At 56.4% G+C, this 57,671-nt stretch carries 53 protein-coding genes and 1 pseudogene (1 of these 54 cut by a window edge); 35 read left to right on the forward strand and 19 right to left on the reverse strand.

Going from position 1 to position 57,671, the window contains the following annotated elements; genetic code table 11:
- Positions 1-261 precede the first annotated feature (261 nt).
- From ACVVH8_RS14700 to ACVVH8_RS14710, 3 genes are all read left to right on the forward strand, one after another.
- The gene (locus tag ACVVH8_RS14700; RefSeq protein WP_475231070.1) at positions 262-972 is read left to right on the forward strand and encodes a DUF3800 domain-containing protein; all 711 of its coding nucleotides are present in this window, start codon (positions 262-264) and stop codon (positions 970-972) included.
- A gap of 126 nt (positions 973-1,098) precedes the next feature.
- Positions 1,099-1,434, forward strand: a complete 336-nt coding sequence (locus ACVVH8_RS14705; RefSeq protein ID WP_475231072.1) for a hypothetical protein — start codon at positions 1,099-1,101, stop codon at positions 1,432-1,434.
- A gap of 521 nt (positions 1,435-1,955) precedes the next feature.
- Positions 1,956-2,123 carry a type II toxin-antitoxin system CcdA family antitoxin gene (locus tag ACVVH8_RS14710; protein WP_475231074.1) on the forward strand — a complete coding sequence of 56 codons (168 nt, stop codon included), beginning with the start codon at positions 1,956-1,958 and terminating at the stop codon, positions 2,121-2,123.
- 261 nt (positions 2,124-2,384) lie between these two features.
- Here the strand turns inward: ACVVH8_RS14710 and ACVVH8_RS14715 are convergent, their stop codons facing one another.
- The 4 genes from ACVVH8_RS14715 to ACVVH8_RS14730 form a co-directional block, all read right to left on the reverse strand.
- Positions 2,385-2,624, reverse strand: coding sequence for a PDZ domain-containing protein (locus ACVVH8_RS14715; protein ID WP_475231076.1), 240 nt, complete (start codon positions 2,622-2,624; stop codon positions 2,385-2,387).
- 41 nt (positions 2,625-2,665) lie between these two features.
- Positions 2,666-2,878, reverse strand: a complete 213-nt coding sequence (locus ACVVH8_RS14720; RefSeq protein WP_475231078.1) for a hypothetical protein — start codon at positions 2,876-2,878, stop codon at positions 2,666-2,668.
- A 434-nt stretch (positions 2,879-3,312) separates the two neighbouring features.
- Positions 3,313-3,696: a hypothetical protein gene (locus ACVVH8_RS14725; RefSeq protein ID WP_475231080.1), complete on the reverse strand. Its 384-nt coding sequence runs from the start codon at positions 3,694-3,696 to the stop codon at positions 3,313-3,315.
- 72 nt (positions 3,697-3,768) lie between these two features.
- Entirely contained in the window at positions 3,769-4,173 is a 405-nt protein-coding gene (locus ACVVH8_RS14730) for a DUF6957 family protein (RefSeq protein ID WP_475231082.1), read from the reverse strand.
- A 274-nt stretch (positions 4,174-4,447) separates the two neighbouring features.
- Here ACVVH8_RS14730 and ACVVH8_RS14735 point away from each other — a divergent pair, with 274 nt between their 5' ends.
- Positions 4,448-4,921 (forward strand): XRE family transcriptional regulator, encoded by a 474-nt coding sequence (locus tag ACVVH8_RS14735; protein ID WP_475231084.1) that lies wholly within the window; start codon positions 4,448-4,450, stop codon positions 4,919-4,921.
- Between the two features lie 179 nt (positions 4,922-5,100).
- Here ACVVH8_RS14735 and ACVVH8_RS14740 read toward each other — a convergent pair whose 3' ends face one another.
- The 6 genes from ACVVH8_RS14740 to ACVVH8_RS14765 all read right to left on the reverse strand — a co-directional run bounded on the left by ACVVH8_RS14740 (position 5,101) and on the right by ACVVH8_RS14765 (position 12,346).
- The gene (locus ACVVH8_RS14740) at positions 5,101-5,598 is read right to left on the reverse strand and encodes a hypothetical protein (protein ID WP_475231086.1); all 498 of its coding nucleotides are present in this window, start codon (positions 5,596-5,598) and stop codon (positions 5,101-5,103) included.
- 565 nt (positions 5,599-6,163) lie between these two features.
- Complete coding sequence (locus ACVVH8_RS14745; RefSeq protein ID WP_475231088.1) at positions 6,164-6,895, reverse strand: ATP-binding protein; 732 nt, start codon at positions 6,893-6,895, stop codon at positions 6,164-6,166.
- Positions 6,895-7,764 (reverse strand): TniB family NTP-binding protein, encoded by an 870-nt coding sequence (locus ACVVH8_RS14750; protein WP_475231090.1) that lies wholly within the window; start codon positions 7,762-7,764, stop codon positions 6,895-6,897. Before ACVVH8_RS14750 ends, ACVVH8_RS14745 begins: the two co-directional genes overlap by 1 nt.
- Before the next feature lie 2 nt (positions 7,765-7,766).
- Positions 7,767-9,596 (reverse strand): transposase, encoded by a 1,830-nt coding sequence (locus tag ACVVH8_RS14755; RefSeq protein WP_475231092.1) that lies wholly within the window; start codon positions 9,594-9,596, stop codon positions 7,767-7,769.
- Between the two features lie 1,175 nt (positions 9,597-10,771).
- A complete protein-coding gene (locus ACVVH8_RS14760) occupies positions 10,772-11,287 on the reverse strand; it encodes a cupin domain-containing protein (protein WP_315445436.1) in 516 nt (171 codons plus the stop codon).
- A 186-nt stretch (positions 11,288-11,473) separates the two neighbouring features.
- A complete protein-coding gene (locus ACVVH8_RS14765; RefSeq protein WP_401296237.1) occupies positions 11,474-12,346 on the reverse strand; it encodes a helix-turn-helix transcriptional regulator in 873 nt (290 codons plus the stop codon).
- Positions 12,347-12,490: 144 nt separating this feature from the next.
- Between ACVVH8_RS14765 and hemA the strand changes: the two genes are divergently transcribed.
- From hemA to ACVVH8_RS14810, 9 genes are all read left to right on the forward strand, one after another.
- Positions 12,491-13,723 carry a 5-aminolevulinate synthase gene (gene hemA, locus ACVVH8_RS14770; RefSeq protein ID WP_475231094.1) on the forward strand — a complete coding sequence of 411 codons (1,233 nt, stop codon included), beginning with the start codon at positions 12,491-12,493 and terminating at the stop codon, positions 13,721-13,723.
- Positions 13,720-14,226, forward strand: coding sequence for a GNAT family N-acetyltransferase (locus ACVVH8_RS14775; protein ID WP_249412143.1), 507 nt, complete (start codon positions 13,720-13,722; stop codon positions 14,224-14,226). The genes hemA and ACVVH8_RS14775 overlap by 4 nt, the downstream gene beginning before the upstream one ends.
- On the forward strand, positions 14,223-15,290 hold the full coding sequence (locus ACVVH8_RS14780; protein WP_475231096.1) for a Gfo/Idh/MocA family oxidoreductase: 1,068 nt from the start codon (positions 14,223-14,225) through the stop codon (positions 15,288-15,290). The genes ACVVH8_RS14775 and ACVVH8_RS14780 overlap by 4 nt, the downstream gene beginning before the upstream one ends.
- 23 nt (positions 15,291-15,313) lie before the next feature.
- Positions 15,314-17,164 carry an asparagine synthase (glutamine-hydrolyzing) gene (gene asnB, locus ACVVH8_RS14785; RefSeq protein ID WP_475231098.1) on the forward strand — a complete coding sequence of 617 codons (1,851 nt, stop codon included), beginning with the start codon at positions 15,314-15,316 and terminating at the stop codon, positions 17,162-17,164.
- Positions 17,165-17,216: 52 nt separating this feature from the next.
- Positions 17,217-18,419 (forward strand): MFS transporter, encoded by a 1,203-nt coding sequence (locus ACVVH8_RS14790; RefSeq protein ID WP_213028699.1) that lies wholly within the window; start codon positions 17,217-17,219, stop codon positions 18,417-18,419.
- 318 nt (positions 18,420-18,737) lie between these two features.
- Positions 18,738-19,592, forward strand: a complete 855-nt coding sequence (locus ACVVH8_RS14795; protein WP_475231100.1) for a TauD/TfdA family dioxygenase — start codon at positions 18,738-18,740, stop codon at positions 19,590-19,592.
- Positions 19,593-19,613: 21 nt separating this feature from the next.
- Positions 19,614-20,798: an amidohydrolase family protein gene (locus ACVVH8_RS14800; RefSeq protein WP_213028701.1), complete on the forward strand. Its 1,185-nt coding sequence runs from the start codon at positions 19,614-19,616 to the stop codon at positions 20,796-20,798.
- A 43-nt stretch (positions 20,799-20,841) separates the two neighbouring features.
- Positions 20,842-21,792, forward strand: coding sequence for a hypothetical protein (locus ACVVH8_RS14805; RefSeq protein ID WP_213028702.1), 951 nt, complete (start codon positions 20,842-20,844; stop codon positions 21,790-21,792).
- Positions 21,793-21,819: 27 nt separating this feature from the next.
- Positions 21,820-22,242 (forward strand): hypothetical protein, encoded by a 423-nt coding sequence (locus ACVVH8_RS14810; RefSeq protein ID WP_146041204.1) that lies wholly within the window; start codon positions 21,820-21,822, stop codon positions 22,240-22,242.
- A 9-nt stretch (positions 22,243-22,251) separates the two neighbouring features.
- Here the strand turns inward: ACVVH8_RS14810 and ACVVH8_RS14815 are convergent, their stop codons facing one another.
- Positions 22,252-22,854 carry a TetR/AcrR family transcriptional regulator gene (locus tag ACVVH8_RS14815; protein WP_249412144.1) on the reverse strand — a complete coding sequence of 201 codons (603 nt, stop codon included), beginning with the start codon at positions 22,852-22,854 and terminating at the stop codon, positions 22,252-22,254.
- A gap of 202 nt (positions 22,855-23,056) precedes the next feature.
- Here ACVVH8_RS14815 and phlG point away from each other — a divergent pair, with 202 nt between their 5' ends.
- Positions 23,057-23,935, forward strand: a complete 879-nt coding sequence (gene phlG, locus ACVVH8_RS14820) for a 2,4-diacetylphloroglucinol hydrolase (protein WP_103301996.1) — start codon at positions 23,057-23,059, stop codon at positions 23,933-23,935.
- A gap of 61 nt (positions 23,936-23,996) precedes the next feature.
- On the opposite strand, the gene ACVVH8_RS14825 is transcribed toward phlG, so the two are convergent.
- Positions 23,997-24,593, reverse strand: coding sequence for a TetR/AcrR family transcriptional regulator (locus ACVVH8_RS14825; RefSeq protein WP_103302446.1), 597 nt, complete (start codon positions 24,591-24,593; stop codon positions 23,997-23,999).
- A gap of 447 nt (positions 24,594-25,040) precedes the next feature.
- Here ACVVH8_RS14825 and ACVVH8_RS14830 point away from each other — a divergent pair, with 447 nt between their 5' ends.
- The 6 genes from ACVVH8_RS14830 to ACVVH8_RS14855 all read left to right on the forward strand — a co-directional run bounded on the left by ACVVH8_RS14830 (position 25,041) and on the right by ACVVH8_RS14855 (position 31,399).
- Positions 25,041-26,129, forward strand: coding sequence for a hydroxymethylglutaryl-CoA synthase (locus tag ACVVH8_RS14830; RefSeq protein WP_103301997.1), 1,089 nt, complete (start codon positions 25,041-25,043; stop codon positions 26,127-26,129).
- Positions 26,130-26,158: 29 nt separating this feature from the next.
- On the forward strand, positions 26,159-27,355 hold the full coding sequence (locus tag ACVVH8_RS14835; RefSeq protein WP_213028704.1) for a thiolase family protein: 1,197 nt from the start codon (positions 26,159-26,161) through the stop codon (positions 27,353-27,355).
- Between the two features lie 11 nt (positions 27,356-27,366).
- The gene (locus ACVVH8_RS14840) at positions 27,367-27,807 is read left to right on the forward strand and encodes a Zn-ribbon domain-containing OB-fold protein (RefSeq protein ID WP_103301999.1); all 441 of its coding nucleotides are present in this window, start codon (positions 27,367-27,369) and stop codon (positions 27,805-27,807) included.
- Between the two features lie 194 nt (positions 27,808-28,001).
- Positions 28,002-29,051, forward strand: a complete 1,050-nt coding sequence (locus ACVVH8_RS14845; protein WP_103302000.1) for a type III polyketide synthase — start codon at positions 28,002-28,004, stop codon at positions 29,049-29,051.
- 132 nt (positions 29,052-29,183) lie between these two features.
- The gene (locus ACVVH8_RS14850; RefSeq protein WP_475231102.1) at positions 29,184-30,455 is read left to right on the forward strand and encodes an MFS transporter; all 1,272 of its coding nucleotides are present in this window, start codon (positions 29,184-29,186) and stop codon (positions 30,453-30,455) included.
- Between the two features lie 5 nt (positions 30,456-30,460).
- The gene (locus tag ACVVH8_RS14855) at positions 30,461-31,399 is read left to right on the forward strand and encodes a fumarylacetoacetate hydrolase (protein WP_475231104.1); all 939 of its coding nucleotides are present in this window, start codon (positions 30,461-30,463) and stop codon (positions 31,397-31,399) included.
- A gap of 41 nt (positions 31,400-31,440) precedes the next feature.
- On the opposite strand, the pseudogene ACVVH8_RS14860 reads toward ACVVH8_RS14855, so the two are convergent.
- The 3 genes and pseudogenes from ACVVH8_RS14860 to ACVVH8_RS14870 form a co-directional block, all read right to left on the reverse strand.
- Positions 31,441-31,572: pseudogene (locus ACVVH8_RS14860) on the reverse strand (TetR/AcrR family transcriptional regulator); the annotation flags it as partial.
- A gap of 14 nt (positions 31,573-31,586) precedes the next feature.
- Positions 31,587-32,336, reverse strand: coding sequence for a hydroxypyruvate isomerase family protein (locus ACVVH8_RS14865; protein ID WP_475231106.1), 750 nt, complete (start codon positions 32,334-32,336; stop codon positions 31,587-31,589).
- 93 nt (positions 32,337-32,429) lie between these two features.
- Positions 32,430-33,995 carry a carbohydrate porin gene (locus tag ACVVH8_RS14870; protein ID WP_475231187.1) on the reverse strand — a complete coding sequence of 522 codons (1,566 nt, stop codon included), beginning with the start codon at positions 33,993-33,995 and terminating at the stop codon, positions 32,430-32,432.
- Positions 33,996-34,163: 168 nt separating this feature from the next.
- Here ACVVH8_RS14870 and ACVVH8_RS14875 point away from each other — a divergent pair, with 168 nt between their 5' ends.
- From ACVVH8_RS14875 to ACVVH8_RS14900, 6 genes are all read left to right on the forward strand, one after another.
- Complete coding sequence (locus tag ACVVH8_RS14875; RefSeq protein WP_213028708.1) at positions 34,164-35,438, forward strand: ABC transporter substrate-binding protein; 1,275 nt, start codon at positions 34,164-34,166, stop codon at positions 35,436-35,438.
- Between the two features lie 21 nt (positions 35,439-35,459).
- Positions 35,460-36,422 carry a carbohydrate ABC transporter permease gene (locus ACVVH8_RS14880; RefSeq protein WP_475224451.1) on the forward strand — a complete coding sequence of 321 codons (963 nt, stop codon included), beginning with the start codon at positions 35,460-35,462 and terminating at the stop codon, positions 36,420-36,422.
- On the forward strand, positions 36,419-37,261 hold the full coding sequence (locus ACVVH8_RS14885) for a carbohydrate ABC transporter permease (protein ID WP_475224455.1): 843 nt from the start codon (positions 36,419-36,421) through the stop codon (positions 37,259-37,261). The genes ACVVH8_RS14880 and ACVVH8_RS14885 overlap by 4 nt, the downstream gene beginning before the upstream one ends.
- A 27-nt stretch (positions 37,262-37,288) precedes the next feature.
- Entirely contained in the window at positions 37,289-38,434 is a 1,146-nt protein-coding gene (locus tag ACVVH8_RS14890; protein ID WP_475224457.1) for an ABC transporter ATP-binding protein, read from the forward strand.
- On the forward strand, positions 38,431-39,933 hold the full coding sequence (locus ACVVH8_RS14895) for a glycoside hydrolase family 32 protein (protein WP_475224460.1): 1,503 nt from the start codon (positions 38,431-38,433) through the stop codon (positions 39,931-39,933). Before ACVVH8_RS14890 ends, ACVVH8_RS14895 begins: the two co-directional genes overlap by 4 nt.
- Positions 39,934-40,008: 75 nt before the next feature.
- Entirely contained in the window at positions 40,009-41,001 is a 993-nt protein-coding gene (locus tag ACVVH8_RS14900) for a LacI family DNA-binding transcriptional regulator (protein WP_475224463.1), read from the forward strand.
- Between the two features lie 73 nt (positions 41,002-41,074).
- Here ACVVH8_RS14900 and ACVVH8_RS14905 read toward each other — a convergent pair whose 3' ends face one another.
- From ACVVH8_RS14905 to ACVVH8_RS14920, 4 genes are all read right to left on the reverse strand, one after another.
- Positions 41,075-43,477 carry a TonB-dependent receptor gene (locus ACVVH8_RS14905; protein WP_475224465.1) on the reverse strand — a complete coding sequence of 801 codons (2,403 nt, stop codon included), beginning with the start codon at positions 43,475-43,477 and terminating at the stop codon, positions 41,075-41,077.
- Positions 43,478-43,544: 67 nt separating this feature from the next.
- Positions 43,545-44,507: a FecR domain-containing protein gene (locus ACVVH8_RS14910; RefSeq protein ID WP_475224468.1), complete on the reverse strand. Its 963-nt coding sequence runs from the start codon at positions 44,505-44,507 to the stop codon at positions 43,545-43,547.
- Entirely contained in the window at positions 44,507-45,016 is a 510-nt protein-coding gene (locus ACVVH8_RS14915) for a sigma-70 family RNA polymerase sigma factor (RefSeq protein WP_103302011.1), read from the reverse strand. The genes ACVVH8_RS14910 and ACVVH8_RS14915 overlap by 1 nt, the downstream gene beginning before the upstream one ends.
- 145 nt (positions 45,017-45,161) lie before the next feature.
- Positions 45,162-46,067: a helix-turn-helix domain-containing protein gene (locus ACVVH8_RS14920; RefSeq protein WP_475224470.1), complete on the reverse strand. Its 906-nt coding sequence runs from the start codon at positions 46,065-46,067 to the stop codon at positions 45,162-45,164.
- Between the two features lie 162 nt (positions 46,068-46,229).
- Between ACVVH8_RS14920 and ACVVH8_RS14925 the strand changes: the two genes are divergently transcribed.
- From ACVVH8_RS14925 to ACVVH8_RS14965, 9 genes are all read left to right on the forward strand, one after another.
- Positions 46,230-47,588, forward strand: coding sequence for a glutamine synthetase family protein (locus tag ACVVH8_RS14925; RefSeq protein WP_103302013.1), 1,359 nt, complete (start codon positions 46,230-46,232; stop codon positions 47,586-47,588).
- A 157-nt stretch (positions 47,589-47,745) separates the two neighbouring features.
- Positions 47,746-48,834, forward strand: coding sequence for a polyamine ABC transporter substrate-binding protein (locus ACVVH8_RS14930; protein WP_213028718.1), 1,089 nt, complete (start codon positions 47,746-47,748; stop codon positions 48,832-48,834).
- The gene (locus ACVVH8_RS14935; protein WP_475224473.1) at positions 48,831-50,132 is read left to right on the forward strand and encodes an NAD(P)/FAD-dependent oxidoreductase; all 1,302 of its coding nucleotides are present in this window, start codon (positions 48,831-48,833) and stop codon (positions 50,130-50,132) included. Before ACVVH8_RS14930 ends, ACVVH8_RS14935 begins: the two co-directional genes overlap by 4 nt.
- Positions 50,133-50,308: 176 nt before the next feature.
- The gene (locus ACVVH8_RS14940) at positions 50,309-51,964 is read left to right on the forward strand and encodes a PqiB family protein (RefSeq protein ID WP_315445455.1); all 1,656 of its coding nucleotides are present in this window, start codon (positions 50,309-50,311) and stop codon (positions 51,962-51,964) included.
- A gap of 17 nt (positions 51,965-51,981) precedes the next feature.
- Positions 51,982-52,533, forward strand: coding sequence for an ABC-type transport auxiliary lipoprotein family protein (locus ACVVH8_RS14945; protein ID WP_315445456.1), 552 nt, complete (start codon positions 51,982-51,984; stop codon positions 52,531-52,533).
- A 260-nt stretch (positions 52,534-52,793) separates the two neighbouring features.
- Positions 52,794-53,471 (forward strand): lipopolysaccharide core heptose(II)-phosphate phosphatase PmrG, encoded by a 678-nt coding sequence (pmrG, locus tag ACVVH8_RS14950; protein WP_475224475.1) that lies wholly within the window; start codon positions 52,794-52,796, stop codon positions 53,469-53,471.
- Positions 53,472-53,528: 57 nt separating this feature from the next.
- On the forward strand, positions 53,529-55,250 hold the full coding sequence (gene arnT / locus ACVVH8_RS14955) for a lipid IV(A) 4-amino-4-deoxy-L-arabinosyltransferase (protein ID WP_475224478.1): 1,722 nt from the start codon (positions 53,529-53,531) through the stop codon (positions 55,248-55,250).
- A 259-nt stretch (positions 55,251-55,509) separates the two neighbouring features.
- Positions 55,510-56,523 (forward strand): iron ABC transporter substrate-binding protein, encoded by a 1,014-nt coding sequence (locus ACVVH8_RS14960; protein WP_475224481.1) that lies wholly within the window; start codon positions 55,510-55,512, stop codon positions 56,521-56,523.
- A 3-nt stretch (positions 56,524-56,526) separates the two neighbouring features.
- Positions 56,527-57,671 carry the 5' portion of an ABC transporter permease subunit gene (locus ACVVH8_RS14965; RefSeq protein WP_315445459.1) on the forward strand. It continues 451 nt past the right edge of the window, so only the first 1,145 of its 1,596 coding nucleotides appear in the window; it begins with the start codon at positions 56,527-56,529; its stop codon lies beyond the right edge, outside the window.

A 57,671-nucleotide genomic window follows, 5' to 3' on the forward strand; every position in this document is an offset into this window, starting at 1 on the left:
GAGCTCGTCATCGTCTACACTCAAGTTTGATCCTCATGACCCCTTCACACCCGCCTCCCTTTGGCGGGTTTTTTTTCGCATCCAATCTTTGCTGATAACGCTCATTCGTGTGACAGCTAATTGCTGCGGATTCAACCAATCAGTTGCTAACCGAGAGTATCGCTCCTTCGCGAAACTGCTACATTTCCTCGCAAGCACCAGTCGACCACCTTGCCACTGGGCGATTCCTCGCGCTCAGTCCGATCCTGATGGAGCATGCTCATGGACAGAACGTATGCCTTCGTGGATGAGTCCGGGAATTCCGACCTTGATACGGCAAAGAGTGGAAGTTCGAGCTTTTTCATCGTGTGTTCCATTCTGGTGGCAGAGAAAGATCTGGATGCTGCCTATGCTCAGGCTGAAGCAATCCGGAAGCTTCATTTCCAAAAAGGTGAGATCAACTCCAGCAATCTAAAGCCCAAGGATTCTGGCCGCCGTGCTCGGATCTTGAGCGAGCTGGCCGAGCTCCCGTTCAAGCTCTATTTCACAGTCGTCGATAAGTCACGAATTCACAAAGATGGCGGCCTCCGTATCAAGACCTCGTTCGTTAAGTACGTGAACGGGTTGCTCTATGAACGTCTATTCAGGGCACACCCTGACCTCCGGATGATCGTAGACGAGCATGGTGGACAGGAATTTCAGGAGAGCCTCAAAAGCTACGTTGTAGAACGGTTTGTTGACGACCTGTTTGGCGATGAGGATGCGTTTCAGACGAAGTCCAGTAAGGACAACGTTTTAGTTCAGGTTGCAGATTTTTTCGCGGGTTCGGTGGCTCAGATCTACGAAGAAAAAGCATCGGAAGAAGCAATTCTCGCCTACAAGAAAATCTTTCGCAGCCAGACTCTGGGCATGCTGGAGTGGCCATCCAAGTACCAGTCTCTTCTGCCGCCGCCGACGAATGAGTCTTGCTATGCTGACTACCAAATACACTAGGAAGCTCTACGCCAGGCTGATAGCTTTAGCGAGCGGGTTGGTAAGCACTCTGATGAGGATGAGCGCCTGCAGCTAGGCATCTTGCGGTTCTTGAGATTTCAAAGCGAATTTGTCACCAAGGACTACGTGCTGACTACTGAAATCATCGCCCATCTAAAAGACAGTGGGTTCGGAGTGGTTGACGGCCAGAGAATTCGCTCCAGTGGCATTGCCAAGCTTCGCGATGCAGGGGTAATCATCTCTAGCGCGGTCAAGGGTTACAAGATCCCCCAAACGCGTGCGGACATTAACGACTTCCTGCAGCGAGCATCGGGCATCGTCGTCCCGCTACTTGAGCGCGTTAAAAAGGCACGCGAGGTTTATCGGCTGAGCAGTCGAGGAGAATACGACATCGTCAATGCGGCCAACCTTACTGAGCTAGCCAAACTTCTCGCCGCGCTAGAGGCGTTTGCAGATGACTGAGCTATGCAGCCGTACCAACGCGTCGCCGGACGCTGAATGATCCAAAAAAGGAGTCCTGGACGTGCAGAGTGAGGCCAAGGCGCTCGCACGGAGGTTCTATCTACCGACCGGTAAACCGCTGGGGATTACTGGGGAGCTGGCCTAGTACGAAGCGACTACGAAACTTGGCTCGAAATGCTCCCTTCCAGACAGAGCCGGCGCTGCAAGCAATGCAACCTGGCTTACTCTACCTAGACGTGGACGACTCGTAAGAACATCACTTATGGTTACTCAACAGAGCCTCGTCCTGCTCGCACGGGACAGATATGCTGCTCGTGGTTCTTCATTTGATCACCGGGATTTCCGGTCGACTTACGGGAGCAAAATCTGAAGGTAGGTCAGGAGTCATTACGGTTCAACCCTGTCCAATTTCCGCTGTGCAGCGGACATAACTGCATGTCGCTTCTTCGCGTAAGCGGCTAGGTTTTCTTCAGGATGCCTTTGACTACTCTCATGACCGCAACTGAAAGGGAGACAACGCCATGCAGACTCATTACGAAATTCATTCGGAGCAGGAGCAGGAGCAGGGCGAGACACTGATGAGGAAGCAGAGCGAGCAATGGCTGCTACAGAATAGCGATGCCGGTAATGACTACAACGAATACGTGCAGGCCCAGGGCGTTTTCAGCGACTCCGTACGTAGCTCTTAATGCCTGAGCGAATCGCCCCCCCCTTTGAATCGACCGTGGCCAAGACTTAGTAGGGCCAGAGCAGCGAGTGTGTAAGCTAAGGCGCCCTCACCCAAGCCGGGGGAAATTAATCTAAAACGGGCGTAAGCGCCTTCATACCCAATTACACACCCATTAACACCCAATTTATCTCTGCGGAGATCATGTTACGTATTTTGAATACTCGATATGCTGCGCGCCTCCCAAGCTGGAGATCATAGCGACAAATCAGCAGCCCTGCTTTCAGCACCACCTACTCCCAACCTTCACGGGCAGAGTCACTAAGCCTTGGCCTCGCCAAATCTTCAAGTCCACATTCGAATCAATCGGCGCACACTTAACGGCTACCTTAAAATCAATAAAGCCATGAACAGGCGCACCGTTAACTTCAACGATTACATCTCGAGCCACGACTCCAGCTTTCTCTGCGCTTCCACCAGGAATGGCATCAGAGCTAAAGGTTCTGCGCTCAGTGAAAAGCAATCGTCCTTCGCGTCAGCGCCTAGCGCCTAGCCGTAGCTTTTTTAATGCTTCATCGGCTCTCCGGCGCCCCAATCGGGCGGATTTTCAACAATGTCTATCGACAGCGTCAGCTCGAGCTGAAAACTCTCAAATACAGACTCCATGCCCGGATGTACTCGCGACTCATGTAGAGCAGTCACAAACTGCAAAAGCTCTTGAGCCTGAGCAACTGGCACTTTACCGTCGCAATACACCGTATCGCCTTTCCGGCCCATATTGGCTCCAGATCTTTATCCAGCATGGGCCTGACCTGAGCTCACTAAACAATAGGAGGCACAGGAAACACGTTCATACCCGCCAGGAAGGCTCGGAAGCTTTGCCGTCCATCCAAGCGTTTGAATGACGCAATCACGTATCTGGCATCCAACGTTGTGAGCACCCAGAACCGCCCTTCCTTCCTAGCAAAACGTATGGAGGAGGTGCGCAAAAAACGCCCGTCATCGAATCGCCCGAATTGATCGACCTCTCTGTGGCCGAATACGACTCCGATCGCCGTGCCACCGGATACAAAAACTTCGCTCAAGTAAGCCGTGATGGGAAGATCGTAGTGGTGCTGGCATGCACGTAGGATTCTGCGCAGGTGAAAATCCGTGAGACGCCTGGAATGAAATTCAATCTCTGTAGCGTTCGACATGGTCTAGGTCTCGGTTCAGTAGATTTTCTTTACTTCAACTAAGGAGTCGACACAAAACAGAGGGTCATGTATGTCTGCATACACCTCCCCGCTCGCTACCTCTAGAAGGCACACTTGAATGCCGTTTCTATCGAGGCCAATCGACATACCGACCAGCTTTTCCATACGCCACCCATCAGTCTTGTTCATCCAGGCGGGAGTAATTGCCTGTACCTCCTTTAGGACTACATCATCATCACCGCATTTCTCAAGAACCTGCTTAAAGGCCAATTCATCTCCGGCCATCTCAACAATGGGGGTCATGTGGTCTTCATTTCTAACCCTCAAATCAATGTGGTACCAGTGGGTCGGGAGCAATCGCGAAACCTTGAACCAATGCGCATGTCCTTCGCCGAACATTCCTGCCACTCCGGCCCTATCTGTTACGTTTGTTCCGAACATCTCAACCCCAATCGTTGAACCGATTTCATGCTAGAAAAAAGAGAGAACCGTCTTGAGACTTGCTGACTTTTCGTAACCGGGCCCTTTCAACACGTAGATCGTGTTCCTTGTTTCAAAGAGGAACCCCTCCTCAAACGTCGTGGCAAAGGTGCTACGCACCCAGTCACCCACGTCGAAGCGCCGCTCACTATCAAAACGAACATTGTGAGCAAACAGAATCATTGGAAGCTGCCCTGCCGCATGGATTTTGTTCAGCTCATCTCCGGTGACGTCGACGTTAAAAATTGTCCAGCTCTCAACCAGGCAGTACGGCTTGTGCGGATGTAGTGCTCGGACGAGCTCAATGAGTTGCTCATCTGTGTCCATAGAGCCCTGGAGTGGTTCACCGGGGCCACCGAGTAATTCGTCATCACATTCGTTTTGATCTGTACTCAACTGCAAAATCTCCGTTGATGCATTGTCTGTGTTCACCACACGAGCGCTCAAAGGCTGTGTAGCTGCAGGCCGGAACCGACCTCAAACACACTACGCCTGGTGCTGGCGTGCCCTCTATGGACACCTTGGCTTGAACGCCGCTGTGGGGTGTCCTTCCACTCGCTATCACCACTGCGCCTTGGTGCTAGGAGCAGTCGGAAATACGAATAATACACTATATTGACGTTTATCCGTAAACCTCAGTTATGGCTATATCCTGACTTTTGAGAAAGTCATGGAACTGAGAACCGCATTTGCAGGCGTGCTTCGGGCGCTCCGCCTCGTCCGGCGCGCCAAGTATGCTGACGTCTCCGATGCGACCCACCGACGTAAAGTCAGTGCTCTCGAGAACGCACAGACCAGCATCACCGTCGAGCAATTTGACGAGCTGGCGCAATCCCTTGGCCTAGATCCGATCGCGATGCTTACCCTCTGCATTGCTCATCGCCAGGGTGAGCAGCCACTCACTGTTATTGGCCGTGCATTGACCGACGTGGCTGCCTTTGAGGCTGAGGGTGGAATGAAGGTGCTCAGCGATCAGTTCGATGCTGATGGCAACCTCTTAAAACGAGGACGTGGCAAGCCGCTAAACGCAGACAATGAGCGAGCGGTACTGGCACTTAAAGCGGAAGGTGCAACGCAGCAGCAGGCTGCGGCGCAGTTGGGGCTGGCGTTGACGTCGGTGAGGGAGTATTGGAGAAAGCGATAGCCGAACGATCTTCGCTGCCAGGCGAAGTAATTTATCAAGAGCGGCACATAAATGAGATCGATGGCTGAATTCTTCACTCCGGCGATGTTTGCTGACTGAGTTTGGCGGCGCTCCTGTATCGACAGTCATGAAGACCTGACCGTCTGCTGAATGCGTTGGGCCAGTACCTAGTGAACGATTCAGCGCTTTGGCCGGCTTGAACGAATGGAGCGGGATCTGACCTCGTCAAAACCTTCCAAAAAGCTCGACATCATGGTGGACGACATCTCCCCCAGCTTAAGCAGTTTCTCTCGAACGACCGCCATCTCCTCTGCATTTAGGTTCAGAGCTACCATGCGCCCCAATTGCTGTGGAGAGGATGGCAGCGTTCTGCTGACGCAATGGTCATAGTGTCCCAAGTAATCGATTTCTGTCGATGAAACCATGCCGCTCAACCATCCGATCAATAACAAAGCCCCCATTCGTTGGTACGGATCACTGTCATTCAATCCGTACTCGATGCGCTCATGCAGATCCAGATTTAGTCTACACAAAACCTGTTGGGCGCGAGAAAAGCCCACTGACGCTATCCCACCAGGTGTAAATGCCGTTCGCTTCGCAAGCAACAGTCCATACAGGGCTTCCACGCCTTCGGTGAGCTCCTGCCCAGGTATCAAGGATTCAATCCAATGCTGCATGCGAATTGCGATTCCCGCAATTCGCCGGTCAAAGAGAGAACTCTGTTCTGTTCGCTCATCTACTGAATAAAGGTACGCATCCCAGATACGTCTTTCAGGTGTAAAAGTATCCCGCGGCCGCATCAATGGACGTCGGTGTTCAATGCAATATACGCTGGTCATGAAGCACCAAGATTGACGCCAGATTGGAAATCCAGACGTCATCATACTTTCGAGAAGACAAGCAGAGCAGTATGTGTGCCGGAAATGGATGTCAAGCAACCCTGACTGACGCGCAGCAAACTGCTTCCTTAAGACAGTTGCTCCGGTTCCATAAGTGTCATGCACAACTTTAAATAGCATAGTATCAAGATCGAACTCGATATCCTCAAAGACTGGAGGTGGCCAAGACTCCACGACGCCGGGAACCACTCGTTTTGGGCGAGCGAGGCTCTGGTTAATTGCACTCCGAAATAAATGAGGATTTCGGAGCTTGTTCTGTCCCAAGCACCGCATCACCCAAGAAAGAAGTGTCTCTCCAAGAATGAATCGGGGCGGTTTCCCTGATGAGAATTCGTCGAACAACTCAAAATTTCCACATATTACGCAGGCTCTCAACAGGCAACGATGGACAAGCTTTGTAGAAGGGGTTTCGCGCTAATATCTGTAGAGTTTGTATTAGGGCTCCGCTGGCGCCATAAGCTTTATCCAGAAGATTTCTTGTGAAATCTTCATTGGCCAGCTGCGAGCGCTTGAAGCCGCATGCCTCCCCAACTTGGTTGATGAATGCTAGATACTGTTGGTCATACTGCCACACACCGATGTCGACATAGTGCATCTCCTTATCCATGATCTCTTTCAGAGCTCCGTCTAAAATATTGGGCCCAGAAACTAACAATAATTTAATGTTAGGAAAACGTTGCTGGAGGGTCTGTACTAATCCAAGAGAACCGTTCCGTTGCTCTTTACCACCGCCAAAGTGGACGCTGGCATCGTCGAACACTAGACGAAACTCCCGACCAGCAATCATATCTTCAAGAGAGCGTTCGATATTTCGAAATGACATGAAATGGCTAGTCAGAGGTAGGCCTAGCGCTGACGCAAATGCCAAATCCACGTTGCGATATACCTTGGTGAAACTCCCAGGCACGTAAGCAGTAAAAACGCTTTCCCGATCGGCTCTTTTAAGAAGCCGCTTAGTAACAGTGGTTTTTCCTGTCCAGGTCTCCCCACCTAAAACAGTTAGTACGTTATCGGAAATACTTGCCAATATGTTCTGTTCAGCTTGATGCTGTTTTGGACATAATAAGTACTTCACTAGAGAGTACTCTTGGGTCGTACACGGGTATTCCACTTCGAACGATTAGCCGCCTGCAAGCTTTCAAGTGTAATTTTCTCATCACCCCATATCACTGCCAGACAAGCAGCCGCTCGGAGTAGTGTGCAAATATTCCCAATAATCCCCGAAGTATTAGTATAGATATAGTCAGACATTGCCTTAGAAGAAAGATGTGACCTTTTTCCAAGCGGAACGATCTCCTCCCAAGTATCCAAAAAGTTAAGATACTCTGCATCGGCTTTCGACCAAGGAGTAAGTTCATAGTGCTCAAATCGACGGACGTACTGGGCGTCAATTGCGAGAGCATTCAGGGCCTCGTCGATTCCGAAAACAAAAAAGCTTAGGAAAGCAGGCGCCCCGCATAAACCCCTCAGCAAGGAGAGAAACGTATCCTGCTCGCCCTTAGACAGTCCCTTGATAGAATCATGGAACTCGTCCATAAACACACCGCGAATATCGTTAGCGATACAGTATTCGGCTACCATACTAATGGGTATCCCAGTTTTTCCGGGTTCCAAGCCCAAAGCAGTCAAGAGTTTCACCATAGGCTTTGTCTTCCCCGTATCCTTGACAAAAGTCACATACCTGATTTTGTGACGCCATGATTCATCCATTCCCCTGACCGCATTACAAATTGTGGTCTTTCCATGGTTAGAACCGGCAGATACGACTAGACAGGGAGCTTCCATACTGCCTCGTACGATACTAAGCATGTTATCTACAATGTTTGACACGGTAAGCAAGTGTTCGGTGTCGACCTTAATATCCTGCCGAATAATCTTACAACGTTCCTCATCTGACAGAATCAAAGCGTAACGCCGGCTCTCATGCAAATGTTCCCCATCCATTCTCAGTCGCCCCACTTAAGTTTTTTTCGAGTTTGATCAGAGCTTGGTTCTTTGGTTTTTCCTTGAAGCGACTGCCCTTCCCCGCCGTAGGAAAGAAAAGACATAGTTTCCGCAGCCGTAACTTTCTTGGCTACGTTTTGCCGGATACGTTTGGTCGTAGCCTTTGAATTTTCCACTAATTCATGATTATCCAAGCGAACTTGGTGCAACTCCTCGTCCACCAGTGTTCCCGGGCGACGATCGCGTGGTCGCGAAAACGCCCAGTACTCGCTGTACGAGACAGCTGTTTTAGTCAAATCAGAGTAAGATATTTCATGATACCGGCCATCTTGGCGCAACCATATTTTTGAAAGGTTCAACGGATTGTACTTAAACGAAAGTCTTGAACCAACGAACCTACTGAGAATTGCCGAAGAGTAAAATGACCTACTAAACTCGACACCCTTTGGTTGCACTGTTCGTATCACACTTGGAAAGAAGTCAAGAGCAAATGTTTGAAAGTTCCCCGGCATTGGGGGCACATAATTGGGCCCCTTCTTAGCCATCTCTGCATCCCAAACCTCGAACGGCGCAAGTCTATTCAACCCTTCATGAGCACGCCCATGGTAGATTGCCACTTCATTTGCAAACCACTCACAAAATGCTGAAAAGGACATAGCTGAATGTTTGGCAGAGTCGTAGTCTGCTTTCTTCAGCACATTCGAGTAGGTAGTACCTGGCAGAAGATGCACCTTCCCCATCAGCGTACCGATAATTCGCTCAACATGCCCTCCGTAATGCTTTTTTCCAACAGGCCGCAGCATGGGTACGATTTTGTAATATTGCAGGGTCGCTTCAAGCTCTGGGCTAGTAAATTCCGCGGCGTTATCCATACCAATTGCACCAGGCACCCCCCAGAACCTGTGGCGAGTATTCTGACCACCACCAAGAGTGATTGGAAAGTCTTGCTTAGGAAAACAGGCGGAAAGCATCGCCATGGCAACGCTGAGTGAGCTGGGCGGATGGAGTGCAAGATAGTAACCAAGAATAACGCGACTCTTAAGTTCGATAACTACCGTCAGCCAAGGCCGCATGAGAGGTCGACCATTTTCGTCGCAGATAATTACGTCCACCCTCGTGTGGTCGATTTGTACCATGGTAAGTATGGTGTCTACATGAATCATCCCTGGTTTCAGATCAAACTTTTGAAGCATCGGCTCTCTGCCGTGCATAAGGGAGTAAATAGCTTTCTGCCCGAACGATTCAAGCCTTCGCTTCAGAGCATTAAGACTCGGAGTTTTAACACCCATGGTGTAACATAGAGAGTCGACATGCTCCCAAAGAGAAGTAAATGCTTCTAGCTTTTTAGTTTTATCATTCAGTCGTTTCGAAATTGCGCTCTCCATAACACTCTCTTGAATATCAGAAAGCAATCGCGAATTTTTTTTACGCCCTCTGACACGTCTAACAAGAGAAACAGCACCAAGTTCTGGGTCATATTTTTTCAATAGACGTCGAATAGTTGTTTCTGCTGAGCCGAGCTTTTCGGTAAGTTCTGCCCGCGAAGTTTTACCCTGTAGGAAGTCTTCAATATTTTTTGCTCGCTCTGAAGCAATAGCCAACTCTTTAGGGTTAACTTCTGTTTGCTCCATCCAAATCAATCGGCGATCATTGAATAACTCATGTTTTTCTCTATCCACCTCAACTAGATTTACCTGAGTAAAAAGCACATTAAAAGAATTCTCACTTTCCAGACTTTTTAGGGTAATGGCACCGTCCGCTCCACAAGCTATTACTCGATATATCTTTTCCTCAAAGCTAACAAAGTTTCCTTCGACGATGGGTTGCAACATAAGAACTCGGCACCGACTGTTTTAAATTCTGGTGTGCAAGCATAACCTCATGATTACCAAACTTGTCAACGGTCATAAAATTGACACTACGCATCAACTAACCACTATTCAGTCGACGAACTAATTTCATATATTGACGAAGTGGTTTAGCTAATACTGTGTTAATTGACAACAAGCTTAAATAAATACAATCAATTGACACGCCTGCAATATACAAAAAACGAGCCAAGTATCCGCAGCCCCCCAAGTTCACGACTTTTGCATTATTGTTTTCCGCTAGCCGCCTGAAGTGTCAATATTTTCAATATATACAATTGAAATGAATAAGATTTATATGGATCTCTTGATGCGTGAATCGAATTCACGTTGGAGGGGTGATTCCTGAGCCAGCTCCGAGTCAATTAACAGCATTGAAAGAGCTTCTTGACTTGAAATAACTGCCAAGATAATGACACAGCTCTGTAAATGAGAGCCAGATACGCCGTATCCGACTGAAAAAAAGGCTAATTATTAAGTGAAAAAAGCTGCTTTACCTACATTGCCGGGAGCCGAGTCAGTCAATCGGGGCGACTGTTATCTTTGCCTGTGAACCGAACTCCACATTTAATGGTATATAAAGGGTTTATCTAGCTCCTTCCCTCCCTTCGTAGCCAGCGGAGGCTAAACTTCGACGCAATTCTCCTCCAATAGCTGGGGGCTGGAAGAAGGCTTTCCCGCGTGCTGACCATCGCTAGCGTGGCATTTATCCAACTTGTTTCCGCGCACATGGCTGTAGCTGAAATTATTCACTGCCAATTGGATTCGTCCTCCTATACCCGTGTTAGTAAACGCTCCTTGAGCAACAGCTTTACGAGGGGGACAGGAAGCGATCTTTCTCGACTTTTAAAACCGGTATATTTCTCAAAGCCTCACGGGCTTAAACTTTTAAAAAAAACCTATTAAAATCAATAGGTTGAATCCAACTATCAAAGCCTGGATACAGGGGTTATTTCAGCCCTCCCTGATTTTTCTGGCTCAGACTTCACTCCTTTTAAAATGGTCAAATCCACTGACGCACCCAAGCTTTTAGTCATTTTTAAAAGTCAAAATCCCTAGAAGCCACGAATCCTATGGGCTTGAGCGTTTAACCACTTTTAAAGGAGGGCCACACCTTTGGTGCTTCAAATTCAGCGTGGTCAATCATCATCCCGCGTCAGCTTTTCTATCAGCATTCGATGCTGAGGAAATTGTGCTGTGAGTTTCTGGCGATTCCCCATTTCCATGTCGGCGAAATCAAAACCCGGTGAAACCGCTTCGCTGATCAAACCGAAACCGTTTGAGCCATGCAAAAGCCTTGAAGCTTTCCACAGGCCACCCGGTACATGTAATTGCAGATGTTGTCCTGACAAAATATCGCTGCCCATGACTAGGGTCTGCAATGAGCCGTCAGCCAGGATCAGGCTGTACTCGATGGCGTCGCCTAAGTGGAAAAAATGCAGGATGTCGGACTGGTTGAAATGGAACTGGCCGACCGGTGATTGCTCGGTCAGCAGATAGTAGATCGACGTCATCAGGTAACGTGGACCGCCGGCGGTTGTAAGCATGTCGCGGTGATCGGATTGATAGGTTCGGCGAAAGTAGCCGCCTTCAACGTGAGGTTCCAGGCCCAGCGTATCAATAACATCTGTTGCAGTTGTTTTGCGCTCGACCATGGCCTGCTCCATTGGTTTGACTCCGGTTTTTCGTTAGCTCTATTAAACGAGCATTTAGTGTAGTTAAATATTTGCCTCCTGCAGTTATAACTTAAACTTGAGAAAAAGGTGCCCGCAAAAGTGCATTATAAAAAAACATGAAGCTTGCACTTTTGCAGGAGCGCTTATACTAATAAAACTTAACAGTTATGAGATCTCAAGTTGGTCGTGCTGAACTTCTACAACGCCCTCCTCCAGCCATTTCTCGAACTTGAACAGGGCGACCCCTTGCTCCATTGGCGCGTAGTACACAAGGCGCAGATGCCGTTCGACATCGATTGTCAGCGTGGTGTGTTCCAGAGTGACGTCGCCAAATGAATCGATCGTCAGGTGCCGAATACCCTGACAGGGACCATGAATATCCTGCCGAGACCACCAGCCTTTGAATTCCGCACTGACACTCTCAAGTTCACGCACCAGTGAAGCAACATCACTTTCGTTTGAGGCGTGAACATAATCCCGGCGAAAACTGGAGAGCATCTGGATTGCCTGGTCGTCCCAAGGCTGGAAAAGAGATTTCGTGCGCTCGTCGGTAAACAACATCGATAAAAAGTTGCGTTGCTCAGGTGTTTTCTCGGAGAACTTGAAAATCTTGTCAGCTGCGGGGTTCCAGGCCAGGACATCCCAGCGAAGGTTCAGCACATAAGCGGGTCGCAACGGCAGATCCGCCATCAGGCGATGAACGATCTGGGGAACGACGCACCAGGTTTTGCCCTCCTCGGCCGGCGGTCGCTGGTGTGAAAGCAGATAGAGATGGCGACGCTCGACCGCATCGAGCTTGAGGACCCGGCACAGATTGTCCAGGAAGGCAGGTGACACACCAATATCGCGTCCCTGTTCGAGCCATGTGTACCAAGACAATCCGACACCCGCCAGTGCCGCTACTTCTTCTCGACGCAGCCCGGGTGTACGGCGTCTGCCAGTCGGGGGTAACCCTGCTTCTGCAAGAGATATGCGCTCTCGGCGGCTGCGTAAAAACTCAGCCAGGTCCTGTCGAGTGCGCTCAAGATTCCTTTCCATTATCCAGTTACTCCTAGTAACACTATAAACAGTAGCCATTGTACTAACTATTAGGTTGCTAAAGAATCCGCTCGGCCCGGAAACAAGCGGCCAATTGCATCCGCGAAGGATTATCGCGGGATTTGATGCCAAGGAGTAGAAAGAATGTATCAAGCACTGCTGCAGGATAAGCTCGAGGCCTTGCATACCTCTGGCCAATACCGGCAATTTACAACGCTTAACAGGATTTGCGGCCGTTATCCTCTGGCTCATCTCACTGACAATAATGACAGCGAAGTTGTAGTTTGGTGCAGCAACGATTATCTCGGCATGTCCCAGCATCAGGATGTCAGAGCGGCGATGCATCATGCCGTTGACAGCTACGGTGCCGGTGCCGGTGGATCGCGAAATATTGGTGGTACGCATAATCTTTTCAGCCGTCTTGAAGCGAGCATTGCCGACTGGCATGGCAAAGAGGCTGCGCTGGTTTTCCCGACCGGTTTTGGCTCAAACGATGCCACGCTTCAATGCCTGCTCCGGCAACTCCCTGACTGCGTGGTGTTCAGTGATGAACTGAATCACGCGTCCATCGTCAACGGAATTCGCGCAGTCACCGCAGAACGTCAGGTGTTCCGTCACAACGACGTCGCTCATCTGGAAGAGCTGCTTTCGCGGTATCCGCTCGATCGTCCGAAAATCGTCGTGTTCGAATCGATCTACTCAATGGACGGCGACCGCGCGCCCATTGCCGAAATCGCAGCCGTTGCGAAAAAGCACAATGCACTGACCTACCTGGATGAAGTGCATGCGGTCGGCATGTATGGCCCTCGAGGCGCAGGATTGGCGGCTGAACTGGGTGTCGAAGACCAGTTGGACATCATTCAGGGCACCATGGCCAAAGCCATCGGCATCATCGGTGGCTACGTAGCGTCAAGCCGGACGATGATCGACGCCATTCGCTCGCTCTGTACCGGTTTCATATTCACCACGGCCCTGCCACCCGCCGTTGTCGCGGGTTGCATTGCGAGCATCGAACACCTCAAGGCCAGCAACACCGAGCGAGAGGCACTGCACGCCAAAACCCGCTACCTGCGCGACCAATTGCAGATGCACGGTATCCCGGTCATGCCCTGCTCGACCACGCACGTACTGCCAGTGCTGATCGGTCAAGGCGCGCTGTGCAAGGCGGCTGCCGAACGTCTGCTGTATTCGCACTCCGTGTATTTGCAGCCGATCAATTCGCCTTCCGTACCGATTGGTACAGAGCGCTTTCGAGTGAACGTGACGCCGAATCACTCTGAGGCGCAGATCGAACATTTGGCTGCCGCGCTGCAAGAGACATTCCTGCATTTCAATATTCCGCTGGCGCCCGGCTTCGAACTCAGAGGTGTCGCGTGAGCCGTAGCGAGCCAATTGTCGTTCGCCAAGCAACGAGCGAACATTTCGACGCGGTCATTGAGCTCAGAGCGCTGTTGCTTGAAGGCTCGGAGGCCAGCTATGCCTGCACCTCCGTCGAAGAAAAGAAACTCTGGCGAGCGACCTATAAAGCCTGGCTGCACGACGTGCTCGGCAGTTCGCCGTCAACCCGTCTGCTGGTCGCGCTCAACGGTGACCAGGTGGTCGGCTGCGTCACCGGTTTTGTTGATCGTCGAGCGCCCGGGCCTGACTGCATCAATGGTTTGTGCGGCTGGGTGCAATCGATGGTCGTGCTGCCGGCGTTCCGTTCTCAGGGACTTTCGCGGATGTTGATGGCGTCACTCATGAACTGGTTCGACTCGATGCAAGTCGGCAAGGTCGTGCTGCAGGCGACCCCGGCAGCGGAACCCCTTTACCAGCGAATGGGTTATCGCCGCAGCTCGGAATACGTCTGGGCCTGGCAGGCACGGGAGCAATGCGCATGAACATCCTGATTATCGGATTGGGCTATGCGGGCAAACGCTTTCAGCGGGCATTTGAGCGATTGAGCCAAGACTACGAAGTCAAGCTCTCCTATTGCTCGCGGCGAGAAAAGAACAGCCGTCTGCCCTACTACGCCAATCTTCAAGATGCACTGCGTGAACTGCAGCCGGAGATCGTCGTGGTCAGTGCCAACGACATCAACCATGCCGAAGTCTTGACCGATCTGGCCGGCTACACCGGTTTCATCATCTGTGAAAAGCCGATGCTGACCTCCCGGGACGACCTCTTGACCATCAGCAAAGGCTTGCGTCACGTCAGTGGTTTTGCGCTGGACCTGGTTGAGCGCTATTCAGAAGCGACTGCGCGCCTCAAGCAACTGGCTGAAAGTAATGACTGGCAGTTGTTGCGCTCAAGTTTTCATTGGGGCAAAGACCGCATCAACGACTACCGCCCGACCTGCGGTGTGGTCAGTGAGGTCATCCATGCGCTGGATCTCGTCAGCTGGATCTGCCCTTCGCCCTCCCCGCTCAAACTGCAACATGCCATAGGTGTCAGGTCGGACTTCTCGATTTCCGGCAACGATGTACTCGACACGGTGATGTTCACCGCCGACCTCGGCGGTGCAGCAGTGGCAGGCTACGCGAGCTTTGTGAACATTCACCGGCAACGCACGGTGGATTTCACATTCGCCGATCCAGCCGGGCAGATCATCCACTCAAGGCTTGAGTTCGACGAACCGGATTGGGACAGCGACCACCTGCGCGTCTGGACGCGAGATGAGCGCGGGGCAATTGTCGAGATCGAGCAACGCAGCTATCAGAGCGCATCCGACCCATCGACCGCGACGATCCTCAAACTCTGCCGTCTGTGCCGGGATGTCTTGCGTTTTGTCGCCGACAGCGAGCAGCCCCTGCAACCCTTCGCGGGTCTGGGGACGACGATAGAACTGCAAACGCTGCTCAATGAAATCGACACCCAGTCATTGACCGCCAGCGCGGTCCAGTATGTCCAGTCGGGCATGCGCACCCTCATACCAGAAGACGCTGACCTAGAAAGTCTCGGCTAAAGAATTGAACAAGGAGTTTTAATATGTGTGGTATTGCCGGATGGCTTTCTTTTGGCCAGGACCTGATTCACCAACAACCGACGCTCGAACGCATGACCATGACCATGGCCAACCGTGGGCCGGACGCGGGTGGCATCTGGATCGATGGCCCTGTGGGCCTGGGCCATCGTCGCCTGTCTATCATCGACCTGGAAGGCGGTCGCCAACCGATGCTTGCGCGTAACGCCGGCACAGTTGCAGCGGCCATCACTTACAGCGGTGAGGTGTACAACTTCCGCGAATTGCGTAACGAACTGCTCAGCCGTGGGCATCAGTTCGAAACCCAGAGCGACACCGAAGTCGTGTTGCAAGCGTACGTTGAATGGGGCGTGGCGTTTACCGAACACCTTAACGGCATGTATGCCTTTGCAATCTGGGATATGCACACGCAAACCCTGCATCTGATCCGTGACCGGATGGGTGTCAAACCGCTGTATTACTTCGAGACCGCAGACGGGGTGATTTTCGGCTCCGAGCCCAAGGCGCTGCTCGCCAATCCGCTGGTGCCGCGCAATGTCGGTGCAGACGGCCTGCGCGAAATTTTCGAAATGGTCAAAACCCCCGGCCAGGCGATCTTTGAAGGCATGCGCGAAGTGCTGCCTGGTGAGTTTGTTTCCATCAATCGCAACGGCCTTAAACGTCATTGCTACTGGAAACTGGAGGCGAAAGAACACACCGACAGCCTCGAACAAACCATCAAGCACACCCGCGATTTGCTCGAAGACATCGTCGACCGCCAGATCGTCGCGGACGTGCCTTTGTGCAGCCTGCTGTCGGGTGGCCTCGACTCCTCCATCATCACCGCACTGGCCTCGAAAAAGCTGCTGGCGGCCGGCAAGGAAAACATTCGCTCGTTCTCGCTTGATTTCATCGATCACGGCGGCGGTTTCACCAGTGATGCGGTGCGCGGTACACCGGATGCGCCTTTCGTCAAAGACCTGGTCCAGAAGATCCGTTCCACTCACGGTGAGATCCTCCTCGACAGCCGCGACATGGCCGACCCGGAGCTTCGTACCAAGATCATTCAGGCACTCGACTTGCCGCCGGCGTTCTGGGGCGACATGTGGCCTTCGCTCTATCGCCTCTTCGAAGAAGTCCGTCGGCACTCGACCGTTGCGCTGTCCGGCGAGTCCGCCGACGAAGTCTTCGGTGGCTATCGCTGGTTCCATGATCCGGATGCGATCCAGGCAGACACCTTCCCTTGGCTGACGTCGGTAACCGGCAAGTATTTCGACGGCAAACCGCTGTTCGCCAAAGGGCTGATGGAAAAACTGTCGATGAACGAGTTCGTCGCAGACTCCTATCAGCAAGCGCTGCGTGACGTACCGGTGCTGCCGGGTGAAAGCGCGACGGATCGGCGGATGCGCGAGATGACGTACGTGAACCTGACACGTTTCGTGCAAACCCTGCTGGACCGCAAGGATCGCATGAGCATGGCCGTCGGCCTCGAAGTCCGCGTGCCGTTCTGTGATCACCGCCTGGTCGAGTACGCCTTCAACATTCCTTGGGAAATCAAGGCGTTCGACGGCCGCGAGAAAAGCATTTTGCGCGCAGCGACCCGCGACCTGCTCCCGGCCTCGATTTCTGATCGGGTGAAAAGTCCGTACCCGTCGACCCAGGATCCAGCCTATGAAGCCGTGTTGCGCGCAGACCTCGCCGCCATCATGGCTGATCCGAATGCGCCGGTTCGAGCCCTGCTCGACAACCAGCAAGTCGGCGCTACCCTCGCCCGTCATCTGGGCGACAACTCGCCTATGTACGATCGCATGGGCATGGAGTTGGCGGTTGGACTCAACGCCTGGCTCACCGAGTACGACGTCAATCTGGTGATCTGATCACACCCGGGGGCTGCGGAGTCAGCCCCCTGCCTTGCACAAGGAGTAACTTATGTCCAAAACAATACCGGCACCCGTTTACCTCATCGCGATCGGCGCTTTTGCGCTGGGGATGGCGTCTTACGTCACCGCTGGCCTGATCCCGATGATCGAGCAGGCCTTTGATGTACAGGTCGCCGTCGCAGCACAACTGGTCACGGCGTTCACCCTTGCTTACGGCATTGGTTCGCCAGTCTTCGTGGCGATGTTGCCTGCACAGCGCCAACGATTTGGTTTGTTGGTCGCATTGGCGTTGTTCGTTGCGGCCAACGTCGCCAGTGCCCTGGTCGACGATTTTGTCGCCCTGTTGGTGTGTCGAGCCGTTGCAGGCATCGGCGCCGGCGTCTATCTGGCCACCGGCATCGCCGCATCGGCGGCGGTTTCAGCTCCGGAACTGAGAGGCAAGGCGATTGCCGTGATCATGGGCGGCATGGCCAGCGGCACGGTACTTGGGGTGCCTGTCAGTCTGCTGCTCGCCGAGCAATTCGGTTGGCAGATGGCCCTGTGGCTGGTGGCTTTCCTCGGCCTGATTTCATGGCTGGGCCTGCTGATCAAACTGCCGGCGATCTCTGCCGGACCGGCGATGCCGATCAGCCGCAAACTGGCCCTGCTGGGCGACCGTAACGTGATGACCATTCTCCTGGTTTCGCTGCTGGCGGCGGTCGCGAGTCTCGGCATGTACACCTTCATGGTGCCGTTGATGGCGGACCCGGCCTATGGCGGTGTCAACAACATCACGCCGTATCTGTGGGTCTGGGGGCTGGGTGGTGTGGCGGGCAGTTTCCTCGTCGGGCCGCTGGTGGATCGCATCAAGGGACCGATGCTCACGTTCCTGATTCTGGTCATCCTCAGCGTCTCGTTGCTTGCGCTGCCGGCTGCTGCTGCCGTGACACCGTGGCTGGCGATGATTCCGATCGCCGTCTGGGGCGCCGTCGGCTGGGCGCTGCAAGTGCCGCAAAACAACGAGTTGATCGCCGCGCGTGATCACAAGGGCGACGGCAATCTGGCCGTGGCGCTCAACGAGTCGGCACTGTATCTGGGCAGCGCCATGGGCGCCGCCGCCGGTGGCTTCATATTGCTGTTGCAGATGCCGGGCTGGACTTTGGCAATCAGTGCAGGTGCGGTATCCGTTGTCGCCGCGCTTTTGCAACTGGTGCATCTGCGCAACAGAAGAACCCACGCGGTCAACGGTGCGCCAAGGGTTTCTGCGCAATAACCCTTTTGCATGACTTGTGTGCGAAGTCAGGTGCCGAGCCCTCGGCGCCTGATGCCGTGGTCGCGAAGAATAATTTCAACACGCCGCCACTGTTATCTCTATTTGCCAAACTAAAACACAACAACTAACACAACACTCAATCGCGGTGGTGAATTCATGGAAGCGTCATGTAGGGATGCCCACGTCTTTCGGCTGACGTCTGCCGAACACGAGGCAATACGTAATGCATTCGTCGATATATGTTATGAGCCTACGGGTGGACGCAATTATATACAGACGATCCGCACAACAGCGTATCGAGTGTTCTCCGAGCGCTTATTGGAAAAACTCGAGTCATTGAAAAGCGATGACGCCTCTTTTTGTGTATTTGAAAACTTGCCGGTCGATGAAACATTCGGCAGTCCGCAACATGATGCGGACAGCCTGGGGTTCAAAAACGGTTATGTGTCGGAAAACGTTCTGGTGGCGTTCGGCAGTTTGATTGCGGAGCCTTATTCCATTGGTCACGAAGGGCCAAAACTGGTCAACGACCTGGTGCCCCACCCTGAAGCGGCCACGGAATACACCGGTAACGGCTCGGAAGTCGAGTTGGACTTGCACACCGAAAACGCCTTTCAGACCTATGATTCGCGGGGTGACACCTCGCCCTTGGCGCTGTTGCTGCTGGGCGTGCGGGCTGATCCGCACACGGAAGGTCCGAAAACCTGGGTAGCTGATGCCCGCGAAGCACTGAAGGCGCTGACTGACAGTGAAATAAAGCTGCTATATGGCAAGCACTTCATCATTCGCCAGCCTTACCGCTGGAGAAATACCGACGAACAATCCAGTGAAACCCGGCTGTTTCCCATACTGTCCGGGCCGATAACGCTTCCTCGTGTCACCGCAGCGTTTTATCCGGACATGGTTATTCCTGTGGATGACGCAGCGAAAAAAGCCTATGCGAAGTTTTATGACGCTCTTAAACAAGTTGCCCACGGCACAGACATACAGCCGGGCCGTCTCGTTTACGTCAACAATCGTTTCACACTTCATTCCCGCGACAAGTTCACTCCCGGTTTCGATGCCAATGGACATGCCTGGCGCTGGGTTCAACGGCTGTTTCTAACCAATAACCTGTGGAACTTCCGTTCATTCAAAAAAGACGGCGCACGCATCTTTTCGCCCGTTGCCTGATGACTTCAAAAGGTAAATCAAATGTTGGCCGCAAACAGTTACACCTCGATTATCCATAACATTGGCACTTTCCTGACCGGCGACCTCGAACGCCCTCTTATAGATGCCGACACCCTTGTCAGCGTTGACGGCGTCATCACTTTCATCGGTCGCGCCGCAGACGTCGATTTCTCGGAAGCAGACCTGCTGATCGACGCGAAGCGGACCACGGTCATGCCGGGGCTGATCGACAACCACACGCACCCGACGCTCGGTGAATACAGCCCGCGCTCCGGCAACCACAACTGGATCTGGCATTCGTTGCAGGGCGGCGTCACGACGATGATTTCCGCCGGCGAGGTGCATGTTCCGGGCTTGCCGACGGACAGAGTCGGCATGATGGCAATGGCGATTGCCGCACAACGTTCGTTCTCCAGCGCGCGTCCTTCCGGAATAAAAATGGAGGCCGGCGCGCCCCTGCTCAATGATGAGTTTTCCGATCAGGACTTCGCTGAAATGGCCGCCCAAGGCATCAACCAACTGGGTGAAGTCGGCATTGGCCCGGTCAAATCCGTCAGTCGCGCCGCCGAGCTGGTGAAGATGGCGCGCAAACACGGCATGACCTCGATTACCCATACCGGCGGCCCGTCGATTTCCGCCTCGCAGAGCATGGGCGCCGAGGAGATCCTGGAAATTGCCCCCGACATCATTGGCCACATCAACGGCGGTTACACCGCACTCGCTCCCCGGCAGATCCGGTGCCTGTGTGAGGGCTGTCTCGGCGCTTTGGAAATCGTCCACAACGGCAATGAATTCGCTGCGGTGACCACCCTCAACTATGCGCGTGAACTGAACCAGCTCGATCGCATCGTGATCGGCACCGATTCGCCCGCCGGCTGCGGTGTCCCTGCGCTTGGCATGCTCCGCGCCATTGCCCTGCTCAGCAGTTTTGGCGACGTGCCGCCGGAAAAGGCTGTGTGCTTTGCCACCGGTAATACCGCCAAGGTCAGGAAGCTCAACCGCGGCGTTCTCAGCGTCGGCAGAGAGGCCGACATTCTGGTTGCATGCGGCCCCCTCGGCGGCGCCGAACCCAGCGTACTGGGCAGTTTCAGCAGCGGCGACCTGCCGAGCATCACCGCGATTCTGATTGATGGGCGCCTGGTCGTGCAGCAGTCGAAAAACTCGCCACCACCGTCTGTGTCACCGGTCATTACCCATAACGCCTAAAGAGAAGCGTCCCCTCACGGGACGCATTCTTGAGACCCCCTGCATGCATCGAATCCTCGCCGAAATTACCCGCAGAGGCCCCACGGTCCTTGCTTCCGGGTGCGCAATCGGATTGGCAATCCCTTATCTGGCAGATCTGGCGAGACCGCTACTGCCGGTCATGGTGTTTATCTTTGTGTTGGGTACGCTGCTGCGCATCAACAACGCTGAAGTGATCAAAGCAGCAAAAAACCTGAAGATATCGCTGATATTTCCAGCGCTGATGGTAGTGGCGTGTCCGTACGTGTTCGGCATGGCGGCGCTGTATCTCAGTGGCAATCAGGAACTGTCGCTGGCCATTGCCATTGCCGTTGCCGCACCGCCGGCCAGTGGCAATGCCGCCGTCGCCAGAATGCTCGGGCTGGATCCGTCGATGTCGCTTGTCACTGCGCTGTGCTCGATGGCCATTATTCCGATCACCGCCCCGCTCATCCTCCACCTGTTCGCAGATGGGCTGTCCCTGTCCATCGATCCTGCTGATCTGGCGATCAGGCTGGCCATATTGATCGGCGGGGCCGAGGGCGTGGCGATCCTGATACGACGGTTTTCCCACGGTTTCGTCGCTCACCATGGCCTGGCGATCGACGGCGTCGTGGTGATGGCGCTGTTTCTGTTTGCGATCGGAACAATGGCCGGCATGCAGCAGATCATCTTGAATGAACCGTCACTGGCCCTTTCGATGATCGCGCTGGCCTACGGCGTGAATTTTGCCATGCAACTGCTCCTGGGCAGCTTGTACCCCGGAACGCTGATCGCGAAATTCACCATGGGATTGAACGGTGGCAACAGAAATGTCGGGCTCTTGTGGTCGGCGCTTGGCGTCAGCCTGTCCCCGACCATGGCGTTGTATTTCGCCTGCTGCCAATTGCCTATTCACACCATGCCGAAAATACTGCAATTTGCATTGCCAAGAATCGCAAGCTTTTTGAAAAAGCCCGCTGTCACCCCAAGCTGAACCCGAGCGCTAACCGTCTGGAACCTGATGACAATGACACTCACACCGGAAAACCTTCAGCAGCTCGCCGTGCACTCATCCACGGAAACCAAAACCTGTTCGTGTATCCGGGGGCTGTCGCGGGGCTGGGAGAGTTTGCCCGCCGCACTGGCGTCGGGCACGTTGTTGCGGCTCATTGGCCATGTGACGGACGATCAGGAAGACGAGCAGACGCTCGATGAATACCACCCGCACGGAACGCACTTCTGGTCTGAAGATGCGCCCATCTGCTTCAAATTTTTCCCCTACAACATTGCCAGCGTCTGGGGCTGCACCCAGTGCTCGCGCGCATTTCTGCGATTCAACGACGCGGGCGCGTATCACTCGGAACCGCGCATCCGCTTGCTTGACGCGGCGCTGATCAAACCTGACCCGCGCCGTGACGCGGGCGTTATCGATGGATATAGCTGATCGCGTTCGCTATTGCGCCGACACGGCTTTGAGGCCCGCGAGCGCGTAAGTCATCATGTGCTCGATCAGCACGGCGGGTTCCATTTTCAGACCCGGCAGCACGTTCTCGCTCAACGCTTCGTGGGCCAATAGCAGGAAAAGACAAGGCGCAAATACGCCCAGCGCACAGTGCAGCGTGGTCGGGTGATCGTCCGGCATGCCCAGGATCTGCCCCAGAATGCCGCGAAAGACCTTCGCTTTCGGATAGGCCTGCTGCTCCAGCACCGAGGGCAGCAGACTCGAAGGCGACAGCAATTCCCGGCTCAACACCTTGAGCGCCCAAGCATCTCGATGATTGCGCACACGCTCGATCAGGACGGTGATGATCAAACGCAATTTGTCCTCAGGAGAGGCAGGGCTCTGGCTCAGGCTGAACAATATATCGATGCTGAGCAGGCGTTCATGGGCTTCGAGCAGCACGGCACGGTACAGGCCCTCCTTGTTCTCGAAGTGATAATTGACCGACGCCACGTTCGAGTTGGAGTTCTCGCACACCTGTTTGCTGGTGGTGTTGGCATACCCCAGATCGGCAAACAACTGCCCTGCTGTCTCCAGAATATGCTGGCGGGTCACCCGGCCATCTTGTCGCTGAGCACGTAGAGAGGCTGCCTGATTCGGACCGTACACGAGCATGAACTCCTATTAACTCAAATTCAAATTTGACTTTTATTTTTATGAAGCTTAGCTTCAAATCACCTACATACCTCGATAGGCATGGATATTGGCGACGAATGTTGTCAGGTCCAAGGCCATTTAGCCAAAGGAAAACATCGCAATGGATGCGCGCGTAATGACCCCGTTCACCTACTTCTCTCTGCCGATGCAGAAGCAATTCCTGCGCAATCGCGAGGCGATCAAGGACAAACCCTACGCCAAGTATTTCTCTGCGCAAATGAATGTCCCCCTGTCCGCCGTGTGCAAGATCCAGCAAGGACCACTGCCGCTGGAACAGACCCTGACGCCGAGCATCGAGGACATCAATCGGTTGCTGGAGGCAGACTTCGTCAGCGAGGAATCGGGATACGCCCTGCTGCCCGGGCCAATGGCGTATGTCCAGAGCCGCAAGTTTTTCCCGCGCTCGACCGCAGCGATGCTGAAATGGTGGTTCATGTGGCACCCGCTGGAAGCCGAACGCTATACCCTGTGGTTTCCTTATGCCCATGTCAGCAATCCCTGCGTCAATCACGAACGCCTCAAGCAGACATCCCTGAGTTTCGAACAGCGCTTGTACGGCAACACCTTCTGCGCCTCGGAATATGTCGGTGATCGCCTGATGCACCTGCATATCCACTTCCAGGACCCGGAAAAACTGGGCTTGCGTGCCGATCTGTACCGCGAAGCGAAAATCGACGGAAGCGTCAGCGCGTTGATGAGCCTGGCGGAACAACCCGAGGTGCCGGTGTCGCTGATGGTGCACCTATTCAAAGAAACTCCCGAAGGCCTCTATCTCACCAGCCGCTACTGGGTCGGCAGCCATCCGTCGATGTCGCGTTTTCCTGGTGCCGAAAAGGCTGCCGCACTGATGGAGGCTAACGGTTTCGGCGAAGCGGAACTGGAAACCCTCGCCTATGAATTCGCCGTTCATGACCTGTGCGAATTCAACCATCTGGCCAGTTTTCTGCCAGAACTGTATCGAGAGTTCGGCGCTGCCTGACCCCGCAAAAAAAATGTTCCCCCCAGCGACAAGGCTAAGGGGAACATCTCGAAAACCAGAATCACCCCTTCGAACTGATACCGTTCAGTAAAAGAGTCGTAAATTCCTCGATATCTTTCTCCATCTCCAACTGCTCGGTCAGCAACCGGTACCAGCAAAATCCAAAGATCATATCCAGCAAAAGTTCTCGATTGGTGTCCTTCGGTAACTCACCACGGCTGATGGCATTTTCCACCAATTTCTTCGGCATTTCCCTTCTGCGCTCCATGAATTGGTTCTTCAACTGAACCAGTGTCACAGGGTCCAACTGAGCCTCGGCGATGACGCAGCGAAATGCTTCTCCGCAAATCGTTTCACGCCAGACTTTCCAGAGATTGTGCAGCAAAAAGTCGAGATCCGCTTTTAATGAGCCGAGATCAGGATGCTTTCTGACCTGCTCACTTTCGTTCTCGTAGACTTCTGCGATCAATGCAGCCTTGTTGCTCCACCAACGGTAAATCGTCGGTTTACTCGCTCCCGCCCGTCGGGCAACCGACTCAATACTGAGTCCCGAATAACCGCATTCCTTGAGGATCTCAATCGTCGAACTGATGATCGCCTTGTGCGTGTGGGGATTCCGTAGGGATCCGATGGAGCTGCGAGAGGGTGTACGAGCCACAGTAAATTCTCCAGGCAGGGTGCTTGACAAATACAATGCAAGGTATAGGATTTCCGAAAATCGCAACGAAACGGACCGTTTCGTTTCGAGTTGAGTAAACGCACTGAACATTGACTCCAATCAGTTCGCTTCGGGTTTTTCTGGTTACTTTAGGGGTTTCCGACTCCTCGAGCATGATGTGTGAGCAAGTAAGCGTCCTCTAGCCCTATCGAGTCTGCAGTTTTAATTCTGAAACGATACGTACCGTATCATAGCAGTGAGAGAGGCAAAGTGGCAGTATCAGCGCCCTTTTTTGAGTAACCGTCCGGAAACTCCAAGCGGCTGATTTTGCTGGCTAAACGACAAAACTCCGATATCGGGGGCTTTAAAGATAGTTTTCCGTATGTTTCACGATATACGGCGACGCGACACCCTTGTTTTCTGACAGCGAATGGAATCAAAAGGAAAATGAACGTGAAAAAAGCAGGAATAGTGAGCTATGGCACTGGCGTTCCCGTTTGTCGCTTGAAAGTCGAAGAAGTGATCAACGTCTGGAAGAACACCGATCTGCATCTCGTGCAAAACCAGTTGGGGGTGGTCGAAAGAGCCGTTCTTCAACCTGATGAAGATGTGATCACTCTCGGTGTATTGGCCGCCCAGCGTGCACTGGATATGGCCCCCGGCAGTAGCGTCGAGGCTTTGTATCTGGGCACTTGCACCAACCCCTATGACTCCCGCGCCTCGGCCTCTGTCATCCTCGAAATGCTCGGTTCCGGCTATGACGCCTATTGCGCCGACGTCCAGTTCGCGGGCAAATCCGGCACTTCTGCGCTGCAGATTTGCCAGGCACTGGTCGCTTCCGGCATGACCGGCAGCGCTCTTGCAATCGGCGCCGACACTATCAATCGCAACACCGCCCCAGGTGATCTGACCGAATCCTATGCGGGTGCCGGTGCGGCAGCATTATTGGTGGGCACGGAGAATGTCATCGCAGAATTCGATGGCAATTTCTCTTGTGCAGCCGATGTCGCCGACAACATTCGCCCGCAAGGCGATCGTTATATTCGCTCCGGGATGGGGCTTGGCTCGGACAAAAACAGCATCGGCCTGGAAGACCAGACTCGCCGGGCGGCGGAAGGCTTGATGGCCAAATTGCGCACCTGCCCGCAGGACTACGATTACGTCGTGTTCCAGCAGAATCTGGTGTCCACGCCCTACTCCCTCGCCAAGCATCTGGGATTCAATCCGAAACAGGTTGAGCCCGGCATCTACGCGAGCAGTGTTGGTGACACCGGTGCTGCCAGCCCGCTCCTCGGTTTGATTAACGTGCTCGACCAGGCGCGTCCCGGTCAAAAAATCCTGCTGGTGTCTTACGGTTTCGGTGCCGGCAGCGACGCAATTGCCTTGACGGTCACCCCGGCCATCGAGGCCTACCAAAAGCGCAACAGTCCACTGCGCGAATCGCTCGAAAACAAGCTGTACGTAGATTACGGCACGTCCATCAAATACGAGTTCAAGTATTTGCGAGCTGACTACGCCCTCACCGCCTACCTCTGATTTCGCCTGTCTACGCAAGGAGCATGTACATGTGCGCACGTCGTGTTGCAATCGTTTCGGCCGCCTATACGCCGAAACCGGGAAGTTCCAGGGTCCGGCAGACGTTCAAGGAAATGATCGTCGAGTCGGCTTATAAAGCTATCAAAGACGCCAGGATGCATCCTCGGGAAATCCAGGGTGTGGCCTACGGTTATCACGGCGAGGGCATTTCGGAATATGGCGGTCTCGGCCCGACCATCTCCGACACTTTGGGCATCAGCCCGGCGCCGACGTTCATGAGCACCGCCAACTGCACCAGCAGTTCCGTGTCGTTCCAGATGGGCCATCAAATGATTGCCTCCGGGGAATACGATATTGTTCTGGTCGGCGGCTTCGAGAAGATGACCGACCACTTCAACTATGCCGAATACATCGGTTCCAGTACCGAATGTGAGTACGACTACTTCCTGGGTATTTCCCACACCGATGCTTTTGCCCTGGCGACGGCGGAATACTTTGAAAAGTTCGGTTATGCCGGGCGTGAAGCTGATGTGTTGGCGACCTTTGGCCGGCAGATGCGTATTTATGCGCACAACACCCCGAATGCCACGCGCTTCGGCCATCCGATTCCATCTATCGATACCCTGAAAAACAGCGAAGCCTTTGGCTCGATGCTGGCTTGGGGTGAAGCGAGCGGTTGCGCGATTCTGGTCGCCGAACACTTGGCTCACAAATACACGGACAAACCAGTATTCGTTCGCGGATGTGCCTATACGGGCGTTTCCCATTACTTCGGCACGCGTTTTCACAACCCGACCCTGCATCACCCGGGCCTGCCAAAAAATGTCGGCATGGCCGTGTCGGCCAACTCCATCGCTTGCGCTGAAATCGCCTATAAAAAGGCCGGAATCACTGCGAAGGATATCGATGTCGCGCAGGTCTACGACTTGCTCGGCGCGGGTCTGATCCAGATGGAATCCATGGGGGTCTGCAAGCAGGGTCAGGCCGGTGATTTTGTCCTGGAAGGCGGCATCGGCATTGACGGTCCGCTGCCATTGAACACCGACGGCGGCAACATTGGGCGCGGTCACGCGTCCGGTTGTGACGGCATTCTGCACATCACCGAACTGTTCCGTCAGTTGCGCGGTGAATCCGACAACCAGGTCAAGGGCGCGCGCATCGGCGTGTCGCAAAACCTGGGAGGTTATGCCGCCCACAACTCAGTGATCGTTCTTTCCAACGACTAAGGAACCGGACCATGTCTATGTACCCCGAACAGATTCATCGGATGACCACTGCCAGCATGCTTCGCGAATGGCGAGAACACGGCGGCAAATATCGTCTGGAAGGCAGTCAGTGTGAAGACTGCAAGGAGATCTTTTTCCCACGTCGTACAGTTTGTGGCGCCTGCAATTCGCTCAACGTAAAACCGTACCGCTGCGCCCGCAGCGGCAAGATCGAAGTCATGGCTCACGCCGAGAATCCGATCCTTGCCGCCATGGGCTACGGCGAAACAGTGCCTCGCTGCATGGCGATGGTTCGTCTGGACGATGGTTTGGTGATCGCGTCGGAAATCGTTGACGTCACTCATCCGGAACAACTGAAAACCGGCGCGCCGGTACGCATGGTCGTACGCAAACATGTGCGCGAAAGCAATCTGGCCTGGCAATACGCCTACAAATTTGTATTGGACGTATAAATAAAGCCGTCGAGCGTTAGTTTCTGACGCTCGACCGCTTGAATATCAAAACAAGAATTGCGCTACTTATAAAAAGAACTTACTCGCCAAAAGCTTTTAATCCTTGTTCCTCCGGGGATAGCAAACTGCCGTTATTTTAAATCGGGAATTATCCCAAAAACCATTTATTGGCTTTATATGGCCGAGGACTCATCATGTCGACTCTTTGTCTCCCGCACGTAATGTTCCCGAAAAACAAGATCACTCAACAACAGATGATTGAACATCTGGAGAGCCTGCACGCCGACCATCCGCGCATGGCCCTGGCCAAGCGTATGATCCAGAATACCGAAGTCAACGAGCGGCATTTGATCCTGCCGATCGACGAGTTGGCGGTGCACACTGGCTTCACTCACCGCAGCATCGTCTATGAGCGTGAAGCCCGCCTGATGTCTTCCGCCGCTGCCCGCCAAGCCATTGAAAACGCTGGCTTAACGACCAATGACATCCGTATGGTGGTGGTCACCTCGTGCACCGGCTTCATGATGCCATCGCTCACCGCACACCTGATCAACGATCTGGACCTGCCGACCTCCACCGTGCAGCTGCCGATCGCCCAGCTCGGTTGCGTCGCCGGTGCCGCAGCAATTAACCGGGCCAATGACTTCGCCAAACTGGATTCGCGTAATCACGTGTTGATTGTCTCGCTGGAGTTCTCGTCGCTGTGTTATCAGCCTGACGATACCAAGTTGCATGCGTTCATTTCCGCTGCACTTTTTGGCGATGCTGTTTCTGCCTGCGTATTGCGCGCTGATGATCAGGCGTCAGGGTTCAAAATCCGTTCCACCAACTCTTTCTTCCTGCCGAAGAGCGAGCACTACATCAAATACGATGTAAAGGATACCGGCTTCCACTTTACCCTGGACAAAGCCGTCATGAACTCTATTAAAGATGTCGCGCCGATTATGGAGAAACTCAACTACGACACTCTTGAACAGAACTGTGCGCAGAATGACTTCTTCATCTTCCACACTGGCGGCCGCAAGATTCTTGACGAATTGGTCCTGCAACTGGACCTTGCCTCGAACCGGGTTTCGCAGTCGCGCAACAGCCTCGCCGAAGCCGGCAACATTGCCAGCGTTGTGGTTTTCGACGTGCTCAAGCGACAGTTTGAGTCGGGTCTTAACTCCGGCGATGTCGGCATGCTGGCAGCTTTCGGCCCAGGCTTCACCGCCGAAATGGCCGTGGGTGAATGGGTAGCCTGATTCCCACGTTTTGCCGGGGCTACGTTTGAGTCTGCAAGAAACCTTGGTGGTCTGTATGAAGCCAAGGTTTCTCGGCCTCTTTCGCAAACCCTTCATTGCACCTGATTAATGGTTTCACATGGAGGATGAACGATGATCAGAGACAATCTCGCTACGCCGCCCAAGCGACAATATGAACAACGGATGGTTTTGCTGCTGTCCTTGAGTTTCGGCCTCGTCGGGCTTGATCGCTTTATCATTCTGCCGCTGTTTCCCGTGATCATGCGTGACTTGCAGCTGGATTATCAGGACCTCGGCATGCTGTCGGCAGCACTGGCCTTCGCCTGGGGCTTTTCAGCCCTGGGCGCGGGCTACGTGATTGATCGATTGGGTCGCAAGAACGCACTGGTCCTTTCAATTGCAGTGCTGTCGCTGCTCTCGGGGATGTCGGCTCTGGCCGGAGGACTTTTCGGGCTGGTCGTCATCCGCGGGCTGATGGGGCTCTGCGAAGGCGCGTTCACACCGACCAGTATCATCGTCACCGATGAGGTTTCGCATCCGCAGCGCCGCGGACAGAATCTGGGTTTCCAACAGGCGTTATTCCCGATTCTCGGACTGTGCCTGGGGCCATTGCTGGCTGCCAGTCTGTTGGAGCTATTCGACTCGTGGCGCATGGTTTTCGCGATTATCTCGTTGCCCGGTCTACTGCTGGCCGGCTACTTGTGGAAAATCTATAGACCGGCGCCCTTGCCGGCACATCAGCAACCAGCTTCAGGAAGGGGTTGGGCGAACTGGTTGAGTGCGTTCAAAAGCGGCAATGTCAGCCTGAACATCCTGATCATGTTTTGCATTCTTACTTGCCAGTTCGTCCTGTGTGCCATGTTGCCCAGTTACCTCACGGACTACATGCACCTTGAAACGCTGTCGATGGCCGTCGTGATATCCGCCCTTGGTGTTGGCGGTTTTATCGGTCAGTTGATCATTCCGGCAATGTCGGACCGACTGGGCCGCAAACCGGTGGTCATTGTTTCCTTCATGACCAGCGCAACGTTGGTGGGGCTGTTAATCATCAGCCCGGCCATTACCGGGTTGTTATTTCTGCTGCTGTTCCTTTTGTCTTTCTTCAACTTCAGCCTGATCTGCATGACCGTCGGGCCGTTGACCAGCGAGTCGGTGCCACCTGCGCTGCTTCCCACTGCCACCGGCATTGTCGTCGGGTTCGGCGAGATCCTTGGCGGTGGCGTGTCACCCGCCGTCGCCGGTTACGCCGCCATGCATTTCGGCCTGCCATCGATTTTGTACGTCGCACTGGCCGGGAGCATCGGCGGCCTGCTGTTGTCGCTGGGTCTGCGCGACAATCTGCAACCCCTCCCTGCCCTGTCAGCCGCGAACGCATTGCCGATCAGCCTACCCCTCAAGGATTAGAGATCATGGGATATTATTTGATGTTGCTCGACCTTTGCCAGCATGAACACCGAGGCATCGGTGTGTTCGACTTCCAGACAGGCCAGAGCCTGCGCATGTTTCCCGAACAGGGCGGGCTGTATGAAACATTGCAGTATTGCAGTCGCTGGCATCGCGGCTGGGCCGAGCATCTCAAGCATCTGCCCGCCAGTGACAGCACCCAGGACATCGACCTGCAGCCACCACTCAAACCCGGCAATAATTTGCTCGCCCAGGTCAGCACGGTCAACCTGACGATGCCGAAAAAGCAGGCGTGGAGTTACAAAGGCAACGGCAGTCTGCTCAAGACGCAAGGCGAGGCGCTAAACATCCCTTATCAGGCGCTGAGCATTGCCAGTGGACCGGGAATCGTCTGCATTTATATGGTCGACTCCTTCGGCAAACTGCACTTTGTCGGATTCACTATTGGTAACGAAGTGCACGATCCACTGCTCGGCAACCTCGACTCGCCGGACGCCAACCAGGCGTGTCTTCGCGAATGCGCACTGGCTCCGGCAATGATTCTTGGAGAGTTGCAGTGTCGATTGTCGATCAACGCTCGTATCGAGCGTCAGGACAGGCAAATCTCCTATCGCGAATACGATATCGATCTGAAGGAATGGCGCTCACTGCGCAAATACACCCAGGCATTCCTCGAACAGCACGAACAGTTCCTGCAGCCAGGCATGGTCCACTACGTGTTTCATGGCCTGGGCCACCCTGACAGCGAACCCCCGCTGCAACACGGTGACTGGCTCGATCTCGATTGCCCGGAACTGGAGTTGGGCCTGAGCAATCGCATCGTCGAAGAAGAGTTGTTGCATCTGTGCCCGCTTGATAAACGCACGCTTGGAGCGGGTCTGCCCCCGCGGGCGACGCGACTGCAGCAGCGCTGCAACGACCCGAATGTGCTCAAGCGCAAATAACGCTGACAGCGTTATTTGCGCACCAGCCCCGTCAGTTCTTCTCAGGATTTCCCTGCACGCGCGCGAATCGAGAGGCTGTGCAGCCGCAATGACACAAGCACAGCCAACGCTGACAGATCGCTATCGGGCGCCAGTTCACCGGCCTCGATCGCGGTTTGCAGGCGCTCCTCCAAGGCGAATCCAGAACCTAAGCACTTAGCTGCTTGATCCAGTCAAGACTCGCAACAGTAGATCCAGAAGGACGGTACTCACACCCGATCCATCCCGCGTAGCCGCGTTGCTCCAGCGCCGCGAACAACGCAGCAAAGTCGATATTCCCCGTTCCCGGCTCGTGACGACCCGGGCAATCGGCAATCTGCACATGGACGGTTCTGTCATAAAACCGCGCCAGCACAGCGGCTGCGTCTCCAGTCAAAAGCTGGGCATGGTAAAGATCAAGAATCAGCCCGACACTCGGGAAGGTTTCCAGAATCTGTTGCGCCTTGCTGAAGTCAGACATGTAGTAGCCCGGCATCGCCTCCGCGCTGATCACTTCGATAAGCGGCCGCAGCCCCTGGTCTTCGAAGTACTTGACCGCATATTCCACGTTGCCCGCGTAGATACGCTCAGCGTCATTCTGCGTTGTAACACCCGACATGATGTGGACATCCGAACACGCCAACGTCTTTGCGTAGCGGGCGGCCTGGCGTAACCCATCACGAAACTCCACTTCCATGCCCGGTAACGCGGCGATGCCTTTGGTCACGCCAGCCGGGGCGGCGAACTGAATCAACGGCAAACTGTATTGGGCTAGATGGTCGGCAAGCAGACTTGCGTCGAATTCATACGGCGACGGAAACTCCACCGCCCGGAAACCGGCGGCTGCGGCGGCTTCGATGCGCTGCAGAAAAGGCAATTCATTGAATTGGAAACCGAGATGAGCATTGAACTTGAGCATTGGGTAATCATCCATCCTGGGAAGAAACGACATCATTAGCCTGGAGCATCCTTCGCCGCTCCAGCACCGCACTATCGCAATTGCGTTCAACCATTAAAACCATGTTTCCATCTGTATACCGTATTGCCATACCCCTCCCGCCTGGAAGTCGGACATGCCAAAGGAGTCCGCAGTACTGAATTTGTCCAGATCCGAAGACCAGTTCATGTAGCTTGCGAACACTCGCAACTCCGGCCGCGTGAGAAGATCGCCAACGTCAAGTTTGAACGTCGGGGCGACAGTGAACTTCCAGAAGTTACCATCGACCGCATTACGTTGTAGATAGCCTTTGGGGTCGAGGTTCATGGTTTGCCAGCTCATTTCGTAGGCCATTTCGAAGTTGCTGTTGATTGTGTTGGCCAATCGCACGTTCAGGGTCAGCCAGCGGTAGTCGTCACCTTTGACGTATCTATCCTTGCTCTGTTCGGCCAGCACGCTGGGGCCGATGCGCCAGTCAGAGCTCAGAGGGGTTTCACCGTAAAGTGCCAGACGCAGCGCGCGGGCCTCGTCGATAAGCTCACCATCCGAACCAACGTTCTTGACCTCGGCCCCCAGGCCTTGCCCATAGAGCAGCGCCGTTTTGAAGAACCCTTCCCTGCCGAAAAAGGTTTTCTGGTGATTGGCCAGCATGCTGTGCAAACCGCTATCCGCAGGCGTCAAACCGGCTTTATTGGTGCGGGTGCCGACATCGTTTTTCTTTGCGCCGATGGCGTTGTACATCCACTGCCACTGGCCATCCTTGAAGAACTGGTTGGAGGTCAGAATGTAGCTTTCCACATCGGCATTAATACCGCCCTGACTGAAATCCCCGTAGCTACGCCCAATCAACGAGTAATTCGAACGCCAGTGCTTGTTCATCTGCACATCGTAAATTCCGCCGCCGGTGCCGGCCAGGTAAACGACGTCTGAGTCCAGCCAGTGGATATCGAAGTTATCTCTATCGAACCGCTTGCCTGCCCACAGCGTCGCGTTCTCGAACACTGAATTGCCTTTGAACGCAGCGACATGGTCGAGCGTGGCGAATACCTGGCGTACGTTGAGTTTGCTTTCGTCCGCCGTCCAGTCATTGGAGCTTTCCACACCGTCGGCGATGGAAACCGTGAATTTGGAACGGGTGCCGTTTTGCGCATAGACCTCTTTCGACAGGTCGATGCGCATGTAGGTGTCGTCTTCGTTACCGAGTCGCCCGACTGCACCGCCCACCGAGCCGGCCGGCGTTGTGTAAGGGCCGCCACGGCCGCCACCCAGCCCCTCGTCGACCAACAATCCGGAGCGCGCATAGCCGTTGAAGCTGAACCCATCGGAGAGGTGTCCGGTATTGCTGTCTTTATCCAGGCTTTGCTGACGGGCTTCGAGTTTTGCCAGTCGGGTATCCAGAGCAGGCGCGGAAATGGCTGTTGCGTTAGACGCGACGGGCTGCAAGGGCGGCGCCGCGAGTTTGATTTGCTGCAATTCCCGGGCAAGTACTTGGGTCTGCTGTTCGGCCGTGGCTGCGCGCTTTTCCGCTGCGCTGGCGCGAGCTTCAAGTGCGGCCATGCGCTCTTCCAGTGTCGCTGCCTGTGCGGTCGCCGCGGATGTGCCGAGCACACCTGCCAGTAGCCAGCCTGATGCTTTGTGCATATGAAATCCCTGTTTTGTTTTTATTGTTGGTTGACGCAAACGGCCGTTTTTTGCGTGCGTTGCGAGTTGTCGCAATCGACGAAAAAAAGGGTGCCTCATCGCAAATACGCTGCTACATTTGGCGATGTTAACGTTAACTTTTCTAAAAACAAAAATAAAGGACGCTCGATGAAACACCTGAAATCGCTCCTGCCCGTTGCATTGATCACCCTGTCTGCCGCACTTCCATCCGTCTCGAGCGCAACCGATCTGACGATCTCGTGCGGTGCGGTGGGGGCGGAATTGCAACTGTGCAAAGAGGCCGTCGAGACATGGTCGAAACAGACTGGCAACAACGTCGAGGTGGTCTCCACGCCTAACTCGGCGACCGAGAGGTTGTCGTTCTACCAGCAGATCCTCAGTGCGCAGTCCACCGACATCGACATCATTCAAATCGACATGGTGTGGCCGGGGATGCTGGCCAAACACCTGATGGATCTGCGTGAGGTACTTCCCGCCAACGCGACTCAAGGCTACTTCCAGGCACAAGTCGATAACGCCACGGTCAACGGACGGCTGGTGACGATGCCGTGGTTCACCGACTCCGGGCTGCTGTATTACCGCAAAGACTTGCTCGATAAATACGCAAAGCAGGTTCCTCAGACGTGGGAGGAAATGACCGCTACCGCCAGGGATGTGCAACAGGCGGAGCGCAACGCCGGGAACGCCAATCTCTGGGGTTACATCTTTCAGGGACGTGCCTACGAGGGCCTGACGTGTAATGCGCTGGAGTGGATCAGCAGCCAACCACAAGGCGGACTGATCAATCAACGCGGAGACATTGTGGTTAACAGTCCGGCCTCAAGAGCCGCGTTGACGCTGGCGAAAAGCTGGGTAGGAGACATCTCTCCGCGTGGCGTGCTCAATTACACCGAGGAAGAAGGACGCGGCGTATTCCAGTCGGGTAATGCGCTGTTCATGCGTAACTGGCCTTATGTCTGGGGCCTGGTGCAAAGCCAGGACAGTGCCGTAAAAGACAAGGTCGGCGTCGCTCCCCTGCCCCGCGGCGGCGAGAACGGCGAGCATGCTTCCACCCTCGGTGGCTGGGGCCTGGCGGTATCGCGCTACAGCGCTCATCCCAAACTTGCCGCCGAGCTGGTGAGCTACCTGACCAGTGCCCAAGAGCAAAAACATCGTGCCCTGACAGGCGCCTATAACCCGGTGATCGAGTCGCTGTATCAAGATCCCGAGTTGCTCGCGGCCATGCCTTATTACGCTCAGCTACACAGCATTCTCAACGACGGGGTCATGCGCCCCGCCGCAATCACCGCCGACCGTTATCCACGGGTCTCCAATGCGTTCTTCGATCGGGTGCATGGCGTGCTGGCGGGCGAGTTGCCCGTCGATCAGGCACTGGCCGAACTGGAAAGCGAACTCACGCGTATCAAACGCCAGAACTGGTAAGCCACAAGGAAGGAAATCACCATGTCTGTCTCTACTGCCCATGCCCCCTTCGACGAGCTCCTGCTCACGAGGGAAACACCCGTACAACGTCGCCGGGTGCGCGCTGCCTGGCTGTTTCTGACGCCAATGCTGGTCTGTCTGGCCCTGGTGGCAGCCTGGCCGTTGCTGCGCACGTTCTGGTTCAGCCTGACCGACGCCAGCCTGGCGGACACCGGTGGCGCAACCTTCATAGGCTTGAGCAATTATCTGTTGCACAGCGGTTCCGGCTGGTCAGGCATCCTCGTCGACCCGCAATGGTGGAACGCGGTGCGCAACACGTTGTATTTCACGGTGCTGTCGGTGGGACTGGAAGTCGTTCTGGGGCTGTTGGTGGCGTTGCTGCTGAACATCAAGTTCACCGGCCGTTCTCTGGTGCGTGCGTTGATTCTGATTCCGTGGGCGATTCCGACGATTGTCTCGGCGAAGATCTGGTCATGGATGCTCAACGACCAGTTCGGCATCATCAATCACCTGATGCTCAGCCTCGGCCTGATTGACGCCCCCCTGGCCTGGACGGCAGATGCAGACCTGTCGATGTGGGCGGTGATCATCGTTGACGTCTGGAAGACCGTCCCCTTCGTCACGCTGCTGATGCTGGCGGCCCTGCAGATGTTGCCGAGCGATTGCTACGAAGCGGCCAGGGTCGATGGCATTCATCCGCTGAAAGTGTTCTGGCGCGTCACGCTGCCACTGTTGATGCCTGCACTGCTGGTGGCGGCGATCTTCCGTATCCTCGATTCCCTGCGGGTATTCGACGTGATCTACGTGCTGACCTCGAACTCGTCGAGCACCATGAGCATGTCGGTGTATGCCCGCCAGCACCTGGTGGAGTTCCAGGACGTCGGGTACGGCAGCGCGGCGTCGACGCTGTTGTTTCTGCTGGTCGCGGTGATCGCCATGCTTTATCTCTACCTTGGACGCCGTCAACTGGAGGTCCGCGCATGAGCCCGCGCCTGCTGAAAAAAGCACTGTTGCGCCTCGGGTTCTGGTGCCTGATCGGGGTTTTGCTGCTGTATGCGGTTTTCCCGTTCTACTACGCCATCGTGACCTCACTGAAGCCCTCCAGCGCCCTGTTCGAGGTGAGCTACTGGATCGAAAATCCCGACTTCTCCAATTACTCGGCGGTACTCCACCAGGCCTCATTCCTGCGGGCGATTGGCAATTCGCTGGTGGTTGCGCTATGCGTGGTGACGCTGGCGCTGTTCCTCAGTCTGACCGCCGCCTACGCCCTGGGCCGGGTGAAATTCCGTGGACGTGGCACGGTATTGATGATGGTCCTTGGCGTGTCGATGTTTCCCCAGGTTGCGGTGCTGTCAGGGCTGTTCGAAGTGATCCGTGCCTTGGGTCTGTACAACACGTCCTGGGCGTTGATCCTCAGCTACACGATTTTCACCCTGCCCTTCACCGTTTGGGTGCTGACCACCTTCATGGGGCAACTGCCCCATGAACTGGAGGAAGCGGCAATCATGGATGGTGCGTCACCCTGGGTGACGCTCACCCGCGTGCTGTTGCCGCTGCTCTGGCCTGCACTGGTCACCACCGGTTTGTTGGCCTTCATCGCGGCGTGGAACGAGTTCCTGTTTGCCCTGACTTTCACCCTCACCGACAGCCAACGCACGGTGCCGGTTGCCATCGCCTTGATTTCCGGCGGCAGCCCCCATGAGTTGCCTTGGGGCTTGTTGATGGCTGCCTCGGTGCTGGTCACCGTCCCACTGGTGGTTCTGGTGCTGATCTTCCAGCGCCGAATCGTTTCCGGTCTCACTGCCGGCGCGTTAAAGGGTTGATGCCCAATAAAGACAAGGAACAGCATCGTGATCAAATTGAAACTGGACAATGTGAACAAACAATTGGGCGGCGCGCGGATTCTTCGCGACATCAACCTGGAGATCGCGGCGGGTGAATTCGTCGTGTTCGTGGGGCCTTCGGGCTGCGGAAAGTCGACACTGCTGCGACTGATCGCCGGACTGGATTCTATCTGTGCTGGCGATCTGCTGATCGACGGGCGGCGGGTCAACGACCTGGAACCGCGCGAGCGCGGCGTCGGCATGGTGTTTCAGTCATATGCGCTATACCCGCACATGAGCGTCTACGACAACATCAGTTTTGGTCTCAAACTGGCAAGGACTGAAAAGAGCAGCCTGCGCGAGCGAGTGCTGAAAACTGCGCAAATCCTGCAATTGGACAAACTGCTGCAACGCAAGCCAAAGGAACTGTCTGGGGGGCAACGTCAGCGCGTGGCCATGGGCAGAGCCATGGCGCGGGAACCGGACATTCTGTTGTTCGATGAGCCGCTCTCCAACCTGGATGCCTCTTTGCGGGTACAGATGCGCAACGAAATCGCCCGGCTGCATGCCCGACTGCGCTCAACCATGATCTACGTCACCCACGATCAGGTGGAAGCGATGACCCTGGCCGACAAAATTGTTGTGCTCAACGGCGGCTGTGTAGAGCAAGTCGGCTCACCGCGCGAACTCTATGAGCGCCCGGCCAGCCGTTTTGTCGCCGGTTTTCTCGGTTCGCCGAGAATGAATTTCCTCCAGGCCCGCCTGCATGCGCCGGGCGAAACCAGCCTGGTTGATGCTCCCGTTTTGCGGATGACCACGCTGCCCTTCGACAGCTCGAACCTGGCGGCGGACGCTCTGCTGAGTCTCGGCGTTCGCCCGGAACACCTGTCGCTCAAGGCAGCGCAGGGAGCGGCTGGCGTCGTCGTGACCGGGGTCGAATACCTGGGCAGTGAAACCTATGTGCACCTGGATAGCGGGCAGGACGAGCCACTGATCTGTCGTTGTGAAGTCAACGCCGGATGGCAGACAGGCGATCGGGTCGAACTGCAACTGGACATCGACAAGATCCACCTGTTCGACACCGACGGCACGGCATTGCAGCGCCACCCGCAAGCCATTGAATCCGTGCCCGATGACCTTTCTCTACGCTCAATCCGAGCAAACGCCCTATGACCTTGTCTTTGAATACCCCGAGCGATCCCATGTCTTCGACCCTAGACCTTGCGCAGCGCGCACTGGCTGCCAGCCAAGCTCGCGTCATCGAGGACTATCGACCCGGTTATCATATTTCTCCGCCGGCAGGCTGGATGAACGACCCGAACGGGGTCGTGTACTTTCGTGGCGAGTACCACGTGTTCTATCAGCATCACCCCTTCGACGCGAAATGGGGGCCGATGTATTGGGGCCACGCCAAGAGTGCCGACCTGGTTCATTGGCAGCACCTGCCTATTGCGCTGGCACCCGGCGATGACTGCGACCGTGACGGCTGTTTTTCCGGTAGCGCGGTGGTGTGTGGCGATACCTTGGCCCTGATCTACACCGGGCACACCTGGCTGGGGGAAGTGGGTGACGAGCGTTTCATCCGTCAAGTGCAGTGCCTGGCGACCAGTACCGATGGCATCCGCTTCGTCAAACACGGCGCGGTGATCGACAGCGCGCCGCAAGACACCATCATGCACTTTCGTGACCCCAAGGTCTGGCAGGCGGATGACTATTGGTACCTGATTGCCGGCGCACGTCTGGGCGATCTGCCGCTGCTCCCGCTGTACCGTTCCACGGATCTGCACGCCTGGGAGTTCCTGAACTATGTGTCTGGCGGCAGGGAGGGCGATGGCTATATGTGGGAGTGCCCGGATCTGTTCCGACTGAACGGACGCGATGTGCTGCTGTACTCTCCTCAAGGCATGCCATCCCAAGGTTACGAACGGCTCAACAAGTACCAGACGGGTTACCGTGTGGGGCGACTGGACAACCAATGGAATTTCACTGGCGGGCCTTTTATCGAGCTGGATAACGGCCACGATTTCTATGCCGCGCAGACGCTGTTGGCCGCCGATGGTCGGCGCCTCGTATGGGCATGGCTGGACATGTGGGAAAGCCCGATGCCGAGCCAGGCCCATCACTGGTGCGGCATGCTCGGATTGCCCCGCGAACTTGAACTGTGCGCCGATCGCCTTTGCGTGTATCCGGCACGGGAGCTCAGCGCACTGCGAATGTCGCTATTGCCGGGTACGCCGTGGTGGGGAGAGTCGGGAGCCCGCTGGGTACCGGAAGTGAATGGCGATATGCTCGAAATCCATGTGCATCTGGATCTGCTCGGCTGCACTGACGGCCACTTGGGAGTCGCCTTGCGGTGCAGCGATGATGGCCGTGAAGAAACCCTGCTCTACTATGATGCGTCACTGCAGCGCCTGGTGCTTGACCGCAGCCGCTCGGGTACGCAAGTCACAGGCCAGCGCAGCGTCTCGATAGACCCGACACAAGAGCGACTGGAACTGCGCGTGTTTCTCGACCGGTCATCCATCGAAGTGTTCGATGAAAACGGTCGCTTCAGTCTCAGCAGTCGCCTCTATCCGCGCTCCGACAGTCTCGGCGTGAAACTTGTGGCAAGCGGAAGTGGCGGGCGTGTTTCGATCCCCAGGGCATGGCCGCTCGGTTCAGGATGGTCATGAGGGTCGTCATTCGGGTCGCGAGAAGCCCGGGCCCTGTGTCATGATCCTGCGTCAACCTGACCGGCCGCACTTCGCATGACTTCAGTGAAAGACGTTGCACAGCTGGCCGGCGTGTCCCTGATGACGGTTTCTCGAGCGCTCAATACTCCGGAAAAGCTGAGCCCCGAAACCCTCCTACGGGTGCGTCGCGCCATTGATGAACTGCAATTCGTACCCAGCCTGTCAGCGCGCAAGATGCGCGGTGACAACCTCCAGTCGCGAACCATCGGTGTGTTCGCGCTGGACACCGCGACCACACCCTTCGCGGTCGAGTTGCTGCTGTCCATTGAGCAGACCGCGCAGCAAGCCGGCTGGAATGTCTTTATCCTCAACCTGCTGAGCAATCCGCCCACCGACCAGAACATCGATCTGATGCTGTCGCACCGTCCGGACGGCTTGATCTTCAGCGCCATGGGGTTTCGCCAGGTATGTATTCCCGAGCGATTGAAGAGCAAGCCTCTGGTGCTCGCCAATTGTCTGGCAGATGACAGCCGCCTCGTCAGCTATGTGCCCGACGACGAAATGGGCCAGTACCGCGCCGTACACCACGCGTTGAGCCTTGGCTATAAGCGTCCTCTGTGTATCAATCTGCCGAAACAGAGTCTGGCATGGGGGCTGCGACAAAAAGGTCTGCAGCGTGCCTGTCAGGCATTCGGCCTGGCGCCTGAAACGCTCCTGCAGTACGACCTTTCCGATCATGATGCCTACAGTGAAACAGCCGCTATCCTCGACCGGCATGTCATCGATGGTCGTCCCCAATTCGATATTTTGATCTGTGGCAACGACCGCATTGCCTTCTGTGCCTATCAGCTGTTGTTGGGGCGTGGCCTGAAAATTCCCGACGATGTCGCCGTCCTCGGCTATGACAACATGATCGGCATTGCCGAGTTGTTCATCCCGCCGCTGACTACCGTGCAACTGCCGTACTACGAGATTGGTCGCAACGCTGCACGCCATCTGATCGAGGCCCTTGAGCTGTCGGGAACTCAGCGAGTTGACTGTCCACTGGTGGTCAGGACATCACTATGAGAGTGAGTCAGTTCGCTGATAGCGCTCCCGATGGCTGTCGATTTGGCGAGGGCCGTTCACGCCAGAGGTGGAATCAGAAATCCACCGTCGCTGAAAGCAGATAGGTTCTCGGTGTCGACAACGTCAGCCCCGGCTCACTGTCGTCCGAAGCGCCTGCCGAACTCCAATAGCGCTTGTCCAGCACGTTCTCGACATTGGCGCGCAGGGTGATGGTTTTCTCATCGACCTTGAAGGCGTATCGCGTACCCACGTCAAATCGCTCCCAGGAATCGATTTCCTTGTCGTTCGACTGATCCAGATATTGCGAGCTGGAATAGAGGCCGCGTCCGGTCAACGTCAGGCCCTGTACGTTCGGCACATCCCATTCCGCGCCCAGATTGACGTTGTACTTCGGCGTCGCCGGCGCGCGGTTGCCATCGAATGTGCCGTTGGTGGTCCGGGTCAACTCACTGTCGATGTACATCACGCCGCCGAGCAAGCGAAAGCCTTTCAGCGGCTCACCGAACACGCTCAACTCCACCCCATCGTTCTGCCGTTTGCCGTTCGGGCCGAAGACCCGCGTCGTGGCGTTGGTTTCGTACGCCGGCTGTTTGATGCGGAACACCGCGGCAGTGAGGGCATATGAACCGGCATCGTACTTGGCGCCGACTTCGACCTGGCGGCTGATGAACGGCGGGAAGATCTCGTCCTCGTTTATCGACGTCGAAGGCGCGATTTTGCCTTGGCTCAAGCCTTCCATGTAGTTGGCGTACAGCGACAACTTGTCCGTTGCCTTGAACAGAATGCCGCCCGAGGGCGAAACCTTTTCCTCATCGTAGGCGGTATCGCCTTTTACATCATCGCTCCAGTCGTCGACCTTGACCCGCTGCCAACGGGCGCCAAGGGTCAGCAGCAGGCGATCATCAAAGAAGCCGAGGGTGTCGGACAACGCTACGCCACTGAAGCGGTTCTCGGTGTAGACCTTGGCGTCATAGCGCGTTGGCCGAGCGGGTTTTGCGGTTTCTACCGGGTCATACAGATTGCTGCGGCCCGCCGCATAACGGGCGCCGCCGTTTTCAAAATCCATATAGAAGTAGCTGGCGGCGAGGTTGACCTCATGACTGACTGGACCTGTGTGGAACCAGTTGCGCACGCCGGCTGTGGCGGTGCGGACATTCTCGTCACGGGTGAAATCCCGTGGCTGTACGCTGAAGTCGCCGGCATCGTTGGTCACGGAAACCGCATGTCGAAGGAAGTCGTGATTGCTTTTGCGCGCCCCCACCCCGCCGTAGACCATCACCGAATCACTGACATCGAACTCGCCGTTGACCGTGCCAAAGGTATCCTTGGTCCGCGCCTGACTCCAGGGCTGCGCATAGTTGTCGCGTACATCGTTCGCGTTCGGCACCTTGGCGTTGGCGCCGACTTGCACGCGCTCTTGCGGTGCATCGGTATCGCGTTCCGTATGACCGACATCGGTAGACAAGCGCAGACGTTCACCGCGAAAGTCCAGGCCCAGCACGGCCATGTCGCGGTCGACACTCTGGTGATCCCACTCCGTGTCGCCGGACTGTTTGACGCCGTTGAATCGCAAACCGAACTGGTTGTCCTCACCAAAACGCCGGCCGACATCCACCGCGCCGCCGATTTGATTGTTGGAAGCGTAATTGGCGGTCAGCGAGGTGATGGGTTTGTCCGTCGCACGTTTCGGCACGACGTTGATCCCGCCGCCGACGCTGCCTCGCGGCGAAATGCCGTTGATGAGCTGGCTCGGGCCTTTGAGGATGTCGACGCGATCGGCCATTTCCATATCGATCGTGTACGTCGGCAATACGCCGTAGAGGCCGTTGTACGCCACATCACTGTTGAACAGGCTGAAGCCACGGATGGTGAACTGTTCATAGCGCCCGCCCGCCGGGTTGGTCGCGCGCACCGACGGGTCATTGGCGATCAGATCGCCCAGGGTTCGGGCCTGCTGATTCTTGACCGTCTCGCTGGTGTAGGTGGTCATGCTGAACGGGGTTTCCATGAAGTCTTTCGATCCCAGCAACCCTTGCGAGCCTCGGCGTGCGACCTGGCCGCCCGCAAACACGTCCGCGTCCGACGAGTCGGTGGCGCCGAGGATCGAGGTCGGCGCCAACTGCAGGCTACTGCCCTGCGCCGCCGGAATCAGCGTGTAAGCCTGCTCGCCCACCGGTTGCAGTTGCAGGCCGGAGCCCAGCAACAACCGGGCGAAGCCCTCCTCCACACCGAATTCACCAGACAAACCATTGCTGTTGCGCCCGCTGACCAGTGCCGGGTCCACCGACAGATTGACGCCGGCCAGACCGGCAAATCGGGTCAGCGCCGAACTCAGGCTGCCGGCCGGCACCTGATAACTGCGCCGGGCCGATTCGTCGGCCCAACTGGACTGGATCAGCAGCGGACTGGCACTCAGGCTCAACAGCAAACTCAACTGCAACAACGGACGCAAACGACTGGGGAATACGGCGGGCATTGGAAGAAGCTCTCGATTTTGTTCACTTGCCTGGAATGACCAGCGAGGCGAAAAAAAGGGACAGGCTTCAGCCAGTTTTTTCTGCGAAGGGAATGTTTCGAGGAACGAGCGACACCCAGAATCGCGTACGTGTATGAATCTCGACCGGCAAACTCGCGGCCAGCAACGACAACACTTGATCGGTGTTGTCGAGGCGGAAACTGCCGGTGATGCGCAGGTTTTCCAGCGCCGGATCCCAGCGCAACAAACCGGAACGGTAGCGACTCAACTCGCGCAGGAAGTCCCCCAGCGGCTGGTTCTGCGCCATCAACACGCCTTCGCGCCAGCTCGGCATTAACGCGTCGAATGGCGTAACAGGCCCGGCGCCGGAGGCTTGCAGAGTGACTTGCTGTCCTTGCTGCAAGGTCAGCGCCGGCCCGTGCAGCGGTTGCAATTGCACCACGCCGCGGACCACCGAGACATTGCAGTCGCGCTCATTGAGACGCACGCAAACTTCACTGTGACTGACGCTGATCCGGCCGTACGGCGCATTGATCATCAACGGTGAGCTGCCGGGAACGTTGAGCGCCATTTCGCCGCGTACCAGCGTCAACTGACGCGCAGCAAGATCCACATTCACCGCACTTGCCGTGTTCAGCTGCAACGAACTGCCATCGGCCAGCGCCAGCCTTTTGTGTTCGCCAGTGCTGGTGTGCAAATCGGCGCGCCAGACGTCCAGCGGCAATTGCCGACTGATCAGCCACGCCGCAGGCACCAGCGCCGCCAGACCGAGCGCGCGTTTCAGCGCCGCCCGACGTGCCGGATCCGGACGGTCCAGCGTCGCCATGGCCAGTGCCGAGGGCAAATCGGAAAAGCGTTGGCGCAACAGTTGAATCTTCTGCCAGGCGTGTTCATGCCGGCCATCGCTGCTGCGCCAATGTTGCAGGCGCGCCTGATCGTCCTCCGTGGCCTCGCCGGATTCCAGCAAGGCCAACCATTGCGCGGCGGCGCGGGCGACTTCCCGCGCTTCGGCGCTGGGTGCGACACGCATCAGAAATCCACCAGCAAGCAATGCTCATAGGCTTGCGCCATGTAACGTTTGACCGTGCGTTCAGACACCTGCAAACGCTCGGCGATCTCGCGATAACCGAGGCCTTCGAGCTGGCTCCATAAAAACGCTCGGCGTACCGGACGTGGCAAGCCATCGAGCAATTCATCCAGCGCCTGCAGGGTTTCCAGCAGCAACCAGCGGTGCTCCGGCGAAGGCACGCTGTCCTCCGGCAACTGCGCGAGGGCTTCGAGGTAGGCTTTTTCCAGGCTGCGGCGGGTGTAGAAATTGCTCAGCAGACGCTTGCCCACGGTCAGCAAATACGCCCGGGGTTCGCGCATATCGGCAATCGGCTGAGCGCTGCACAGCACGCGCAAGAAGGTGTCCTGACTCAGATCCGCCGCATCCCAGGCGTTGCCCATCCGGCGGCGCAACCAGGTTTCCAGCCAGCCTCGATGGTCGCGATACAGTTGCTGCAGGCTCTGCTCCGAGGGTGCGGCGGCTTCAATCATGTCAAGAGACCCTGCGCGAAGAAGAATTCAAATGAGACTGATTCTAATTAAGTTCATTCGCGATACAAAGGTCTTTCTCACGCGCAGACGAGACTGGCGCGCCCAATCCAATTGACCGCGCCCTCCCCTTGATGCTCGGAGCGGATTATTTGTGCAGGCGTTTAAGCGTCTCGCTGGGCAACTCGTTGAACAGCGCCCGATAACTGCTGGAAAACCGCCCCAGGTGCCAGAACGACCAATTCATTGCCACTTCGGCCACCGTGGTTTCCGTTGGCCGGCGGCTGAGCAGTTCGCGATGGGCACTGTTCAACCGGCGCAAGCGCAACCAGTGGCTTGGCGTCATCCCGGTGTAATCCTTGAAGGCTTGCTGCAATTGACGCAACGAGACGCCCGCCACGTTTGAAAGCTCAAGCAGATTGAGGGTTTCTTCGGGCGAGTCGGCGGCCCATTCGCCGACGCGCTTCATGATCGTTCGCTCTTCGGTGCGGCGCTGCAAGCCGCTAAGGTCAAGGTTGACCCGGGCGTTATCGAGGATGAACAGACAGTCCTCCAGTAGCTGTTTCGTCAATGCATCTTTGCTAGGCATATCAATAGCTTGCGTCAACTTCGTGAGAGTCGAGCTTAACCAGCGACTGAACAGGGCGTTCTGCCCGCCATTGAGCGGCGCCATGAACAAGCCTTCGAGTTTCGCCACATCCAGACCGTGCTGACGGACGAATTCGGGGCCGAACACCACGGCAATTTCCTGGTAGTTCTCCGGGGTGATCCAGATGTTGCGGCTGTCTTCATTGAGCAGATACAGCGCGTTGTCGCTGCGATCGAAACAGAACGCGAGGGCACCCGATGGCGCGCTGAAATTCTGCTCGACCCGGGTGTTCATCTGCTCTTCATAAACCTCGACACCTTGCAGGTCCAGATACCTGATTTGCCCGGCGAAATGCCCCGGCGACATCTGCTGGTAATGCTGGACCCAACCCGGCGTGGCGCGGATTTGCTCGGAGACATCAGCGGTGTTGAACGCTTGAACCTGTAACGGATTGCACGTTGTCATGGGGTGACCTTGCGCACTCTTTTGGTGCGCTTTGGTGCTGCTTAAAGTGGATAGATGGAACTGCAAGGCGCGCCCAAGATAGTCGTCAACGCGCCACAGGGGAAGGGGCGGAAGATGAAACCCGCCCTCCCCGGCGTCTATAAAACCAATAACGAGGTCTTTATGAATGCCCCTTTCGATCAGCTGCTCACTTGGCTGAAAGATCACAAGATTACCGAAGTCGAATGTGTGGTCAGCGACCTGACCGGCATTGCCCGCGGCAAGATCGCACCGACCAACAAGTTCCTGCATGAGCGAGGCATGCGCCTGCCGGAAAGTGTGCTGCTGCAAACGGTAACCGGGGATTTTGTCGACGACGACATCTACTACGACCTGCTCGATCCTGCCGACATCGACATGGTCTGCAAGCCAGTGGCCGACGCCGTGTACGTGATTCCATGGGCGATCGAGCCAACCGCCATCGTCATCCACGACACCTTCGACAAGTTCGGCAACCCGATCGAACTGTCGCCGCGCAACGTGCTGAAGAAAGTCTTGCAGCTGTATACCGACAAGGGCTGGAAGCCGATTGTCGCGCCGGAAATGGAGTTCTACCTGACCCAACGCTGCGAAGACCCGGACTTGCCGCTCAAGGCGCCGCTGGGCCGTTCGGGCCGTGCCGAAAGTGGTCGGCAGTCGTTCTCCATCGACGCTGCCAACGAATTTGATCCGCTGTTCGAAGACGTCTACGACTGGTGCGAGCTGCAAGGCCTGGACCTCGACACGCTGATCCACGAAGACGGCCCGGCGCAGATGGAAATCAACTTCCGTCACGGCGACGCGCTGGATCTGGCCGACCAGATCACCGTGTTCAAACGGACCATGCGCGAGGCTGCGCTCAAGCACAACGTCGCGGCGACGTTCATGGCCAAGCCGATTGGCGACGAGCCGGGCAGCGCCATGCACATCCACCAGAGTGTGGTGGACATCGCCACGGGCAAGCCGATCTTCGCCAACGCCGACGGGCAAATGAGCGAGTTGTTCCTGCACTACATCGGTGGTTTGCAGAAGTACATCCCGAAGGTGCTGCCGATGTTCGCGCCGAACGTCAACTCGTTCCGCCGCTTCCTGCCGGACACTTCGGCGCCGGTCAACGTCGAATGGGGCGAAGAAAACCGCACCGTCGGTTTGCGTGTGCCGACCTCAAGCCCCGAAGCCATGCGCGTGGAAAACCGTTTGCCGGGCGCCGATGCCAACCCGTACCTGGCGATTGCCGCGAGTCTGCTCTGCGGTTACATCGGCATGGTCGAAGGCATCGAACCGAGCGCTGCGGTACAAGGCCGCGCTTACGAGCGCCGCAACCTGCGCCTGCCGATCACCATTGAAGAAGCGCTGACGCAGATGGAAGAGTGCGAGACCGTCGCGCAATACCTCGGCGACAAGTTTGTTCGCGGCTACGTCGCGGTGAAGCGTGCCGAGCACGAAAACTTCAAACGCGTGATCAGCTCGTGGGAGCGCGAGTTCCTGATGCTGAGCGTCTGATCAAAGCCAAAAGATCCCCTGTGTCGATCGTTCCCACGCTCTGCGTGGGAATGCAGCCCGGGACGCTCTGCGTCCCATCCAAAGCCGAACGCGGAGCGTCCGTTGAGGCATTCCCACGCAGAGCGTGGGAACGATCATTCGAAAAAGAGGTGTCGAAATGCGTCTGTTGAAATCCGTACTTCCGGTCGCGCTAAGTGTTCTGTTCAGCGCCGTAGCCCACGCCCAGCCCCAGGTCAGCGTCTACAACTGGACCGATTACATCGGCGAAACCACCCTCGCCGACTTCCAGAGCAAAACCGGGATCAAGGTGATCTACGACGTTTTCGACTCCAACGAAACCCTCGAAGGCAAGCTGCTCGCCGGGCGTACCGGTTATGACGTGGTCGTGCCGTCCAACCACTTCCTCGCCCGTCAGGTCAAGGCCGGCGCGTTCCTCAAACTGGATCGTGCGCAGCTGCCGAACTGGAAAAACCTCGACCCGAAACTGCTTGAGCTGCTGGAGAAAAACGATCCGGGCAACCAGCATTCGGTGCCGTACCTGTGGGGCACCAACGGCATCGGCTATAACGTCGACAAGGTCAAGCAAGTGCTGGGCATCGATCACATCGATTCCTGGGCCGTGCTGTTCGAGCCGGAAAACATCAAGAAACTGTCGCAGTGCGGCGTGTCGATGATGGACTCGGCGGACGAAGTGTTCCCGGCCATCCTCAACTACATGGGCATGGACCCGCGCAGTGAGAACCCGGAAGACTTTAAAAAGGCCGAAGCCAAACTGCTGAGCATTCGTCCGTACATCACCTATTTCCACTCCTCGAAATACGTGTCGGACCTGGCCAACGGCGATATTTGCGTGGCCTTCGGCTATTCCGGCGACGTGTTCCAGGCCGCCAACCGCGCCAAGGAAGCCAAGAACGGCGTGAACATCGCTTACGCCATTCCCAAAGAAGGCGCCAACCTGTGGTTCGACCTGCTGGCCATTCCCGCCGACGCCAGCAACGAAAAAGAAGCGCACACCTTCATCAATTACCTGCTCGATCCACAAGTGATCGCCAAGGTCAGCGCGTCGGTCGGTTATGCCAACCCGAACCCGGCCGCCAAGCAGTACATGGATCAGGACCTGGTCAATAACCCTGAGGTTTATCCCTCCCAGGCCGTGCTCGACAAACTCTACATCTCCTCTACCCCGCCCCAGGCGATCATGCGTCTGATGACCCGGTCCTGGAGCAAAGTGAAGTCCAACAAATGAATCAGTACACAACAGAACACGCCCGCTCCTACTACGCAGCCTCGGCTCGGGCGTCCACGCCTTACCCGGTCATCGACGGTGATCTGAGCGCAGATGTGTGTGTGATCGGCGGCGGGTTCACCGGGGTCAACACGGCCATTGAACTGGCGCAGCGCGGGCTGTCGGTGATTTTGATCGAGGCGCGCCGGATAGGTTGGGGCGCCAGCGGTCGCAATGGCGGACAGTTGATTCGCGGCATCGGCCATGAAGTCGAAGGCTTCGCCAAGTATGTCGGGCAAGAAGGCGTGCGCTATTTGCAGCGCGCCGGGATCGACTCGGTAGAACTGGTGCGCCAGCGCATCGAGGCCAACGCCATTGAATGCGACCTGCGCTGGGGCTTCTGTGACCTGGCCAACACCACTGCGCAGTTCGACGCTTTCAAGGATGAACTGGTCGATCTCGCCGAACTCGGTTATGCCCACGAAACCCGCATGATCGGCCCCGAGCAAGTCCGCCAGCAGGTGGTGGACTCCGGGATTTATGCCGGCGGCCTGCTGGACATGGGCTCGGGGCATCTGCACCCGCTGGATCTGGTGCAAGGCGAAGCGCGGCTGGCGGCCTCACTGGGCGTGCGCATCTTCGAGCAGAGTCCGGTGCTGGAAATCATCCACGGCACGACCGTACAGGTGCGCTGCGCCACCGGCACCGTACGTGCCGGCAGCCTGGTCCTCGGTTGCAACGCGCATCTGGACGAACTCGAACAACAACTCACTGGCAAGGTGCTGCCGGCCGGCAGTTACATCATCGCCACCGAGCCATTGTCCGAAGAACGCGCCGCGCAGCTGATTCCGCAGAATCTCGCGGTTTGCGATCAGAAAGTCGGCCTCGATTATTACCGGCTCTCGGCCGACCGGCGCTTGCTGTTCGGCGGTGCCTGCCATTATTCCGGGCGTGATCCGGCGGATATCGCTGCCTACATGCGGCCGAAGATTCTCAAGGTCTTCCCGCAACTGGCAGACGTGCGCATCGATTACCAGTGGGGCGGCAAGATCGGCATTACCGCCAACCGTTTCCCGCAGGTCGGGCGTCTCAAGCAGCACCCGAACGTGTTCTACGCCCAAGGCTATTCCGGCCATGGCCTGAACGTCACCCACTGGTGCGCCAAGTTACTTGGCGAGGCGATCCATGCCGGCCACAGTCAGGGCATGGACGTGTTCAGCGGCGTGCCGCACATGACCTTCCCCGGCGGCCCGGCGCTGCGTTCGCCCCTGCTGGCACTGGGCATGTTCTGGTATCGCCTGCGCGAAATGCTCGGCTAGCAGAACAAACAGCGCTGTCGCGATCTGATCGTTCCCCCGCTCTGCGTGGCAACGATCAATTCTGTTTTCTTACCTGGCAAGCTATACACATTTGCTCTATCGCCAAGCACTTCTATATTGATGAAGTGCTTTTGCGTTCCTGACGCTCAGTGCCCAATCATTGAAGGAGGACACGGATGAAGTCGTCAGCCACCGACGAGCCGCTAGCACCAGGCCAGGCCCCCATCAAGACCCGTCGCTTCGGCATATCACTGGTGTGGATCGTGCCGATCGTGGCGGTGCTGGTGGGCATTTCGCTGGTGGTGCACAACCTGATGCAGGAAGGGCCGACCATCATCGTCAACTTCAAGACCGGCAGCGGTCTGGTGGCCAACAAGACCGAAGTCAAATACCGCAACGTGGTGGTCGGTCAGGTCACCGATGTCGAATTGAGCGATGACCAGAAGAGCGTCAACGCCACCATCAAACTGGCCAAACAGGCCGAAAGCTTCACCCGCGAAGACTCCCAGTACTGGGTCGTGCGCCCACGCATTGGCGCCGGTGGTGTATCGGGCATCGATACCCTGCTCTCCGGCGACTATATCGGCGCCGACATTGGCCAGGCCAACAACCGCGCCAAACAATTCAAGGGCCTGGAGAATCCGCCGCCGATCACCTACGGCGAACCGGGCAAGCGTTTCATGCTGCATACCCAGGACCTCGGCTCGCTGGACATCGGTTCGCCGGTTTACTACCGCAAGATTCCGGTCGGTCAGGTTGTCACCTATGCCCTCGATGAAGGCGGCAAAGGCGTGAACATCGAAGTGTTCATCCATTCGCCCAACGACGCCTTTGTCACCGAAAACACCCGTTTCTGGAACGCCAGCGGTATTGACGTCAGCGTCGGCGCCAACGGCTTCCAGGTCAAAACCGAATCGTTGTCGTCCATGCTGGTCGGCGGCATCGCTTTCCGCGCCCCGGACTACAGCCCCAACGACGTGGTGGCGGCCGATGACAAAGACTTCGAACTGTTCGCCGATCAGCAAACCGCCCTCGCCCCGCCCAACGGCAAGGCGCAATACCTGAGCCTGCGTTTCGACCAGTCCCTGCGCGGGCTCAAGGTCGATGCACCGGTGGAATTCCTCGGTATGGAAATCGGCCGGGTGGTGGCGATCAATCTGGATTTCGACGCGAAAAAACGCAGCTTCCCGCTGAACGTCGGCATCGTTATCTACCCGCAACGCCTCGGTATGGCCTACGGCAAAATGCTCACGGCGTTCAAGCACGACCCCAACGACGAAGCCGCCGGCATTCGCCTGATCGGCACCTTTATCGACAACGGCCTGCGTGCCCAGGCCCGCAGCGGTAATTTGCTGACCGGCCAGTTGTACATAGCGCTGGATTTCTTCCCGAAAGCCGAAAAAGTCGCCTTCGATCCAACCTTGCGCCCGGTGGTCATTCCGACTGTGCCGGGCAGCCTCGAACAGTTGCAGGAAAAACTCGAAGCCGTGGTCGACAAGCTCAACAAAGTGCCGGTCGATCGCATCGCCAACAACCTCGACAGCAATCTGGTCGAACTGCGCAAAGGCCTGACCCAGTTCAACGCCAAGACCTTGCCGGGGGTGCAGAGCACGCTCGCCGATGTCAGCAAGACCCTGCAGTCCGCCAGCTCGACCCTGGCCGAAGATTCGCCGCAACGCGAAAAACTCACCGAGACCCTCGACGAACTCGGGCGCATGTCGCGCTCGTTGCGTGAGTTGTCGGATTACCTCGGTCGTCATCCGGAATCGCTGATTCGCGGGCGTCCGGACAACGCGGCGCCACTGGATCTGAAAGGACCGCCACGCAATTGAGCACAGGAGTCAAACCGATGGCTGTACCGCTGAAGATCACCCTGCTCGCTGCGTTCCTGCTATTGGGCGCCTGCCGCAGCGACCCGATCAGCTTTCATACGCTGACGCCGGTGCAACTGAGCAATAAGGGCAGCGGCACACAGATCCCGATCGAAAGCCTCAGTGTGCCGCCGCAGGTCGACCGTGCACAAATCGTCATCCGTCAAGGCAACAGCGGCCTGGCGATTCTGGAAACTGATTGGTGGGGCGCGACACTTGCCGATGAGTTGCGCGGTGCGTTGAGCGATCAACTGAGCAACAGCAGCGGGCGCGGCAACGTCTCGGTGCGTATCGAGGTGCAGCGTTTCGACTCGATTCCCGGCCAGTATGGTTTGATCGATGCAAAATGGCGCCTGCGTCCACTCGGTGAGACTGACAGCAGTCTGGTGACATGCCGCTCGACGTTACAGACCCCGTCCGGACCGAGCATCGATGACTTGGTGACGGCTCAGCAGAACAACGTCAAACGTCTCGCTGCGTTGATCAGTCAGGCGGCTGGCAACGCGCGAGGATGTCCGCCAGGTCCTTGATCAGTCACGCCGCTTTACCTCGATACTCGATGTTGGTGAAACCCGGGCGCAAACAAAACTGCATTTGAGTTTATTTATCAAATGTCTGCTTTAGTTGTGCCCGGTAACTTCCGGCAATTTTTTCACATGTTCTTCACTGCCCCGCCACGCCCCCGAACGTAGTGTTCAGCCTGCATTCAACTCAGTCGTCGTAAAGTCGCTCGCAGCCTGAGCCTTACGTTGCGCTGAATGAAATACCGAACATTCAAAGGGGCAGGATTGTGGCGCCGTTATTTCAACTGAAAACGTTATTCAGGTCGCCGCAAACCCTGCGTTTGCGCCTGTTGCTCGCACTGGTTTGCGTAGTGTTCGTGGCCATTCTGGTCAGTGGTTTCGTGTTCTGGCCACGCTCACCGAACGATCTGGATCATGCAAGCCGCCGCGTCACTGCCGAATGGATGAAGGCCTGGCAAGCCGGCGAAGTGGTCGCACTGGTGCGCCATACCGAACGTTGTGATCGCTCCGGCAACACTTGCCTGGGGCCGGCCGACGGGATCACTCAGGTCGGTAGCATGGCGGCGGTCGCCGTTGGTCAGGGCTTTCAGCAATTGGGCATGCAGCAGGCTCAAGTGCTGAGCAGTCCGCTGACCCGAACTGCACAAACCGCGCAGTACATGTTCGGTCAGGACGCCAGCACGCAAGACTGGCTGGCCACCTGCGGTCCGGTATTGCGCGATGAAGTGATCGCCCACAAAACAGCCGGGCAGAATCTGGTGTTGGTGACCCACAGCGGTTGCATCAGCGACTTTGAAAAGCAAACCGGCTTCCCCCACGCGATTGCCGCTGAATACGGCAGTGTATTGCTGGTTCGTATTGACAGCCATAAACAACTAAACGTACTGGGCATTATTAATGTGCCGTTCTGGAAAACCCTGAACATTGCTGATGCACAGAACTAACGCCCATTCAATTCAACGTTTCGCACCCGATACTTATATCCGCGCCAAGGTCCAGTGATGACGTCTGATAACAAACCGTTGCGCCACGCCGTCCGGCATTTACCGCAGACGCCAACAGCACGAACATTTGAGCGCTGGGCGATTCCCGGTCTGATCCTCGCTTTTGTGTTGTTTTACCTGTTGCCGCTGATGACCCACGGCTTATGGATCCCCGACGAAACCCGTTACGGCCAGATCAGCCAGGAAATGCTCCTGAGCGGTAACTGGGTCGCGCCGCATTTCATGGGCATTCGCTACTTCGAAAAACCCATCGCCGGTTACTGGATGATCGCCATCGGTCAGGCGATTTTTGGTGACAACCTGTTTGGCGTCAGGATCGCCTCGGCGCTGAGCACAGGTGCGAGTGTCTGGCTGACCTATCTGCTGGCTCAGCGACTGTGGAACAGTCCGCGTCTTAGCGCGGCGTGCGCGCTGCTGTTCATGAGTTTTGGTCTGATTGCCGGTCAGGCCGGTTATGCCAACCTCGATCCGCAGTTCACCTTGTGGGTCAACCTGAGTCTGGTGGCGGTCTGGTTTGCCATCGACAGTCGCACCACGGCGGCGCGGATTGGCAGTTGGGCGTTGTTGGGCGCGGCGTGCGGCATGGGCCTGATGACCAAGGGTTTTCTAGCGTTGCTGCTGCCGGTGTTGATCGCCCTGCCCTACATGATCTGGCAACGCCGTTTTGGCGAATTGCTGCGCTTCGGCCCGGTGGCGGTGCTGGTGGCCGCCGTTGTCAGCGTGCCGTGGGCGTTGGCTGTGCATTACCGGGAACCGGACTTCTGGCGATTCTTCTTCTGGCATGAACACATCCGCCGTTTCGCTGCGGGCGATGACGCCCAGCACGCGCGGCCATGGTGGTTCTACCTGCCGCTGCTGTTTGCTGCCACGTTGCCATGGGCGCTGTTGTTACCATCGACGCTGATCCGCACCTGGCGCGAAAAGTCCCAGCCGAAAATCGCCTTCCTCGCCCTATGGTTCTTGCTGCCGCTCGCGTTCTTCAGCCTGAGCAGCGGCAAGTTGCCGACTTACATCATGCCGTGCCTGATGCCGCTGGCCTTGTTGATGGGCCACACCGTGGTGAACTGGCTGGACCACGGCAACGCGCGAGTGCTGCGTCTGAACGGCGTGGTCAACACCGTGCTGGCCAGTGTCGCGCTGATTGCCCTGATCTACTTGCAGGCCACCAGAGAGATTTATGAAAACACCGAGATGTTCAGCCTGTCGCTGGTGTTTATCGTGCTTATCGGCTGGATCATCGCCAACGCCCTGCAAATCATGCGGCCGCTTACGCTGTGGGCGATGCCGGCGCTGGGCATCGGTCTGCTGATTGCGCTGTTGCCGGCGGCAATGCCCGCACAGATCGTCGATAGCAAGATGCCCGATCAGTTTATTGCCGAGCATCAACAGGCATTGAGCGAAACCACTTCACTGCTGAGCAACGACCTCGGCGCCGCATCAGCCTTGTCGTGGCGCCTGAGACGCCCGCAGGTTGACCTCTTCAACACCGTCGGCGAGTTGAAATACGGTCTCGACGATCCGGCCATGGCTTCGCGTAAGGTCGGTCTGGATGATGTCGGCCAATGGATGACCGAGGCGCGTAAGAAAGGCACGGTGGGCGTGGTGATGCGCGTCAACAGTGTTCAGGAAGTTCAGGAAATCGAGCGGTTGCCAATCGATGGCCAGCACTTCCAGCGCGGCAATCTGCATATCTACCTCTTCAGCAAAACCCGGCCATAACCTCAAAGACCAGGCGCCCCGGCGCCTGGTAGCTTGTATCCCTCCTGCCATGAATGACGCTGAATGACGCACGGCAATCGTGCGTCTGCCAGTCGCTGCTAATCTGAATGGCAATGACATGTATTAACGGTTTCTTTGACGTTTTTTTCTCATTTACTTCTCTACATTGCCGGCGGCCCAATATCTGCAAATCATTCGCATTGAAACCTGCCCGCGAATGCCTGCCCATAACGTCTAAAAAATCAGGAGCGTTCTCGTCATGAATCCACAGTTTCCTGCCTTTGTGAAACGCGCTTTGCTGGCCACCGCCCTGCTCGGCGCAGGTCAGGCGTTTGCTGCCGACAGCATTGGCCTGGTGGTCTACAACGCACAGCACGAAAGCCTGACCAAGGCCTGGGTGGCCGGGTTTACCGAAGAAACCGGGATTCCGGTGACGATTCGCAATGGCGATGACACCGAGATGGGCAATCAGCTGGTGCAGGAAGGTTCGGCTTCTCCGGCGGATGTGTTTTTGACCGAGAACTCCCCGGCGATGGTGCTGGTGGACAACGCCAAACTGTTTGCCCCGGTAGCGCCGGCGACGCTGGAACAAGTGGATTCGGCCTATCGCCCAGCCCACGGTCAGTGGATCGGTATCGCCGCGCGTTCCACCGTGTTTGTCTACAACCCAAGCAAACTAGCAGAAAAAGACCTGCCAAAATCCCTGCTCGATCTGGCCAAACCTGACTGGAAGGGTCGCTGGGCTGCATCCCCGGCCGGCGCGGACTTCCAGGCGATCGTCGCCGCCGTGCTGGAACAGAAAGGTGAAGCGGCCACACTCGACTGGCTCAAAGGCATGAAAACCAACGCCACTGTCTACCGTGGTAACAGCGCTGTGCTCAAAGCGGTGAATGCCGGGCAGATCGACAGCGGCGTGATCTACCACTATTACAGTTTTGTCGATCAGTCCAAGACCGGCGAAAACAGCAAGAACACCCAACTCCACTACTTCAAACATCAGGACCCGGGTGCCTTCGTGAGTATCTCCGGCGGCGGTGTGCTGGCCTCCAGCAAACACCAGGATGAAGCTCAGCAGTTCCTCAAGTACATCACTGGCAAACAGGGCCAGGAGATTCTTCACAGCGGTAATTCCTTTGAATACGCGGTCGGCAAAGACGCGCCGTCCAACCCGAAACTGACGCCGCTGAAGGATCTCGATGCGCCAAAAGTCGATGCGTCGAAACTCGACAGCCAGAAAGCCGTCGAGCTGATGACCCAGGCCGGACTGCTGTAAGTGATGCCTGAAACCTTACCGGCAGAGGTGGCGGCAGCCTCCTCCGCCCATCGTCCACTGAAAGCCCGCGCCCTTTCCGGTCGCGGGGGATCGTGGGTGGTGGCGTTGGCGATCGGCGTGTCGTTGTTGTCGCTGCTGCCAATCGCTTTTGTGATCGGCGTGTCGTGGACCACGGGTTGGGCGACCATTCAAGCCTTGGTGTTCCGCCCCCGTGTGGGTGAGCTGCTGGTCAACACCGTGCTGCTGGTGTTGATCACCCTGCCGCTGTGCATCGTGCTGGGTACCACGCTGGCCTGGCTGACCGAACGCACCAACCTGCCGGGTCGGCGTCTGTGGTCGTTGCTCGCGGTGGCACCGCTGGCGGTGCCGGCGTTCGTGCACAGCTACGCGTGGGTCAGCCTGATTCCCTCGATTCATGGCTTGCCCGCCGGCGTGCTGGTGTCGGTGATCGCTTATTTCCCGTTTCTGTATTTGCCGATTGCAGCGACCTTGCGCCGCCTCGATCCGGCCATTGAGGACGTTGCCGAATCCCTCGGCCTCAAGCCCTGGGCGGTGTTTTTTCGGGTGGTGTTGCCGCAGTTGCGGCTGGCGATCTGTGGCGGTGCGCTGCTGGTCGGCCTGCATCTGCTGGCCGAATACGGTCTCTACGCGATGATCCGTTTCGATACCTTCACCACGGCGATTTTCGATCAGTTCAAATCGACCTTTAACGGCCCGGCGGCGAACATGCTCGCCGGGGTGCTGGCCCTGTGTTGTCTGGCGATGCTCACCGTCGAATCCGCCGCCCGTGGCCAGGCGCGCTATGCGCGAGTCGGCGCTGGTAGTGCCCGCGAGCAGCGCACCATTCGCTTGAAACGCAGCGCAGTGGTCGCAGGACTTGCCCTGCAAAGTCTGACCTGCCTGCTCGCGCTCGGCGTGCCGTTGCTGACATTGGGTCGCTGGTTGATCGCTGGCGGTGCCGAGGTCTGGGAAAGTGGCGAGCTGCTGCCCGCCCTGCTGCAAACTCTGTCGTTCGGTGTGGCCGGGGCCTTGCTGACCAGTCTGGCGGCGATTCCGATTGCCTGGCTGTCGATTCGCGCGCCGGGCAAATTGCAGCGCTTGCTCGAAGGCTGCAACTACATCACCAGTGCGTTGCCGGGGATCGTCGT

The organism is Pseudomonas trutticola BRTCR10, from assembly GCF_056155105.1.

Bases quoted from the DNA above. Each gene is read 5' to 3' on its own strand.
- ACVVH8_RS14700 (WP_475231070.1), top strand. From the start codon at position 262: ATGGACAGAACGTATGCCTTCGTGGATGAGTCCGGGAATTCCGACCTT.
- ACVVH8_RS14710 (WP_475231074.1), top strand. From the start codon at position 1,956: ATGCAGACTCATTACGAAATTCATTCGGAGCAGGAGCAGGAGCAGGGC.
- ACVVH8_RS14720 (WP_475231078.1), bottom strand. From the start codon at position 2,878: ATGGGCCGGAAAGGCGATACGGTGTATTGCGACGGTAAAGTGCCAGTT.
- ACVVH8_RS14725 (WP_475231080.1), bottom strand. From the start codon at position 3,696: ATGTTCGGCGAAGGACATGCGCATTGGTTCAAGGTTTCGCGATTGCTC.
- ACVVH8_RS14735 (WP_475231084.1), top strand. From the start codon at position 4,448: ATGGAACTGAGAACCGCATTTGCAGGCGTGCTTCGGGCGCTCCGCCTC.
- ACVVH8_RS14740 (WP_475231086.1), bottom strand. From the start codon at position 5,598: ATGCAGCATTGGATTGAATCCTTGATACCTGGGCAGGAGCTCACCGAA.
- ACVVH8_RS14750 (WP_475231090.1), bottom strand. From the start codon at position 7,764: ATGGATGGGGAACATTTGCATGAGAGCCGGCGTTACGCTTTGATTCTG.
- ACVVH8_RS14755 (WP_475231092.1), bottom strand. From the start codon at position 9,596: ATGTTGCAACCCATCGTCGAAGGAAACTTTGTTAGCTTTGAGGAAAAG.
- ACVVH8_RS14760 (WP_315445436.1), bottom strand. From the start codon at position 11,287: ATGGTCGAGCGCAAAACAACTGCAACAGATGTTATTGATACGCTGGGC.
- ACVVH8_RS14765 (WP_401296237.1), bottom strand. From the start codon at position 12,346: ATGGAAAGGAATCTTGAGCGCACTCGACAGGACCTGGCTGAGTTTTTA.
- hemA (WP_475231094.1), top strand. From the start codon at position 12,491: ATGTATCAAGCACTGCTGCAGGATAAGCTCGAGGCCTTGCATACCTCT.
- ACVVH8_RS14780 (WP_475231096.1), top strand. From the start codon at position 14,223: ATGAACATCCTGATTATCGGATTGGGCTATGCGGGCAAACGCTTTCAG.
- asnB (WP_475231098.1), top strand. From the start codon at position 15,314: ATGTGTGGTATTGCCGGATGGCTTTCTTTTGGCCAGGACCTGATTCAC.
- ACVVH8_RS14790 (WP_213028699.1), top strand. From the start codon at position 17,217: ATGTCCAAAACAATACCGGCACCCGTTTACCTCATCGCGATCGGCGCT.
- ACVVH8_RS14800 (WP_213028701.1), top strand. From the start codon at position 19,614: ATGTTGGCCGCAAACAGTTACACCTCGATTATCCATAACATTGGCACT.
- ACVVH8_RS14805 (WP_213028702.1), top strand. From the start codon at position 20,842: ATGCATCGAATCCTCGCCGAAATTACCCGCAGAGGCCCCACGGTCCTT.
- ACVVH8_RS14810 (WP_146041204.1), top strand. From the start codon at position 21,820: ATGACAATGACACTCACACCGGAAAACCTTCAGCAGCTCGCCGTGCAC.
- phlG (WP_103301996.1), top strand. From the start codon at position 23,057: ATGGATGCGCGCGTAATGACCCCGTTCACCTACTTCTCTCTGCCGATG.
- ACVVH8_RS14830 (WP_103301997.1), top strand. From the start codon at position 25,041: ATGAACGTGAAAAAAGCAGGAATAGTGAGCTATGGCACTGGCGTTCCC.
- ACVVH8_RS14835 (WP_213028704.1), top strand. From the start codon at position 26,159: ATGTGCGCACGTCGTGTTGCAATCGTTTCGGCCGCCTATACGCCGAAA.
- ACVVH8_RS14840 (WP_103301999.1), top strand. From the start codon at position 27,367: ATGTCTATGTACCCCGAACAGATTCATCGGATGACCACTGCCAGCATG.
- ACVVH8_RS14845 (WP_103302000.1), top strand. From the start codon at position 28,002: ATGTCGACTCTTTGTCTCCCGCACGTAATGTTCCCGAAAAACAAGATC.
- ACVVH8_RS14850 (WP_475231102.1), top strand. From the start codon at position 29,184: ATGATCAGAGACAATCTCGCTACGCCGCCCAAGCGACAATATGAACAA.
- ACVVH8_RS14855 (WP_475231104.1), top strand. From the start codon at position 30,461: ATGGGATATTATTTGATGTTGCTCGACCTTTGCCAGCATGAACACCGA.
- ACVVH8_RS14865 (WP_475231106.1), bottom strand. From the start codon at position 32,336: ATGCTCAAGTTCAATGCTCATCTCGGTTTCCAATTCAATGAATTGCCT.
- ACVVH8_RS14870 (WP_475231187.1), bottom strand. From the start codon at position 33,995: ATGCACAAAGCATCAGGCTGGCTACTGGCAGGTGTGCTCGGCACATCC.
- ACVVH8_RS14875 (WP_213028708.1), top strand. From the start codon at position 34,164: ATGAAACACCTGAAATCGCTCCTGCCCGTTGCATTGATCACCCTGTCT.
- ACVVH8_RS14880 (WP_475224451.1), top strand. From the start codon at position 35,460: ATGTCTGTCTCTACTGCCCATGCCCCCTTCGACGAGCTCCTGCTCACG.
- ACVVH8_RS14885 (WP_475224455.1), top strand. From the start codon at position 36,419: ATGAGCCCGCGCCTGCTGAAAAAAGCACTGTTGCGCCTCGGGTTCTGG.
- ACVVH8_RS14895 (WP_475224460.1), top strand. From the start codon at position 38,431: ATGACCTTGTCTTTGAATACCCCGAGCGATCCCATGTCTTCGACCCTA.
- ACVVH8_RS14900 (WP_475224463.1), top strand. From the start codon at position 40,009: ATGACTTCAGTGAAAGACGTTGCACAGCTGGCCGGCGTGTCCCTGATG.
- ACVVH8_RS14905 (WP_475224465.1), bottom strand. From the start codon at position 43,477: ATGCCCGCCGTATTCCCCAGTCGTTTGCGTCCGTTGTTGCAGTTGAGT.
- ACVVH8_RS14910 (WP_475224468.1), bottom strand. From the start codon at position 44,507: ATGCGTGTCGCACCCAGCGCCGAAGCGCGGGAAGTCGCCCGCGCCGCC.
- ACVVH8_RS14915 (WP_103302011.1), bottom strand. From the start codon at position 45,016: ATGATTGAAGCCGCCGCACCCTCGGAGCAGAGCCTGCAGCAACTGTAT.
- ACVVH8_RS14920 (WP_475224470.1), bottom strand. From the start codon at position 46,067: ATGACAACGTGCAATCCGTTACAGGTTCAAGCGTTCAACACCGCTGAT.
- ACVVH8_RS14925 (WP_103302013.1), top strand. From the start codon at position 46,230: ATGAATGCCCCTTTCGATCAGCTGCTCACTTGGCTGAAAGATCACAAG.
- ACVVH8_RS14930 (WP_213028718.1), top strand. From the start codon at position 47,746: ATGCGTCTGTTGAAATCCGTACTTCCGGTCGCGCTAAGTGTTCTGTTC.
- ACVVH8_RS14935 (WP_475224473.1), top strand. From the start codon at position 48,831: ATGAATCAGTACACAACAGAACACGCCCGCTCCTACTACGCAGCCTCG.
- ACVVH8_RS14940 (WP_315445455.1), top strand. From the start codon at position 50,309: ATGAAGTCGTCAGCCACCGACGAGCCGCTAGCACCAGGCCAGGCCCCC.
- ACVVH8_RS14945 (WP_315445456.1), top strand. From the start codon at position 51,982: ATGGCTGTACCGCTGAAGATCACCCTGCTCGCTGCGTTCCTGCTATTG.
- arnT (WP_475224478.1), top strand. From the start codon at position 53,529: ATGACGTCTGATAACAAACCGTTGCGCCACGCCGTCCGGCATTTACCG.
- ACVVH8_RS14960 (WP_475224481.1), top strand. From the start codon at position 55,510: ATGAATCCACAGTTTCCTGCCTTTGTGAAACGCGCTTTGCTGGCCACC.